Origin of the sequence: Streptomyces sp. NPDC001406 (assembly GCF_042895285.1) — a bacterium.
Classification (GTDB): Bacteria; Actinomycetota; Actinomycetes; order Streptomycetales; family Streptomycetaceae; genus Streptomyces.
Genome location: NZ_JBIAWG010000024.1, coordinates 1 through 54,117, shown reverse-complemented (window position 1 = coordinate 54,117; position 54,117 = coordinate 1). Strand labels below are relative to the sequence as shown.

Annotated in this window: 59 protein-coding genes and 11 pseudogenes (1 of these 70 only partly in view); 37 read left to right on the top strand and 33 right to left on the bottom strand. The window is 69.1% G+C overall.

Annotated features, from left to right (window positions below):
• The 3 genes from ACFY1J_RS41125 to ACFY1J_RS41115 form a co-directional block, all read left to right on the top strand.
• A protein-coding gene (locus ACFY1J_RS41125) for an acetoacetate--CoA ligase (protein ID WP_390733010.1) crosses the window boundary here: on the top strand, window positions 1-1,779 show its 3' portion. It extends 255 nt beyond the left edge of the window; the window shows 1,779 of its 2,034 coding nt (coding positions 256-2,034); its start codon lies off the left edge, out of view; its stop codon occupies window positions 1,777-1,779.
• Window positions 1,776-2,123 carry a DoxX family protein gene (locus ACFY1J_RS41120; RefSeq protein WP_390711868.1) on the top strand — a complete coding sequence of 116 codons (348 nt, stop codon included), beginning with the start codon at window positions 1,776-1,778 and terminating at the stop codon, window positions 2,121-2,123. Before ACFY1J_RS41125 ends, ACFY1J_RS41120 begins: the two co-directional genes overlap by 4 nt.
• A 151-nt stretch (window positions 2,124-2,274) precedes the next feature.
• Window positions 2,275-2,979 (top strand): hypothetical protein, encoded by a 705-nt coding sequence (locus ACFY1J_RS41115; RefSeq protein ID WP_390733009.1) that lies wholly within the window; start codon window positions 2,275-2,277, stop codon window positions 2,977-2,979.
• A 40-nt stretch (window positions 2,980-3,019) separates the two neighbouring features.
• On the opposite strand, the gene ACFY1J_RS41110 is transcribed toward ACFY1J_RS41115, so the two are convergent.
• Entirely contained in the window at window positions 3,020-3,700 is a 681-nt protein-coding gene (locus tag ACFY1J_RS41110) for a type III effector protein (protein WP_390711866.1), read from the bottom strand.
• 131 nt (window positions 3,701-3,831) lie between these two features.
• Between ACFY1J_RS41110 and ACFY1J_RS41105 the strand changes: the two genes are divergently transcribed.
• The 9 genes and pseudogenes from ACFY1J_RS41105 (at window position 3,832) to ACFY1J_RS41065 (ending at window position 9,028) form a co-directional block, all read left to right on the top strand.
• The gene (locus ACFY1J_RS41105) at window positions 3,832-4,266 is read left to right on the top strand and encodes an Hsp20/alpha crystallin family protein (protein ID WP_390711865.1); all 435 of its coding nucleotides are present in this window, start codon (window positions 3,832-3,834) and stop codon (window positions 4,264-4,266) included.
• A 97-nt stretch (window positions 4,267-4,363) separates the two neighbouring features.
• Entirely contained in the window at window positions 4,364-4,759 is a 396-nt protein-coding gene (locus ACFY1J_RS41100; protein WP_390711864.1) for a DUF2267 domain-containing protein, read from the top strand.
• A gap of 114 nt (window positions 4,760-4,873) precedes the next feature.
• Window positions 4,874-5,308, top strand: coding sequence for a DUF2267 domain-containing protein (locus ACFY1J_RS41095; RefSeq protein WP_390711863.1), 435 nt, complete (start codon window positions 4,874-4,876; stop codon window positions 5,306-5,308).
• A gap of 363 nt (window positions 5,309-5,671) precedes the next feature.
• Window positions 5,672-5,908: a hypothetical protein gene (locus ACFY1J_RS41090; protein ID WP_390711862.1), complete on the top strand. Its 237-nt coding sequence runs from the start codon at window positions 5,672-5,674 to the stop codon at window positions 5,906-5,908.
• 154 nt (window positions 5,909-6,062) lie between these two features.
• Window positions 6,063-6,212, top strand: a pseudogene (locus ACFY1J_RS41085) (thiol reductase thioredoxin); the annotation flags it as partial.
• 67 nt (window positions 6,213-6,279) lie between these two features.
• Window positions 6,280-6,771, top strand: a complete 492-nt coding sequence (locus ACFY1J_RS41080; protein ID WP_390711861.1) for an FAD-dependent oxidoreductase — start codon at window positions 6,280-6,282, stop codon at window positions 6,769-6,771.
• A 48-nt stretch (window positions 6,772-6,819) separates the two neighbouring features.
• Window positions 6,820-7,032: pseudogene (locus ACFY1J_RS41075) on the top strand (FAD-dependent oxidoreductase); the annotation flags it as partial.
• Window positions 7,033-7,536: 504 nt separating this feature from the next.
• Window positions 7,537-7,968 carry an NfeD family protein gene (locus ACFY1J_RS41070; protein WP_390711860.1) on the top strand — a complete coding sequence of 144 codons (432 nt, stop codon included), beginning with the start codon at window positions 7,537-7,539 and terminating at the stop codon, window positions 7,966-7,968.
• Between the two features lie 4 nt (window positions 7,969-7,972).
• Window positions 7,973-9,028 carry an SPFH domain-containing protein gene (locus ACFY1J_RS41065; protein WP_390711859.1) on the top strand — a complete coding sequence of 352 codons (1,056 nt, stop codon included), beginning with the start codon at window positions 7,973-7,975 and terminating at the stop codon, window positions 9,026-9,028.
• A gap of 16 nt (window positions 9,029-9,044) precedes the next feature.
• Here ACFY1J_RS41065 and ACFY1J_RS41060 read toward each other — a convergent pair whose 3' ends face one another.
• On the bottom strand, window positions 9,045-9,254 hold the full coding sequence (locus tag ACFY1J_RS41060; RefSeq protein WP_390711858.1) for a hypothetical protein: 210 nt from the start codon (window positions 9,252-9,254) through the stop codon (window positions 9,045-9,047).
• An 805-nt stretch (window positions 9,255-10,059) separates the two neighbouring features.
• Between ACFY1J_RS41060 and ACFY1J_RS41055 the strand changes: the two genes are divergently transcribed.
• The 7 genes and pseudogenes from ACFY1J_RS41055 to ACFY1J_RS41025 all read left to right on the top strand — a co-directional run bounded on the left by ACFY1J_RS41055 (window position 10,060) and on the right by ACFY1J_RS41025 (window position 17,030).
• Complete coding sequence (locus ACFY1J_RS41055) at window positions 10,060-10,566, top strand: FtsX-like permease family protein (RefSeq protein WP_390711913.1); 507 nt, start codon at window positions 10,060-10,062, stop codon at window positions 10,564-10,566.
• A 202-nt stretch (window positions 10,567-10,768) separates the two neighbouring features.
• Window positions 10,769-11,680, top strand: a complete 912-nt coding sequence (locus ACFY1J_RS41050; protein ID WP_390733008.1) for a helix-turn-helix domain-containing protein — start codon at window positions 10,769-10,771, stop codon at window positions 11,678-11,680.
• A gap of 198 nt (window positions 11,681-11,878) precedes the next feature.
• Window positions 11,879-12,844 carry an SMP-30/gluconolactonase/LRE family protein gene (locus ACFY1J_RS41045; protein ID WP_390733007.1) on the top strand — a complete coding sequence of 322 codons (966 nt, stop codon included), beginning with the start codon at window positions 11,879-11,881 and terminating at the stop codon, window positions 12,842-12,844.
• 133 nt (window positions 12,845-12,977) lie between these two features.
• Window positions 12,978-13,883 carry an MBL fold metallo-hydrolase gene (locus tag ACFY1J_RS41040; RefSeq protein ID WP_390711855.1) on the top strand — a complete coding sequence of 302 codons (906 nt, stop codon included), beginning with the start codon at window positions 12,978-12,980 and terminating at the stop codon, window positions 13,881-13,883.
• Between the two features lie 253 nt (window positions 13,884-14,136).
• Window positions 14,137-15,619 (top strand): annotated as a pseudogene (locus ACFY1J_RS41035) (carboxylesterase/lipase family protein); the annotation flags it as partial.
• Window positions 15,620-15,902: 283 nt separating this feature from the next.
• Entirely contained in the window at window positions 15,903-16,592 is a 690-nt protein-coding gene (locus ACFY1J_RS41030) for a GAF and ANTAR domain-containing protein (RefSeq protein ID WP_390711853.1), read from the top strand.
• A gap of 195 nt (window positions 16,593-16,787) precedes the next feature.
• On the top strand, window positions 16,788-17,030 hold the full coding sequence (locus ACFY1J_RS41025) for a hypothetical protein (protein WP_390711852.1): 243 nt from the start codon (window positions 16,788-16,790) through the stop codon (window positions 17,028-17,030).
• A 446-nt stretch (window positions 17,031-17,476) separates the two neighbouring features.
• Here ACFY1J_RS41025 and ACFY1J_RS41020 read toward each other — a convergent pair whose 3' ends face one another.
• The 6 genes from ACFY1J_RS41020 to ACFY1J_RS40995 all read right to left on the bottom strand — a co-directional run bounded on the left by ACFY1J_RS41020 (window position 17,477) and on the right by ACFY1J_RS40995 (window position 20,469).
• The gene (locus ACFY1J_RS41020; RefSeq protein ID WP_390711851.1) at window positions 17,477-17,650 is read right to left on the bottom strand and encodes a hypothetical protein; all 174 of its coding nucleotides are present in this window, start codon (window positions 17,648-17,650) and stop codon (window positions 17,477-17,479) included.
• Window positions 17,651-18,112: 462 nt separating this feature from the next.
• A complete protein-coding gene (locus ACFY1J_RS41015; protein ID WP_390733006.1) occupies window positions 18,113-18,709 on the bottom strand; it encodes an alkaline shock response membrane anchor protein AmaP in 597 nt (198 codons plus the stop codon).
• Between the two features lie 6 nt (window positions 18,710-18,715).
• Window positions 18,716-19,393, bottom strand: coding sequence for a DUF6286 domain-containing protein (locus ACFY1J_RS41010; RefSeq protein ID WP_390733005.1), 678 nt, complete (start codon window positions 19,391-19,393; stop codon window positions 18,716-18,718).
• Window positions 19,390-19,800 carry an Asp23/Gls24 family envelope stress response protein gene (locus ACFY1J_RS41005; protein WP_390733004.1) on the bottom strand — a complete coding sequence of 137 codons (411 nt, stop codon included), beginning with the start codon at window positions 19,798-19,800 and terminating at the stop codon, window positions 19,390-19,392. The genes ACFY1J_RS41010 and ACFY1J_RS41005 overlap by 4 nt, the downstream gene beginning before the upstream one ends.
• A gap of 3 nt (window positions 19,801-19,803) precedes the next feature.
• Window positions 19,804-19,995, bottom strand: a complete 192-nt coding sequence (locus tag ACFY1J_RS41000; RefSeq protein ID WP_390711847.1) for a hypothetical protein — start codon at window positions 19,993-19,995, stop codon at window positions 19,804-19,806.
• A gap of 30 nt (window positions 19,996-20,025) precedes the next feature.
• The gene (locus ACFY1J_RS40995; RefSeq protein ID WP_390711912.1) at window positions 20,026-20,469 is read right to left on the bottom strand and encodes an Asp23/Gls24 family envelope stress response protein; all 444 of its coding nucleotides are present in this window, start codon (window positions 20,467-20,469) and stop codon (window positions 20,026-20,028) included.
• 223 nt (window positions 20,470-20,692) lie between these two features.
• Here ACFY1J_RS40995 and ACFY1J_RS40990 point away from each other — a divergent pair, with 223 nt between their 5' ends.
• Window positions 20,693-21,508, top strand: a complete 816-nt coding sequence (locus tag ACFY1J_RS40990) for a hypothetical protein (protein ID WP_390733003.1) — start codon at window positions 20,693-20,695, stop codon at window positions 21,506-21,508.
• Window positions 21,509-21,895: 387 nt separating this feature from the next.
• Here the strand turns inward: ACFY1J_RS40990 and ACFY1J_RS40985 are convergent.
• The 3 genes and pseudogenes from ACFY1J_RS40985 to ACFY1J_RS40975 form a co-directional block, all read right to left on the bottom strand.
• Window positions 21,896-23,238, bottom strand: a pseudogene (locus ACFY1J_RS40985) (phytoene desaturase family protein).
• Between the two features lie 2 nt (window positions 23,239-23,240).
• Window positions 23,241-23,735 carry an SRPBCC domain-containing protein gene (locus ACFY1J_RS40980; RefSeq protein ID WP_390733002.1) on the bottom strand — a complete coding sequence of 165 codons (495 nt, stop codon included), beginning with the start codon at window positions 23,733-23,735 and terminating at the stop codon, window positions 23,241-23,243.
• A gap of 70 nt (window positions 23,736-23,805) precedes the next feature.
• A complete protein-coding gene (locus tag ACFY1J_RS40975) occupies window positions 23,806-23,961 on the bottom strand; it encodes a DUF6131 family protein (protein ID WP_390711844.1) in 156 nt (51 codons plus the stop codon).
• Window positions 23,962-24,677: 716 nt separating this feature from the next.
• Here ACFY1J_RS40975 and ACFY1J_RS40970 point away from each other — a divergent pair.
• A pseudogene (locus ACFY1J_RS40970) lies at window positions 24,678-24,943 on the top strand (hypothetical protein).
• Window positions 24,944-25,176: 233 nt separating this feature from the next.
• Complete coding sequence (locus ACFY1J_RS40965) at window positions 25,177-25,623, top strand: DUF5994 family protein (RefSeq protein WP_390711843.1); 447 nt, start codon at window positions 25,177-25,179, stop codon at window positions 25,621-25,623.
• A gap of 23 nt (window positions 25,624-25,646) precedes the next feature.
• Here ACFY1J_RS40965 and ACFY1J_RS40960 read toward each other — a convergent pair whose 3' ends face one another.
• Window positions 25,647-26,099: a DUF5994 family protein gene (locus ACFY1J_RS40960; RefSeq protein WP_390711842.1), complete on the bottom strand. Its 453-nt coding sequence runs from the start codon at window positions 26,097-26,099 to the stop codon at window positions 25,647-25,649.
• A gap of 42 nt (window positions 26,100-26,141) precedes the next feature.
• Window positions 26,142-26,495, bottom strand: a pseudogene (locus ACFY1J_RS40955) (acyl-CoA desaturase); the annotation flags it as partial.
• A gap of 150 nt (window positions 26,496-26,645) precedes the next feature.
• On the opposite strand from ACFY1J_RS40955, the gene ACFY1J_RS40950 reads away from it, so the two are divergent.
• The 5 genes and pseudogenes from ACFY1J_RS40950 (at window position 26,646) to ACFY1J_RS40930 (ending at window position 30,439) form a co-directional block, all read left to right on the top strand.
• The gene (locus ACFY1J_RS40950) at window positions 26,646-26,993 is read left to right on the top strand and encodes a hypothetical protein (RefSeq protein ID WP_390733001.1); all 348 of its coding nucleotides are present in this window, start codon (window positions 26,646-26,648) and stop codon (window positions 26,991-26,993) included.
• A gap of 39 nt (window positions 26,994-27,032) precedes the next feature.
• Complete coding sequence (locus ACFY1J_RS40945; RefSeq protein ID WP_390711840.1) at window positions 27,033-27,728, top strand: DUF5994 family protein; 696 nt, start codon at window positions 27,033-27,035, stop codon at window positions 27,726-27,728.
• An 11-nt stretch (window positions 27,729-27,739) separates the two neighbouring features.
• Window positions 27,740-28,015, top strand: a complete 276-nt coding sequence (locus tag ACFY1J_RS40940; RefSeq protein ID WP_390711839.1) for a hypothetical protein — start codon at window positions 27,740-27,742, stop codon at window positions 28,013-28,015.
• A gap of 175 nt (window positions 28,016-28,190) precedes the next feature.
• Window positions 28,191-29,018, top strand: coding sequence for a slipin family protein (locus ACFY1J_RS40935; RefSeq protein ID WP_390711838.1), 828 nt, complete (start codon window positions 28,191-28,193; stop codon window positions 29,016-29,018).
• Between the two features lie 151 nt (window positions 29,019-29,169).
• A pseudogene (locus ACFY1J_RS40930) lies at window positions 29,170-30,439 on the top strand (ATP-binding protein).
• Between the two features lie 38 nt (window positions 30,440-30,477).
• On the opposite strand, the gene ACFY1J_RS40925 reads toward ACFY1J_RS40930, so the two are convergent.
• The 10 genes and pseudogenes from ACFY1J_RS40925 to ACFY1J_RS40880 form a co-directional block, all read right to left on the bottom strand.
• Window positions 30,478-30,963 carry a DUF5994 family protein gene (locus tag ACFY1J_RS40925; protein ID WP_390711836.1) on the bottom strand — a complete coding sequence of 162 codons (486 nt, stop codon included), beginning with the start codon at window positions 30,961-30,963 and terminating at the stop codon, window positions 30,478-30,480.
• A 284-nt stretch (window positions 30,964-31,247) separates the two neighbouring features.
• Window positions 31,248-31,520: a hypothetical protein gene (locus tag ACFY1J_RS40920; protein ID WP_031029805.1), complete on the bottom strand. Its 273-nt coding sequence runs from the start codon at window positions 31,518-31,520 to the stop codon at window positions 31,248-31,250.
• 417 nt (window positions 31,521-31,937) lie between these two features.
• On the bottom strand, window positions 31,938-32,102 hold the full coding sequence (locus tag ACFY1J_RS40915; protein ID WP_390733000.1) for a DUF5994 family protein: 165 nt from the start codon (window positions 32,100-32,102) through the stop codon (window positions 31,938-31,940).
• Between the two features lie 957 nt (window positions 32,103-33,059).
• On the bottom strand, window positions 33,060-33,842 hold the full coding sequence (locus ACFY1J_RS40910; protein ID WP_390711834.1) for an SDR family oxidoreductase: 783 nt from the start codon (window positions 33,840-33,842) through the stop codon (window positions 33,060-33,062).
• Between the two features lies 1 nt (window position 33,843).
• Complete coding sequence (locus ACFY1J_RS40905; protein ID WP_390732999.1) at window positions 33,844-35,112, bottom strand: acyl-CoA dehydrogenase family protein; 1,269 nt, start codon at window positions 35,110-35,112, stop codon at window positions 33,844-33,846.
• Window positions 35,113-35,271: 159 nt separating this feature from the next.
• Window positions 35,272-36,090 (bottom strand): SDR family oxidoreductase, encoded by an 819-nt coding sequence (locus ACFY1J_RS40900; RefSeq protein WP_390711832.1) that lies wholly within the window; start codon window positions 36,088-36,090, stop codon window positions 35,272-35,274.
• Window positions 36,091-36,395: 305 nt separating this feature from the next.
• Window positions 36,396-37,088, bottom strand: coding sequence for a TetR/AcrR family transcriptional regulator (locus ACFY1J_RS40895; protein ID WP_390711831.1), 693 nt, complete (start codon window positions 37,086-37,088; stop codon window positions 36,396-36,398).
• A 174-nt stretch (window positions 37,089-37,262) separates the two neighbouring features.
• Window positions 37,263-37,667, bottom strand: coding sequence for a hypothetical protein (locus ACFY1J_RS40890; protein ID WP_390711917.1), 405 nt, complete (start codon window positions 37,665-37,667; stop codon window positions 37,263-37,265).
• A 247-nt stretch (window positions 37,668-37,914) separates the two neighbouring features.
• A pseudogene (locus tag ACFY1J_RS40885) lies at window positions 37,915-38,330 on the bottom strand (helix-turn-helix domain-containing protein); the annotation flags it as partial.
• Window positions 38,331-38,465: 135 nt separating this feature from the next.
• Window positions 38,466-40,256 (bottom strand): protein kinase, encoded by a 1,791-nt coding sequence (locus ACFY1J_RS40880; protein ID WP_390711830.1) that lies wholly within the window; start codon window positions 40,254-40,256, stop codon window positions 38,466-38,468.
• Between the two features lie 188 nt (window positions 40,257-40,444).
• On the opposite strand from ACFY1J_RS40880, the gene ACFY1J_RS40875 reads away from it, so the two are divergent.
• From ACFY1J_RS40875 to ACFY1J_RS40860, 4 genes are all read left to right on the top strand, one after another.
• Window positions 40,445-41,047: a TetR/AcrR family transcriptional regulator gene (locus tag ACFY1J_RS40875; protein WP_390711829.1), complete on the top strand. Its 603-nt coding sequence runs from the start codon at window positions 40,445-40,447 to the stop codon at window positions 41,045-41,047.
• A 379-nt stretch (window positions 41,048-41,426) separates the two neighbouring features.
• Window positions 41,427-41,864: a helicase associated domain-containing protein gene (locus ACFY1J_RS40870; protein WP_390732998.1), complete on the top strand. Its 438-nt coding sequence runs from the start codon at window positions 41,427-41,429 to the stop codon at window positions 41,862-41,864.
• A 220-nt stretch (window positions 41,865-42,084) separates the two neighbouring features.
• Window positions 42,085-42,807 (top strand): transglutaminase family protein, encoded by a 723-nt coding sequence (locus ACFY1J_RS40865; protein ID WP_390711827.1) that lies wholly within the window; start codon window positions 42,085-42,087, stop codon window positions 42,805-42,807.
• A 210-nt stretch (window positions 42,808-43,017) separates the two neighbouring features.
• Window positions 43,018-43,350: an AAA family ATPase gene (locus tag ACFY1J_RS40860; RefSeq protein WP_390732997.1), complete on the top strand. Its 333-nt coding sequence runs from the start codon at window positions 43,018-43,020 to the stop codon at window positions 43,348-43,350.
• 165 nt (window positions 43,351-43,515) lie between these two features.
• On the opposite strand, the gene ACFY1J_RS40855 is transcribed toward ACFY1J_RS40860, so the two are convergent.
• Together ACFY1J_RS40855 and ACFY1J_RS40850 are read right to left on the bottom strand one after the other, a co-directional pair.
• On the bottom strand, window positions 43,516-44,607 hold the full coding sequence (locus ACFY1J_RS40855; RefSeq protein WP_390732996.1) for a medium chain dehydrogenase/reductase family protein: 1,092 nt from the start codon (window positions 44,605-44,607) through the stop codon (window positions 43,516-43,518).
• Between the two features lie 250 nt (window positions 44,608-44,857).
• Window positions 44,858-45,157: a VanZ family protein gene (locus ACFY1J_RS40850; RefSeq protein WP_390732995.1), complete on the bottom strand. Its 300-nt coding sequence runs from the start codon at window positions 45,155-45,157 to the stop codon at window positions 44,858-44,860.
• 216 nt (window positions 45,158-45,373) lie between these two features.
• Between ACFY1J_RS40850 and ACFY1J_RS40845 the strand changes: the two are divergent.
• Window positions 45,374-46,019 (top strand): annotated as a pseudogene (locus ACFY1J_RS40845) (IS5 family transposase); the annotation flags it as partial.
• Between the two features lie 20 nt (window positions 46,020-46,039).
• Here the strand turns inward: ACFY1J_RS40845 and ACFY1J_RS40840 are convergent.
• The 3 genes and pseudogenes from ACFY1J_RS40840 to ACFY1J_RS40830 form a co-directional block, all read right to left on the bottom strand.
• A pseudogene (locus ACFY1J_RS40840) lies at window positions 46,040-46,123 on the bottom strand (IS5/IS1182 family transposase); the annotation flags it as partial.
• Window positions 46,124-46,397: 274 nt separating this feature from the next.
• Window positions 46,398-47,342: a CU044_5270 family protein gene (locus ACFY1J_RS40835; RefSeq protein WP_390711824.1), complete on the bottom strand. Its 945-nt coding sequence runs from the start codon at window positions 47,340-47,342 to the stop codon at window positions 46,398-46,400.
• Window positions 47,339-48,097: an RNA polymerase sigma factor gene (locus ACFY1J_RS40830; RefSeq protein WP_390732994.1), complete on the bottom strand. Its 759-nt coding sequence runs from the start codon at window positions 48,095-48,097 to the stop codon at window positions 47,339-47,341. The genes ACFY1J_RS40835 and ACFY1J_RS40830 overlap by 4 nt, the downstream gene beginning before the upstream one ends.
• A 243-nt stretch (window positions 48,098-48,340) precedes the next feature.
• On the opposite strand from ACFY1J_RS40830, the gene ACFY1J_RS40825 reads away from it, so the two are divergent.
• Entirely contained in the window at window positions 48,341-48,736 is a 396-nt protein-coding gene (locus ACFY1J_RS40825; RefSeq protein WP_390711822.1) for a transposase, read from the top strand.
• Between the two features lie 31 nt (window positions 48,737-48,767).
• Here ACFY1J_RS40825 and ACFY1J_RS40820 read toward each other — a convergent pair whose 3' ends face one another.
• Window positions 48,768-48,989: a helix-turn-helix transcriptional regulator gene (locus ACFY1J_RS40820; RefSeq protein ID WP_030724363.1), complete on the bottom strand. Its 222-nt coding sequence runs from the start codon at window positions 48,987-48,989 to the stop codon at window positions 48,768-48,770.
• A complete protein-coding gene (locus ACFY1J_RS40815; RefSeq protein ID WP_390711821.1) occupies window positions 48,989-49,474 on the bottom strand; it encodes a DUF2975 domain-containing protein in 486 nt (161 codons plus the stop codon). Before ACFY1J_RS40815 ends, ACFY1J_RS40820 begins: the two co-directional genes overlap by 1 nt.
• A 307-nt stretch (window positions 49,475-49,781) precedes the next feature.
• Between ACFY1J_RS40815 and ACFY1J_RS40810 the strand changes: the two genes are divergently transcribed.
• Window positions 49,782-49,931, top strand: coding sequence for a cold shock domain-containing protein (locus tag ACFY1J_RS40810; protein ID WP_390711910.1), 150 nt, complete (start codon window positions 49,782-49,784; stop codon window positions 49,929-49,931).
• A gap of 426 nt (window positions 49,932-50,357) precedes the next feature.
• Here ACFY1J_RS40810 and ACFY1J_RS40805 read toward each other — a convergent pair whose 3' ends face one another.
• Window positions 50,358-51,581: a branched-chain amino acid ABC transporter substrate-binding protein gene (locus ACFY1J_RS40805; protein WP_390732993.1), complete on the bottom strand. Its 1,224-nt coding sequence runs from the start codon at window positions 51,579-51,581 to the stop codon at window positions 50,358-50,360.
• 230 nt (window positions 51,582-51,811) lie between these two features.
• On the bottom strand, window positions 51,812-52,045 hold the full coding sequence (locus ACFY1J_RS40800; RefSeq protein ID WP_390711819.1) for a hypothetical protein: 234 nt from the start codon (window positions 52,043-52,045) through the stop codon (window positions 51,812-51,814).
• A gap of 508 nt (window positions 52,046-52,553) precedes the next feature.
• Between ACFY1J_RS40800 and ACFY1J_RS40795 the strand changes: the two genes are divergently transcribed.
• A complete protein-coding gene (locus ACFY1J_RS40795) occupies window positions 52,554-52,949 on the top strand; it encodes an ArsR/SmtB family transcription factor (protein ID WP_390711818.1) in 396 nt (131 codons plus the stop codon).
• Window positions 52,950-52,952: 3 nt separating this feature from the next.
• Here the strand turns inward: ACFY1J_RS40795 and ACFY1J_RS40790 are convergent, their stop codons facing one another.
• A complete protein-coding gene (locus ACFY1J_RS40790) occupies window positions 52,953-53,150 on the bottom strand; it encodes an AAA-associated domain-containing protein (RefSeq protein WP_390711817.1) in 198 nt (65 codons plus the stop codon).
• Between ACFY1J_RS40790 and ACFY1J_RS40785 the strand changes: the two are divergent.
• Together ACFY1J_RS40785 and ACFY1J_RS40780 are read left to right on the top strand one after the other, a co-directional pair.
• A pseudogene (locus ACFY1J_RS40785) lies at window positions 53,151-53,273 on the top strand (SDR family oxidoreductase); the annotation flags it as partial.
• Between the two features lie 222 nt (window positions 53,274-53,495).
• On the top strand, window positions 53,496-54,023 hold the full coding sequence (locus tag ACFY1J_RS40780) for a MepB family protein (RefSeq protein WP_390711816.1): 528 nt from the start codon (window positions 53,496-53,498) through the stop codon (window positions 54,021-54,023).
• Window positions 54,024-54,117: the final 94 nt, after the last annotated feature.

Here is a 54,117-nt window from a genome sequence, read left to right as displayed (position 1 = left end):
ACCATGCCCGGCGCCCGCTGGTTCCCCGGCGCCACCCTCAACTACGCCCACCATGCCCTGCGCAACCTGCACCCGGACGCACCCGCGATCACCGCGCTGGACGAGACCGGAGCCGGCTACGAGATCACCGGTCGGCAGCTGCGCGCCCAGGTCGCCTCTGTCGCAGCCACCCTGCGCGACCTGGGAGTGCACATGGGCGACCGGGTGGTCGGCTACCTGCCCAACACTCCCCACGCCGTCATCGCATTCCTCGCCACCGCCAGCCTGGGCGCGGTGTGGTCGGTGTGCGGCCAGGACTACGCGCCCAAGGCCGCCGCCGACCGCTTCGCCCAGCTCCAACCGACGGTGCTCATCACCGCGGACGGCTACCTCTTCAACGGCACGTCCCACGACCGCCGTGCCGCCTCGCTCGAACTGGCCGACGCCCTGCCCACACTCAAGGCCACGGTGCTCGTGGATCACCTGGGCCTTGCCTGGCCCGAGACCCGTCACACGGGCCTGACGGTTCCCTGGGACGAGGCGGCCACCCGCACCGAGTACCTCACCATCGCCCCGGTGCCGTTCGACCACCCCCTGTGGGTCGTCTTCTCCTCCGGCACCACCGGACTGCCAAAGGGCATCGTCCACGGGCACGGCGGCGTCCTGTTGGAGCACCTCAAGATCCTCGGCCTGCACTGCGACCTGGGTGTCGGGGACCGCCTGCTGTGGTACACCACCACCCACTGGATGATGTGGAACCTGGTCGTCTCCACCTTGCTCACCGGTGCCACCACCTGCACCTACGACGGCAGCCCCGCCCCGCAGACGCGCCCGGACGTCCTGTGGGAGCTGGCGGCCCGCCACAAGGTCACAGTCTTCGGCACCAGCCCCCAGTACCTGCTGGCCATGGCCAAGCTGGGTATCGAACCCTCCCTGCACGACCTGTCGGCCATCCGCGCCATCGGCTGCACCGGCTCCGCCCTGCCCGCCTCCGCCTACCCCTGGGTCCGCGACCACGTGGGCGCCGGTGTCCAGCTGGCCTCCACCAGCGGAGGCACGGACGTCGTCTCCGGCTTCGCCGGCAGCTCCCCCACGACCCCCGTCTGGGCGGGCGAGCTGTCCGCCCCCAACCTGGGCGTGGCGCTGGCGGCGTACGACGGCGCGGGACGGGCGGTCGTCGATCAGGTCGGCGAACTGGTCGTCACCCGCCCTATGCCGTCCATGCCGCTGTACTTCTGGAATGACCCCGACGGCAGCCGCTACCGCGACGCCTACTTCGGCGCCTACCCGGGCGCGTGGCGGCACGGCGACTGGATCACCCTCACCTCGCACGGCTCGGTGATCGTCCACGGCCGCTCCGACGCCACCCTCAACCGCAACGGCGTGCGCCTGGGCAGTGCCGACATCCACGACATCGTCGAACGCCTCCCCGAGATCACCGAGGCCCTCGTCATCGGCGCGGAGGAACCCGACGGCGGCTACTGGATGCCCCTGTTCGTCGTTCCCGCGCCCGGCGTCAACCTGGACGACGCCCTGCGCGACCGCATCCGCGACGCCATCCGCGCCGGCGCCTCACCCCGCCATGTCCCCGACGAGATCCTCGCGGTGCCGGCCATCCCACACACCAAGACCGGCAAGAAACTCGAGGTCCCGGTCAAGCGCCTCCTCCAGGGCGCCCGCGCCGAGCAGGTCCTCAATCCCTCGGCGGTCGACAACCCGGACCTCGTCGCCTACTTCGCCGGCCTAGGAGCCGAACGCCGCCAGGCCCGTCACTCGCACACCATCAAGGACGCCTCGTGAGCCTCTCCTCCGCACTGGCCTTTCTCATCGTATTGATCTTCGCCATGCTGGGCGTCGCCAAGATCCTGGCCCTGGGTCCGATGCCCGGGCTGGCCGCCCACGCCGGCTTCACCACGACGGCCTACCGGGTGATCGGTGCGCTGGAGCTGGCCGGCGCCATAGGCGTGGCCCTCGGCCCGGTCGTACCGCTGTACGGAGGCCTGGCCGGCATCGGGCTCCTGCTGCTGCTCGCCGGTGCTGTGACCGTGCACGCGCGCAAGGGGGACGGGCTGCCCAAGCTCGTCCCCGCGGTGGTGTGCGCCGCCCTGGTCGCTTGGTACCTCGTGCTCCTCGCCGACATGTGATCCGCCCGAGTGTTGTCGGCGGCCACTGCCGCGCCTGCCCCGTCCTGCCCGCCGACTGCTGCGTGCAGGCGGGCAGTCCCTTCGCGTCCAGGCACATCGCCGTCACCGAGCGCTGTTCGCGAGCCCATGCTGGGACTGGCACACTGAATCTGTGGTTCCGCTGATGGCCGCGGCCGCTCAGAATGCGTCCTCATCACTCACAGGCGCCAGTGTGGTGTCGGCCTGCGCACTGCTCTTCACTGTCGCGTCATTCTGGTGGCTCAACGCCAGGCAGGGGCGTCTGAAGGCGTGGGAGCCCCATTCCTTTGCAGCGATTGTCCACTCTTCCATGGCCCGCCTACGGCTTCCGCTCGTCCTTCACAACACCGGCCCCAAACCGATAGTCGTGCAGGACCTCATACTGACCTTCCCTGACGAGCCCGCCTCTCATCTGCCACTGCTTTGGGTGTCCTCACCGTCCCGTCTCCAGCCGGGGCCGGACGAGGAAGCCACGCTACCGGCCGGATTCGTTGTGGCCGGTAGAGAAGCGCAACAACTCTTCCTCGAGTTCGAGGCACCGTTTTCCGGATTCCTCCCGGAGACCCGTGATTACAAGGTCCAGATACACGCGAGAGTGGGCCACCGCAAGGGGTGGCGCCCCCTGCTGACGTTCACCTTGAGGGCCGCCAACATCGTTGATCCCGATCGCTACACCGTCTACAACAACGCGCCGGTCGAACTGACGAAGGAGGACCGGAAAAGGGCAGACGCTGCGCTCCTGGAGCTGTTGCACGAGCAAGGGGATGCTTCCGCTCAGGGCGAGAGGAGACGGCGGGACCCTTCGAGCGATGAGGGCGACACCGGCACGAGTCGCTAGAGGCCATCCCTTGACGTGCTCCCCGCCCAAAGGGGGGAGGTCACGTTCGGTTCCGGCGCTGGTCGCCGCTGTGTTGGCGGAGTTGGTCGGTGTGGCGGACGAGGTCATTGACGCGTGCGGCGAGGTCGGGGTGGTCGGACGCCAGATAGGCGTGCGTGTGTGTCAGGGGGCCGACGAGGGCGGCAGCGTCGTTGTCGGCGAGGGCGGCTGTGAGCTCGGCGAGTGGGCTGCGGGCGGCGGCGGGGAGGTCGGTGAGCGCGGTGATCTGGCCGGCGATCTGGCGCAGGTTGACGGCGTTGGCGCGAGCCCAGGCGGTGACGGTGCGGTCGGCGGCGCGGCGGTCGCGGGTTGCCTGTACCCGCTGCTCGCCCGTGGACCCCGGGTTTCCGGGGCGTATGCGCAAGTAGCGCCGTTCGGCGGCCTGGCGGCTGGAGACGCCGAGGGGGTGGGCGAGGTCGGCCCAGCTGGCGCCCGCCTCCCGGGCTGTTTCGATCAGGCCTGGTTCCCATTCGGCGAGCTGATCGCGCGCTTCGCGGAGCAGCAGCAGCGCGGCGAGTGCCTGCTCGGAGCCGGCCTGGCCGGGCTCGGGGTGCTTCCCGTCGCGTGTTGTCCGGGCGGTGTGCAGGGCCTCGTGGATCGTGTTGAGCGCCGTGGCGGCGGCGAGGAAGGAGGCGGGGGTGAGAGGGCGGGCGTGGGGGGTGGGTTGATCGTCAATGGTCATGGAGCCTCCAACTACGGTGTCATCATCTCGACGACCTCCTGCTTGTCATCGCTTGGATGACATGTTACAACGTTGGCAGGTGAACGCATTGGCACCACAGTGCCTGACCTGAACGCTGGAGGTGTTTTACGATGTTGATGCGCACCGACCCGTTCCGTGAACTTGACCGGCTCACTCAGCAGCTCCTGAATACGACCGGCACCTGGTCGCGGCCGTCGGCGATGCCGATGGACGCCTACCGTGAGGGCGAGGAGTACGTGATCGCCTTCGACCTGCCCGGTGTCTCCACGGACGCGATCGACATCGACGTCGAGCGGAACATGCTGACCGTCAAGGCCGAGCGGCGGCCCGTCACCAAGGCGGATGACGTGCAGATGGAGCTCTCCGAGCGGCCCCTGGGCGTCTTCTCCCGCCAGGTCGTGCTGGCCGACACCCTGGACACCGAGCACATCAAGGCCAACTACGACGCGGGCGTGCTGACCCTGCGGATCCCGATCACCGAGCGCGCCAAGCCCCGCAAGATCGCCATCGGCGGCGGCTCCGCGCACAAGGAGATCAGCGGCTGAGCCCCCTCCCCTCCCCATCCGCGCCGGAGGACGGGGACGGCCACCCCTCCGGCCGCCACCGTCCTCCGCTCACCACCGCACACGCACGGGAGCAGCGATGACCATGCGATGGGAGGCGTTCCTGGACCAGGTCAAGGAACGCGGCGAGTACGAGACCACCGAGGAAGCCGAGCGGGCGTCCCGCACCGTGCTGGCACTGCTGGGCGCGCACCTGGTGGGCGAGGTACGGGCGGAACTGGCCGCCCGGCTACCGGAGGATCTGGCACTCATCCTGCTCAATCCGCTCCAGGTGCACGAGCCGCTCTCCCCCGAACGGTTCGTGAGGGCCACCTCGGCATGGATCGAGGGAGCAACCGAACAGACCGCAGCCTGGGACGTGGGCGCTGTGCTCAGCGTGGCCGCGGACGCCGCGGGCGAAGAGCTCACCCGCCGCATCCTGCTCCAGCTCCCCGCGGGCTACGACCTGCTGTTCGGCCACCCCCAGCGCGTCTAGCCCACAGGCAGCGACAACCCTTCCCCTCACCCCGAACAACACCGGTGGCCGACGGACGAGCCCCCGGCCACCGCCTCGCGACCACCTCACACGAGAAAGGCAACCGCGTCACCGATGATTCCCCAGCAAAAGCCGTACCGGTCCACCGCGGGCATGACGTTCGAGCAGATGCTGGAAAGAGTGCGGTACGAAGGCGCATACCCCACCCGCGCACAGGCCGAACAGGCCGTGCGCGCCGTGCTGGGTGCCTTCGGGCGTCAGCTCACGGGCGATGAGCGCGTGGAGCTCGCCGCCAGGCTGCCCCACGAGGCCGCCGTCACCTTCACCTCCCAGATCCCCGCCACCGTCCCCCTCACCGGCTGGAGCTTCGTCAACGACCTGGCGTCCCGCACCGGCGGCACGGCGGCCACCGCCCGCTGGGACACCGGTACCGTCCTGCGCATCGTGGCCCAGCTCGCCGGCGAGGAGCTCCTCAGCCGTGTCCTCGCCCGACTCCCCTCCGGCTACGCCCTGCTGTTCGGCCGCGCCGAGCTCACCCAGGCGGCCTGACGCGAAGAAGGGCGGTGCACGGCGGTGGAACGGGGCTGGCACACCGCGGCTGAGAACTCTTCCTGAACCGGATCGGTTGTTGGACGTACGGGCGGCATCGGCGCGGCAAGAGAACACCCACGCCGCGCCGGTGCACGCACCCGGGTCGGCGTCCGCTTCAATTGGCGCTTCCACGTGGCGTGGTCGGCGTGGAGCCCGTGCATCCTGATCCGGCCTTTGCTGGTCCTGTTGCGGATCTTCGGACGGCTGCCGCGAGGTGTCGGACGGACCTTTGCCCGGCTTCTCAACGCCGGGACTCGCTCGTTCGATGCCGTCAATTACCTGGGCCCGCTCGGCGGCGCGAAGGTCTTCGGGCGCCGCGGGATGGGATCAGCTTTCGACCGTGTGATCGCCGGTCTGCACCACCGCCTTGAAGCCGAGCGGGAAGCCGATCTCGCCCTCGCCATGCACTACCCCACCGGCTGGGACCCCTTCTTCCGCGACGTCATGACCATCGCGTACTTCTACCGGTATCCGACCCAGCACTTCGACTTCCACCGCCGACAACTCACACTCCCTGGGACCGCTGCCCCGGCGGCTGACGAGAACCCGCCGACTTGACCATTCGGTGGTCACCGTCGGGCGGTGAGTGCGTAGCCAGCCAGGGTCAACAACATCCACGCCGCGAGGTAGGTGAAGGCAACTGTCGGGGAGAAGGCGGTCCACAGGATGCCCGCGACGGCGGAGGTGGCAAGGTTGCCCAGGGACTACACGGGTCGACGAGAACCCGGCCATCGCCGCCCGGTACGGCGTGATGTCCATCCTCACGCACCACCTCCACCAGGGCGGCAAGATCGTGCAGACCGTCGTGGGCGCCAAGCCGAAGGCCGCCCTGGAGCGCGAACTCGCCGACCTTCTCGCCTGACACGCCACGCGGTAGGGGCGCCCGCAGCGCCCTCAGCGAGCCCCCCTTTTCTGACGTAGGTATCCCGGTGGCCAACGAGCGCATCGTCGCCATCGGCGGCAGCGATGCCGGCATCAGCGCGGCCCTGCGTGCCCGCGAGCTGGATCCCGACAGCGAGGTCACCGTGGTCGTGGCCGACGCCTACCCGAACTTCTCCATCTGCGGCATCCCGTACTACGTCTCCGGCGAGGTCGGACACTGGAGCGACCTGGCCCACCGCCGTCTGGCGGACCTGAAGGCCACCGGCATGCAAGTGCGCACCGAAACCCTCGCCACCGCCATCGACGTGCCCGGCAAGCGGCTGACCGTGCGCGACGCCGACAGCCGCACCGAGGAACTGTCCTACGACGCACTGATTGTGGGCACCGGCGCGGTCAGCGTCCGCCCGCCCATCGAGGGACTGAGCGGACCGGAGGCTCTGCCCGAGGTCCTGCCGACCGTGGACCCCGAGCTCGGCGCCCTCGTCCACGACGAACTCGCCTCTCAAAGCGCCGAGCTCATCACCGTCGCCCAGGTCTGAGCAGTCACGCGCGACACGTCCGGCGACGCCCTTCAGGTACGGGCCACCGGATCAGACGGCCTAGCCATCACCCGGGGCGCCGACCTCGCTTTGGTCGTCGTCGGCGTACGCCCCGACGCCGCCCTCGCCGCCACGGCCGGAGCCCGCCCTGGCATCAAGGGCGCCATCGGGGTCGGCGAGTACATGCGCACCTCGCTGCCCGACGTCTACAGGGCCGGAGGCTGCGCCATCACACACCACCACCTGCTCGGCAACACCTGACTCCCGCTGGGCACCCCAAAAGCAAGGCCGGATCGAAAGCAGGCCGGATCGCGGGCGAGAACGCGCTCGGCGGCATCCGCTGGTTCGCGGGCTGCCTCGGCACCCAGGTGGTTCGACCTCGTCGCCGCCCGCACCGACCTGCGCAACCACGAAGCCGCACGCGCCGGCCGGGACCGGACACCGGCGACCACCGCAAGCCCCGATGACCATAAGGCGTACTGCCCCGGAGCCACCTCGATCTCGATCCGGGTCACCGCAGACACCTCAAGCGGCCTCCTGCTGGGCGCCCAGAGGGCCCTCGAGGGTTGCGCGGCGTTCGGATGACGGCCGACTGCGCGGCTTTGGACCGGCCGGACCGATGGCCTACGACCGAAGATCCAGATCAGATGCACTTCGTCATAAGGATAAAATTGTGATGTAAACGCCTGGGTTCGGCAGATTTCTCATCCCAGGCGTACCGCGGCCATCCCGTGTCGGGCACCCGCACCGATCAGAAGAGGCGCAATGGATCTATGGCTGATCTGGTTGATCATCGCAGCTGTGTTGGCTGTGGCGGAGATCTTCACCCTGACTGCTGCGCTCGGAATGCTGAGCGCGGCCGCGTTCGTCACGGCAGGGTCCGCCGCGGTCGGGCTGCCCCTCCCCTTCCAGTTCTTGGTGTTCACCGTCGTCGCTACCCTCACCGTGCTGTTCGTGCGGCCCATTGCGCTGCGCCGCGTGCTCCAGCCCCAAGCGGCCCGATTCGGCGTAGACGCACTGATCGGCAGGGCTGCCTATGTCGTCTCGGAGGTGACGGGCCTGGGCGGCAGAGTCCGTATCGACGGCGAGGAATGGACGGCCCGCTCCTACGACGAGACGCTGGTGATACCTGCTGGAACGACCGTTGACGTCATAGAGATCAGCGGCGCCACCGCGATCGTCTACCCCCGGGACTGAGACCATGGAAACCTCGGCGTTCCTCATTGCAGGCCTGGTCGTCGCGCTGTTCGCGGTTTTCACCGTGGTGCGGGCGGTCCGTATCGTGCCCCAGGCGCGCGCTCGTAATGTCGAGCGACTCGGCCGCTACCACCGGACCCTGAATCCTGGCCTCAACCTCGTCATCCCGTACATCGACCGCGTTTATCCGGTGATCGACCTGCGGGAACAGGTCGTCTCCTTCAAACCCCAGCCGGTCATCACCGAGGACAATCTGGTCGTCGAGATCGACACCGTCCTGTATTTCCAGGTCACCGATCCGCGAGCGGCTTTCTATGAGATCGCGAATTTCCTTCAGGCGGTTGAGCAGCTCACCGTCACCACCTTGCGCAACGTCGTGGGGTCCATGGACCTGGAAAAGACTCTCACCTCACGGGACACCATCAACAGCCAACTGCGTGGGGTGCTGGACGAGGCCACCGGCAGGTGGGGGCTGAGGGTCAACCGGGTGGAGATCAAGGCCATCGACCCTCCTCAGACCATCAAGGACGCGATGCAGAAGCAGATGCGAGCCGAGCGGGACAAGCGGGCCGCGATTCTCGGGGCCGAGGGGCAACGCCAATCACAGATTCTCACCGCCGAAGGTGACAAGCAGGGCGCAGTCCTGCGCGCGGAGGGTAACCGGACCGCTGCGATCCTCCAGGCCGAGGGCCAGTCCCGGGCCATCGACGAGGTGTTCCAGGCCGTGCATCGCAACGACCCCGACCCCAAGCTGCTCGCCTGGCAGTACCTCCAGATGCTGCCCCAACTCGCGCAAGGCCCGGGCAGCACCTTCTGGGTGATCCCCAGCGAGGTCACCTCCGCACTCCAGGGAGTATCCCGCGCCTTCAGCGAGGTGCTGCCCCCGTCACAGGCCACCCTCGAGAAACCCACAGGCGACATGGCCGCCCAGGCCGCCCAGGCCGCCAACGACACGGCTCAGGCCGCAGAAGCCGCGGCCGCCGCCCTCGCCGACGCAGCTGCGGCCGAGAAGTCACCTTCGACGCCCTCCCGTCCCGCCCCCTTCGCTGACGGCGGGTGACCGTCGTTCAAAGAGGTCAGGGTACCGACCAACGCGGCGTCACTCCGCCGTCGCGTCGTGGCGGGAAAGCAGATGGGCTGTAGCCGCGGGACGTGTACCGCCGAAGCGGGTGATCACAGGTCCGGCCACGGCGAGCAGGAGACCGCGGCCCCCGCACGTCGCCGACGCGCAGCGCCTGCCCAGGCCCCGGGGAGGGGATCACCTCGTCTCCCCGGACGATCCCCACGATCGACGCGCCGGTCCGCGTCCGGGCCCTGGTCTCCCCCAGTGGATGGCCGGCGAAGCTGTACCTACGCGCACCTCGACCTGCCCGGCGCTGACTCCGGGCACCTCCTTGGTGTGATCGGCGAACCGCTCGGCGATGCGCGGGGCACCAGAATCTCTGCAAGCGTGCCGGTCTCCTCGCCCGTGAGCCGGAGCACAACCCCGACGACCGGACCGGCGCAGGCTGGACTCGTCAAGGCACACTTCCGGCTCCAGGCCACCGGCAAGCGCGGCGTCACCCGGTCCGACGGCGGCAACACCGACCGCACCGACGGAAACGACCAAAGCCACACCCGGTACCCCTGGGTGGGTGAACCATACGAAGGGCTCACCGCCTCCCGCAGAACAACGCAGGGAAGTCTGAGCGGCTCTGGTCGAGCGCCTGCCCGCTTAGCTCTCTCCAGTTGCCGTTGGGGTGTGCTCAGCGCTTTCTGGAAGAGCGGGTGGAACGGCCCGCTCTCCCAGGAGGAGCGCACCATGGCGCAACCGGTAAGTCGGCCAACGATCAGCGCTGAGCAGTTCAGCCGAGTGTGTGACGAGATCAGGAGCACGGCGGCGCCCGAGAGGAGCGCTCAGTCCATCCGGGACTGCGCTCTGCGCATCGTGCAGATCCTGGGCCTGGCGCTGTCCACGGATGACCTGAGCAGGCTCCTCACCGCACTCATGGCCCCTGGGGCGGCCCCACCCCCAGGGAGCCCTCACTACACCCGAGAGGCCATCCTGGACATGCCTGACGAACAGCCAGGAGAGGATGAAGGCCCAGTCAGATAGACCGGGCCGTCACGCCCGATTACATCCTCGGCACCCATGCGACCGTCACCGACATCACCCAGACACGGGGAATCGTCGGTACCAGTCTCACCTCGGTCGACCTCACAGGCCTCACCCGGATCGAACTCGTCTTCGCGGTACTGCCGGCGGCCGGTGCGGGCGGGCTCGTCCTCGCGCTCGGCCTCGCGGAGCGCCGTCGCACCTTCGCCATCGCCACAGTGCTCGGCGCCCGCCCACGACAACTACGAGGCATGGTCCTCACCGAGGCGCTCCTGCTGGCCGTCACCGGACTGGCCGGTGACGCGCTCATCGGCTCGGCTCTGTCGGAGATACTGGTCAAGGTACTGACACGTGCGTTCGACCCACCGCCCGCATCACTCGCCGCACCCGGCAGCTATCTGGCACTGACCGCTCTCGCTGCCGCAGCGGCCGTTGTGGGCGCAGTCCTGAACGGAGTGCGCGGGGCCGCCCGACCCGGCGTTGAGGAACTCCGGGACCTTTGACTTCCTCCCCCTCGTGAGCGAGGGGGATTCCTACGGCTCGCGCCGTGGGGTTTCCTGCTTCGTCGCCGACTGCCCGCCCGGAGTGCTCCGTTGAGGTCTTATAGACCACCTCACCGACGAACCGGCCAGGGAGCCAGACCCACCGCTGCCTATCCACGGCTGGGGCAGGCTGGGTGTTCCGAGTCGGCCCATACTCGGAGCCATGAACGCAAGAACGCAGCTCGGCAACTTCCTGCAGGCGCGGCGCTCCCAGCTGCGCCCGGAGGATGTCGGGGTGCCCACCTACGGGGAACGCCGGCGTGTGCCGGGTCTTCGGCGTGAGGAACTGGCGCTGCTGGCGGGGGTGAGCGCCTCGTATTACACCCGGCTGGAGCAAGGGCAGTCGCTGAGCGCGTCCGCGGAGGTGCTGGACGCGATCGCCGGAGCTCTGCGGCTGGACGAGTCCGAGCGGCGGTACCTGCACGACCTGGCCCGAGTGGACAGGCGGCCCACCCGGGGCCGGCGGCCCGCGCTGGAACGGGTGACCGAGGCGATGCGCCAGTTGCTGGACATGCTGGGCGACGTTCCCGCGGTGGTGCTCGGCCGACGAAGCGACGTGCTGGCGTGGAACCGCCTGGGCCATGCGCTGTTCGCCGGACACCTGGACCCCGGCGCCCCTGACCTGCCGGCGCAACGCCCCAACATGGCCAAACTGGTGTTCATCGACTGCCACACCCGCGATCTGTACACGAACTGGCCGAGCAAAGCCAGGGCGGTGGTCGGGAATCTGCGCCTGGTGGCGGCCCAGCACCCGCACGACGCGGCGCTGCACGCACTGCTGGGTGAACTGTCCGCGAAGAGTACGGAGTTCGCCTCGCTGTGGGCCGACCACCGGGTCAAGGCCTGCGCCGTCGCCACCTACGAGATGCGCCACCCGCTGGTCGGGCCGCTGACCGTCATTCAGCAGACCCTGAACAACGGGCCGGGCCCCCACATCGTGGTCGCCACCACAGAAGCTGGCTCGCCCTCGCGGGCCGCGTTCGCCCTGCTCGCCCAGGCCACCACAGGGGCCACCTGGCAGGCCGGCTCCTTGGCCGCCCCGGCGCAGACGCGGCCGCGAGCCGGCCAGGACTGACCCCACACAGGGGCACCGGCGCGCGGCCGCAACGAGCCGGCACCCGTCCAACCCGGCACGGCCGACGACCGGCCCTGCCGCGGGCAGCCGCGGGGCGCCGCCCCGCGAGAAGAACCCACCTGTCCCCAACCCATGCGTCGGCGTGTCGCTGCCGCATGCCCGAAAACCCAGAAAACCCCGAAAGCCGAGAAAGAAATCATGTTCAAGAAGCTGTCCACGTCCGCCGTGACGGCGGGTGCCCTGGTCGTGGCGGCGACCGCGGCGCTCAGTCCCGCTCCGGCCTCGGCCGTCTCCGCTCCGCTGAGCAGCGCGCGGATCGCCGCGCACTTCGACCTGGCCAAGGGCCAGACGCCGGAGAACGTCGCCCTTGCCCCGGGCGGCCGCGTCTACGTCACCTTCGCCAAGACCCGCCAGATCGCCGAGGTCTCCCCCAGGGGTGCCATCCGTATCCTGGCCACCCTGCCCGAGCCCGCAGGCGGCGGTGTCCACACCCCGCACCTGGGCTTCCCGCTGACCGCCGGCATCGTCCGCGCCCACGACGGCACCCTGTACTTCCTCTACGCCACCGGCACACCGGACCTCACCGGCGTATGGCGGCTGCGCCCCGGCGGCACTCCGCAGCGGATCGCCGCGCTGCCCGCAAACGGCCTGCCCAACGGCCTGGCGCTGAACCCGTGCACCCACACCCTCTACATCGCCGACTCCGTGCTCGGCACCCTCTGGAGCGTGCCCACCACCGGCGGCACCCCCACCGCCTGGTCCACCGGCCCCGAGCTGGCCTCCACCGGCTTCCTCGGCGCCAACGGCCTGAAGATCCACAACGGGGCGGTCTGGGCCACCAACCTCGACAAGGGCACCGTCCTGCGCATCCCCATCCTCCCGGGCGAACGCGCCGGCCAGATCCAGACCAAGGCCACCGACATGCCGGGGATCGACGACATCGCCTTCACCGGCCACGACGACCAGCTACTGGCCGCCCTCGACGGGCCCAACGAAGTCGCGCTCGTCCAGCCCAACGGCAGCCACTCCACCGTGCTGACCTCGGCCGACGGCCTGCAGAACCCCACGTCCATCGCCCTACGCGGCGACACCGTCTACGTGCTGAACGCCGGCTGGCTCACTGCCAACGACCCCAACCTGATCCTCGCCCGCCTGGACGAGTAGGGCCGCAGACACCAGCACAGACCCCAGACGAAGCACACCAGCCCCTCCCAGGCCGGCGTATTCCCCCGGCCCCGGGACGGCCGGTCACACCACCCCGAGCCCCCGAAGAACGCGCACCCTACGGAGAAAAACCATGCAGGACACGCACGAGATCACCCTGGGCGATGTCACCATCACCCGAATCGAGGAGATGCACGGGCCGATCATGTCCGCGGACCAGTTCTTCCCGGATCTGCCCGAGCGGGCCTGGAAGGACCACCACGCCACACTCGTGCCCGACCACCTGGGCGCCGAAGACGCCTTGGTCCACGTCGCCATGCAGACCTGGCTGCTGCGCAGCGGAGGCCGGACCATCCTGATCGACACCGGCGTCGGCAACGACAAGACCCGCCCGGCCGTCGCAGCCTGGGACCATCTGCAGCTGGACTACCTCGGCAACCTCGCCCTGGCCGGCGTGCAGCCCGAGGACGTCGATCTGGTGGTCAACACCCACCTGCACGTCGACCACGTCGGCTGGAACACCCGGCTCGTCGACGGCGCCTGGGTGCCCACGTTCCCGAACGCCACCTACCTGATGCCCAAGGCCGACTTCGAGTTCTGGAACCCCGCCAACAACCGGGGCATCCCCGGCGGCGTCAACGAGAACGTGTTCGAGGACAGCGTCGCCCCCGTGCACGCCGCGGGCCAGGTCCAGCTGTGGGAGACCAGCCACCCCATCGACGCGCACCTGCGCCTGGAAGCAGCCCCCGGCCACACCCCCGGCTCCAGCGTCGTCAAGCTGCACTCCGGCAGCGACCGGGCGCTGTTCGCCGGCGACTTGATGCACACCCCGCTGCAGGTCGCCCACCCGGACCACAACAGCTGCTTCTGCGAGGACCCGGCGCAGTCCCGTACGACCCGCCGCAGGTTGCTCGGCTGGGCCGCCGAAAACAACGCCCTCGTCCTGCCTGCCCACTTCAGCGGACGCAGCGCCCTGCACGTCGAGGACAAGGGCAGCGGCTTCGCGATCAAGAAGTGGGCGTCGTTCCCCCGGTACTGACACCGATGTCTTCCACGCCGCCGCTGCGGACCTCGCCCGATCCACAGCGGCGGCCCCGCCAGGGGGATCCCGCAAGCGCTCCCCTCACCCTCCACGGGGGTGTGGGCGCGGTGGCCGGCAACACCGCGCGTGATCTCCGCGCACTTGGGCGGCGGCCGGAGGCCGGCGAAGTGGTGCGATGCAAGCGAGTTCGTCGTCAAGCGCCGGGCACGCTTCGGCCCGCCAGGGCTGAGGCCCGCAGAGAGGAATGACCGTGTACCACCATCGCGACCCGGTCGTGATCACCGAACAGGGAGCGGTTCGCGGCCTGCGCCAGGGCGAGTCCGCCGCCTTCCTCAACATCCCATACGCCGCCCCACCCCGTGGCGCAGGCCGATTCACGTCGGCGCAGCCGCACGAGCCGTGGGACGGCGTACGGGACGCCACCGAGCCGGGGCCCACCGCGCCGCAGTCCGAGCGCCGGCTCGGCAGCCTGGACATGTCCCCCTATTTCGGAACCGGTTGGAGCCGCGGGGAGGACTACCTGACCGTCAACGTCTTCACGCCCACGCCCGCTGGCGGCAGCCTGCCCGTGATGGTGTTCGTTCACGGCGGCGGATTCGTCGCCGGCTCGACCCGGTCCGCGCTGTACGACGGCTCCGCCTTCGCCCGCGACGGCGTCATCCTGGTCACCCTCAACTACCGGCTCGGCATCGCCGGGTTCCTCCAACTCCCCGGCGCACCCGCCAACCGCGGCCTGCTCGACGTCGTGGCAGCGCTGCACTGGGTCCAGGAGAACATCGCCGCCTTCGGCGGTGACCCGCACAACGTCACCCTCTTCGGCCAGTCGGCCGGGGCGACCATCGTCGGCGGCCTCCTCGCCTCCCCCCAATCCACGGGCCTCTTCCGCAATCATCCAAAGCGGCAGCGGCCTGGGCGCGTTCACGACCGAGCAGGCCGCTCGCGTCACCAAGGCGGCGGCCGAAGCCCTGGGCATCGAGCCCCGCGCCGACGCCTTCGCGGAGGTCTCCGACGAGCGTCTGGTCCAGGCCGCCTCCCGGCTCGCGGGCATCGACCTGCAGACCAAGACGCACAGCGACCCGCTGCTCGGACTCAGCCCCTTCAGCCTCGTCCTCGACGCGCAGCCCGCCCAATCCATCGCCGCTGGCCTCGGCAACGACGTAGACCTGCTCATCGGGAACACCGCAGAAGAGGGAAATCTCTACCTGGTCCCCGTGGGCAAGTACACCACCTCGACCGCCCGGGACGTTCTCGCCGTGGCGGCGCGCTCGCACCCCGATCCGGCACAGCTCGTCGAGACCTACAAGAAGGCACGCCCCACGGCGTCCTTCGGCGAGCTGCGGTCCGCCATCATGGGCGACGCCCTGTTCGGCGCCGGCAGCTGGGCCCTGGCCGAAGTACACGCCGCCCACCCCCAGTCCTCCACCTTCTGCTACGAGTTCGCATGGCGCTCCCACGCCCTGAACGGAAAGCTTGGCGCCACCCACACCATGGAACTGCCCTTCGTCTTCGACCTCCCCCACCTGCCCTGGCTGCACGGACCAGACGGCCTGCTCGGCCCCGACAAGCCCCCCGCGGACCTTGCCTCCCGCACACACCACACCTGGATCCGCTTCGCCACCACCGGCAACCCCGGCTGGAACCCCTACGACAACGAACACCGCGCCACAATGCGCATCAACACCGAATGGACCGAGCTCAAGCACCCCCGTAGCCAGGAACGACACGCCTGGACCCTCGTCGTCGAAAATGAACACGTCACCCGACACAAACAGGCACGACCAAGACAGGAAGAACCCGTCGTCTGCCGCAAGAACCACTGACCGCATCGCCGGCCGACACGACCGCACGGCCACAAGACATTCAGTAACGGGAAACGATCGCTCGTCAGACACAAGATCGCCGCGGCCGCGCTCTCACCTGGGCATCCATCACCCTGATGCCCCTGCCGCTGTGAGGGCCCTCCCGAATGCTGGGTATGAGGTGTGTCCCGGGCGGAATGAGAGACGGAGGACGGTTGTGGACTGGGCTCGGTTCGCGCAGCAGATGGCGTCGATGGCACGGGATCTTCTGGCACAGGAATCGGTCACTGCCACGTTGGAGCGGATCACCGCGTCGGCCACCGAACTGGTGGACGGCTGCGACGCGGCCGGCATCCTGGTGCTGCACGACACGACGGTGGAAACGCTCGCCCCCACCGAACAGCTGGTCACCGACAGCGACCAGCTGCAACAGCGGCTGGGCGAAGGGCCATGCTTCGACGCCGCCTACCGCGCGCAAGGACAGCGGGTCTTCCGCATCGCCGACCTCACCGCCGAGCAGCCGCGCTGGCCCGCCTACGCCCCGCAGGCCCGCGCCCTCGGCGTGGGCAGCATGATGGGCTTCTTGCTGTTCACCGAGGACGAGGACCTCGGCGCGCTGAACCTCTACTCCCGCAGGCCCGGCGCGTTCACCGAGATCGGCGAGCTGGCCGGCTGGCTGCTGGCCTCCCACGCGGCGGTCGCCTTCTCCAGCGCCCGCACCCACGCCCAGATGGAACAGGCCATCGCCACCCGCCACGTCATCGGCGAGGCCATGGGCATCCTCATGGGCCGCCACCACCTCACCGAACACGAGGCATTCGAGGTGCTGCGCCGCTCCTCACAGGAACACAACATCAAACTCCGTGAGATTGCCGGCCGCCTCTGCAAACACGGCCGCCTCCCCTGATCCCGTGGGGCGGCTCCCCCAGCACGTGTCTGAACCAGAGAAGCCTGGGCCGGGCCAGCCCCATGGGAACGCCACCAAACCCGGCATACACACCAAGTCCCCTCCCCCACCACTCCCACACCTCACATGGGCCCTCCCTCAACGCCCGTATGCCTCCCAGGAACTCACCTCGCTGAAGAACCGCTGGTCAGCGGTGTGACCACGCCCGCCGAGGCAGCGATCGGGCTGCTGGTGCTCGTCCCGTGCGCCCTCGCCCTGCGGGTCTTCGCCGCCGACGGCCGCTTCGACACGGTGTTCGCGGTCGTCCAAGCCGTCGAATTCCTCGGCGGCGCCGTCAACATCACGCTCCTGAGCCTCAACGTCCGCGACGGCAGACTCCTCACCGCAGCCGCCCTCCGGCGCGACCGGCACGCCGCATCCGACGCAGCGCAGCCGTAGTCCACGCAGCCTTACCGGATCCGGAAGGACCCGCTCTGGCCATCGCGGAAAGAGCGCACTCGTCACCGGTGCCAGTGGGACAGTGAGAACGTCGGAGCATCCATCGCCAGGGCCCTCGTGGCGGCGGGCGCGAGCGTCGTGATCAGCGCCCGTAAGTACGGGCCGCTGAAGGAGGGGCCGACCGGCTCGGCCCGACGGCCTCCTGGATCGTCGGAAAACCCCAGGCACCACCCACCACACCAACCAACGGGCCAGGTGTTCGGAGGCGTCGTCCCCGTCGCAGGGGAGCGACAGAGAAGACACCCCCAATGTTCAGCCCCCTGGGAGAACCGGAGCCGGCTCGCACGCTCCCCTACTGCGCCTTCTGGCACTGCGGCTCGCCAGATGGTCACTGCCCTTGTAAACGGTTCAGTGCCACGCGACCAGGCGCACCCAACATGACATGGTCAGTGCTTGAAGGAGTCCTTGGTCCTCTCTTTCTCGCCCCGCATCTTGCCCCGTGCTTCGAGGGCAGCGCCCTTTGCTGCGAGCGTATCTTTGTGCACCGCGTGGGCCGCCTTCCGCACCGTCTTTCCAACGACCTCTTCGGCTTTTGCCTTGACTTTCTCTCCAGCACTCATTTCAGTACCTCCGCGCAGTCTCTCTGGCCACGTGCCCTTGAGGCATGAGGCAAAACCAAGTCCCGTAGGTCTGGAGGGCAGCCCACCCCGACACGGCGCGCAGGTGTATCGCAAATAGTGCGTGATCAATGAGTGGGAACGAGAGAGCGGGACCCAGTGAGGCTGGGGACCCGCTGTCGATATTCACGCAGGTCAGCGGACAATTTACGCCGTTACCCGGCGAGTGCCCCCGGCTCTCGCCCAGGCGGAGCGGTTCGCGAAAGACGACTCCGACGGGGGGTGGGGTCGGGTTGCCCGGGGGAATCGCACCTGGAGCCGCCCGACCCCTCATGCCGGTCCTGAGCGCCAGTGCGGCGATGCGACCCGCCCCCGCCGTCAAAGATCGACCGCGGCACGTAGAAGCAGGTGCAGTGGACGTGGTGGACAACGCATCTGGAGGACACGCCGGAAAGAGCGTCGTCGTCATGTCACGCGTCGGGCCCGGTGGCGGACCGCGCGGAGCTGGACCTCGCCCGGAAGGCTGCTCAGGCTCGCGGATTCTCGCGCGTGGCGCAGCGTTTCCCGGCTCAGTTGCTCCAGGGCTTTCGTCGGTTCGGCGTGCGCTTCGAGCTGTAGATCTACTCGCGCGACAGGTGCATCGGGTCTGCCCGTCAGCCGTACGTGGGCCTGCGCGACACCGTCCATGTCTTCAGCCTCGGCGCACAGGACAGACACCAGCGCTCCTCCCCGCAGCCGGGCGCCTTCCCCATCGCCACTGTCGACGAGGATCATGGCAAGGCGGTGCCTGCACAGTTGGCCCAGCAGCCACCACAGCAGGAGGATCAGCAGCAGGGCCAGCACGGCAATGACGACGGGCCACCACCACAGCTGGTCCCGGAACCGAGTCCGCCCCTCCACCCCGAGCACCACATCGTGCGGCCCCCGGAAGGGCCACCAGGCGGGCACTTGGAAGTTCCACCGTCGCTGGAGGTCGAGCCCGCCGAGCAACACCGCAGCGCCCAGCGCGAACAGGCCGGCCCCGATCAGCGCCAGCAGCACCCGGTTGACCGTCCTGATCATGTGCTGTCACCTCTTCTTCGGTCGCCGGACGTCAAGGGACAGAGCCGGCGGCCGGGCGAGCCCGAGTTGCTGTAGGCCGTTTGCCAGTGCCGATTCCAGGTCTGCCCGGACCTCTTCGAGATCACGGAAGTGGGACCGGATCCTCGCTCTGATCTTGTGGCGGCCCACATCGATCCGGACCGACTGGACGCCCGGCACCTCCATGGCCCGGTCGCGCAGCACAAGTGCGACGGCGGAGCGGTTGAGCCCGGATCGAAGGTCGGCAGCCCGCGTATCAGCGGGCGGCTGCATCGGCAGCAGCCGCCGTAGTCCCGGGGTCACCGCAAGGACCAGCAGCCACAGGCCAACGGCCATCGCGAGCGCTGCGCCGCCGATCATCCAGCCGTCGTCGAGGGGACGGGACGCCAGTTCGTCGGCGAGACTGCGCCGCCAGCTCATCGCCGGCCGGCCGACCCGGACGGCCACCACGTCGTACAGGAGGAGACCGGTGACCGCGGCTGCGAGCAGGGCCACGATCGCGGCGGGCACGCGCCGCGTGGACCAGAACCGGCGCACGTGCTGCCCACCGGATGCCGGTGGGCCTGGTCCGGACCTTCCGGCCTTGTCGGCCAGGGTGGGACGAGGCTGCTCGGTGTCGTCTGCCGCAACTCGCTGGGTGGCAGCCTCCGGCTGCTGTTCGCTCATCTGGTCCTCCCGGTCATCACGCCCCGCGTGTGTGCCGAATGCAGCCGCTCAACCGTCACCACGACTTGTTGAACCTTCACGCCCGCCAGTCGGCTGACTTGCTCGCTGACCGCGCGACGGACCGCGCCGCACTGGGCACCGATGTCGGACGGATATCCCAGCTCCACCACGATGTGCACCCGCGCCTGGCCAAGCGCATGCTCCCGCTCGGGCGCAGGGCGCACCGACACGGTCGCGTGCGGCTTCGAGCGGCCGGGAAGGACGGACGGCGCCGACTCGCCAGATCTGCTCAGTGCCTCACGCGCCGCCTGCGAAGCGATCTTCGCGACGACTCGATCGGCGACGCGGGTCGCACCGCGAGCGCCTCTGGACACCGCCGCCGGAGAGGCGGTCTGCGGCTGCGGCACCGTTCACCGCCGCCGGTCGACGCGATCACGGCTGCGGACGAAGCGTCCGAGCTCAAAGTCACCGTCCGCAAGCCCTCCGGCGACGAACCCCACGGCGCCGAGCGCCGCCACCAGGAGAAACGCCCCGAAGCCGCCGAAATAGCCGGCGAAACCGAGCCCCATACCGGCAAGCAACCCCACCACGGCCATGCTCATCGTGCACTCCTTCGCGATTCACCAGGCCGGCTACCGCAGCCGTGGCTGCTCTTCCTCTTCTTCCTCTTCGTCGGGGAGCTTCACGTCGCTGACCGCGATGTTGACTTCCACGACTTCCAGGCCCGTCATCCACTCGACAGCGGAGATCACGCTCTCCCGCACGGCGGCCGCCACGTCCGCGACCGAGACCCCGTAGTCGATGACGATCTCCAGATCGATCGCCGTCTGCGTCTCGCCGACTTCGACTTTGACGCCGCGCGAGACGGACTTGCTGGTACCGGGCACGCGCTCCCGCGCGGCACCGAAGGCCCTGGAGATGCCGCTGCCCATCGCGTGCACACCGACCACATCACGGGCCGCTATCCCGGCAATCTTCTCGACGACGCCGTCGGCGATGGTGGTCCGGCCCCGTGCGCCGGGCTCGACGCGCCCCGCCGCGACGTCTTTCTTGGCGGTCTCCTCCGCGACCTTCATGCCGACGGGAGCGCGCTGGTTCTGCTGTCCCATCTCGGTCATAACCGTCACCTCTTCCGCCTTTATGGACCTTTCGTACGAGTCCCCACGTTAAGCTCGATTAGTCGGTAATCAGAAAAGTCCGGGACGTAGCCCTCTCCCACTCAGCGGATGGCTTGAGCGGCCGCATGAGAGGTGGTTCCAGCGGTCTGGACACAGGGCGATACGGAAGGGGCGTGAGCCGATGGCATCGGACAGGTGGGCGCCGACCGTGCGACAGCAGATCGGCCGTGGCCGTCTCCTCCCGCTCGGCGGACCTGAGGACGGTGCCTGGATCACCGAGAGCGCGGTCGGCGAGGTGCTGAGCCGCGCGGCCTACGAGGCTGGGGCGTACCTGGGCGCGGTGCGCGTCCGGCCGGCCGACCCGGAAACAGCGGTGGAGCCTTCCGTTCCGGCGCCCTGGACCGCACTGCCGCCGGGACGGCTGCGCATCGAAACCGAATTCTCGGCACCGGTCGGGCAGCCCCTGCCAGACTCCGCGGAGCAACTGCGGCAGGCGCTGTTCACCGCGGCCCACGAACGCCTAGGACTGGTGACCGCCGCGATCGACCTGCACGTGACAGACCTCCTGGACGACCCAGCCCCGGCAGCCGGGACCACGCCACAGCACCCCTCCCCCATCACAGAGGCCCGAACCGGGGCATCCCACGTCGCGGCTCCAGGCCCCCCGCAGCCGCCACCGGGCGAGAGTCCGGTACGAGCACTGGCCGTACTGCTGGCCGATGTAGCGGCGGCCATACCCGGCGTGACCCGCTTGGCCACCGATTCAGGACCACTCATGCCCCGCACCGGGGAAAGCCCCGCTCACCCCGTCCGCATCAGGGACAGCAGTGAACCCCCGGGGAGACACGTCCAGATCGAGCTGGCGACCGACGAGACCCATCGTTGCCTCGACGTCGCCCGCGCCGTCCGCGCAGTCGTGACCACGGCGGCGACAGCCGACGCCCCCGGCCCGGTGACCGTCGCCGTCATCGTCACGGCAGTAGAGGCCAGGGGCTGACGAACCTGACCGGCGAGACACCCCCCGAGTCGGCGGCTTCGATAGCGGCCGGCGCGACGACGCCGGCCGCTATCCCTGGACTCGAGGCTGATCTCCGAAAAGGTCCGGCGATGCCCAGAACGTGCGGACCGGCACGCCGGCTTTGCTGATACGAGGAACTCGCCGGTCCCGAGTCGCGTCGTCGACCGCTGGGCGCCACGGAGCACAACCCGGAAGCCCGGCGCGCTCTGCTTCACAGACGGCTTGATCGAGGAACACCACCAGCTCCTGATCCCAGGTAGGGATGAGCTACAGGATGTCGCTCTGCGCGGTGGGAGCGTAGGCGCGATCCAACCCAGACCAGGCAAGCCAACGAGGCGTCGGCCCACGGTGGCGGTCGGCACACGCTCAGGTCTGCTGAATCCGGCGTCGGCCGGCGAGCAGCCGCTGGGCTGCGGAGAGTACGCGGGCCGTACCTGCGGTGGCGTGGAGCGCCGCGCGGGCCGCGTTGGCTCCGCACGCGCCATGGACTCCTCCGCCCGGGTGTGCGGAAGCCGACGCCAGATACAGGCCCCGGACGGGAGTTTCAGGGCGTCCGGTACCCGGCACCGGGCGGAAGATCAACTGCTGGTGCAGGCTGGCAGTGCCTCCGTTGATCGCACCGCCGTGCAGATTGGCATCGAGGGCTTGGAGCGTCGGGGGTGCCAGGATTCTGCGTGCCCTGATCAGCGAACGGAACCCGGGGGCGTAGCGCTCCACATGCCGTTCCATGCGGTCGGCCATGGCTTCCTGCTCGCGCTCGTCCCACGTGCCGTGGATGTCGTCCTCGCCGGCGTCGGCGGTGATGGTCTGGGCGGCAAATGCTGCTCGTTCACCAGCCCGCCATAGAGATCCGGCGCGGAGACATCAGCCAGCACACAGCGGCGTACCGGGATCGCCTCCCCGCACGCGGTGCGAACGCCCACGGCGCGGCCTCCTCGGACGACAATTTCTCGTGCAGGTTCGCCGCAGCGCACGGTGCCGCCCAGACGCTGGAAGCGACGCACCAACGCGGCCGACAACTGTCCAGCGCCTCCGGTAGGGACGGGGAAGCCGTGCTGCTGTCCGAGCATGCACATGAGCCATCCGAAGCCACCGCTGCCTGCAGCCTCCGGGGGCAGGTCCGCGTGCAAAGCATTCCCAGCCAGAAGCAAACGCGCCCCTTCACCACGGAACTCCTCCTCACCAAGGCGTTTGGCGGGCAGCACAAGTGAACGAGCGAGAGCAAGACCGCCCGGCACCCGGAGTCGCCGAGCGAGGCGGGCACCGGCCTTCAGCGGGGGAAAGGGGGTGAACAGCGTGTCAACAAGATCCCGGCTGATCTCGTGCCACGTAGCGCACATGCGCGACCAGGCCTCGCCGTCCCCGGGAGCGAAGGCATCGAGTCCGTTCGCGGTCTGGTCCTGTGACCGCTCGATGACGGCACACCGTCCGTCCGGCAGGGGATGAGCGAGGACAGAGGGTGCATGGGACCAGCGCAGGCCTTCGGCCTGCAGGTTGAGGCATTGAATGACCGGTGACGCCGCAGCGAGCGGGTAGAAGGAACTGAACACGTCGTTGACATAGTCAGGATGGACCCCGCGGTCACTGCGGACGGCGCCACCGGGCTGGCTTTGAGCTTCGAGGACCTCCACGCTCCAGCCCGCGTCGGCCAGGAGATTGGCAGCCACCAGACCATTCGGGCCCGACCCGACAACCACAGCGTCCAGCACGCTCAGCCCCCTACTTGCGTCGCCGGCGAGCGTTTTTCAGGCGGTCCGGCGGTGTCTGCCTTCGGGGACGTGCGCTCGACGGTTCGCGCCAGGCGCGGCAGCATGCTGCGGTGCCGCAACTGAATCAGCAGGTCCAGGGGCGCTGCATGCAGAACTCCGCCCAGCCCGCGCAGCGGATGCTCATCGACGATGACCAAGGTATGCCCGCCCCAGGGCCGCATTTCGATGGCAATACGCGCCGTGCCCAGGCGACCGCTCTCCGCCTCGAGCTCCAGCCATCGGGGCGGTTCGGTGCGCCGGACCACAGTGCGTCCTTCATACGACCAGGGGCCCAGCCGCACCGAGTAAGCCAGCGCCGCATCGATCTGTGGCCATCGCTCGTCGAGCGCCCATGAGGCTGAGGTACCCACGACCCACTCGCCAAATAGTTCAGGATCCTCCAGTACAGCCCAAACAGCTTCGGGAGGGTGCTCGATGACTTGATGGCGAATCGCCATGACAATCCCCTCATATCTGGGTAAATAGGTCGACGTCGGCTGAGTACCCTAACCTGCTGTGTCGCAGTCGTTACCAGTAGTGTCGACGGCCGCCCACGGCGTGACCAACGGAGCCAAGAATCAAGAGGATGAGCCCAATGACCAGCAGGATGATTCCGATCGTCCACAGGATGCTGATTCCTGTGAGGAATCCGACGACGAGTAGGATGATCCCCAGGATGATCATGTTCGCCTCCAGGAGAAATAGCCCCTTGAAGGCTGAGTACCCCATACCGGAGCTGCATCACAGCCAGGACCTCCCATTCAGCAGGGGGTCCGCCTCGCGCAACACCGCATCAGCGTGCCGTTCGCGGTGCTCCGCGCCGGCACCTTGTACGAACCCAGAACCCCACGCCTCGCTTGACGAAAGACATGGAGGCACCCCCCGGGGGCAGAGGACGCGCCAGCGGCCACGCTGGTTGGCTGGGCGGGTGGGATGATCTTCGGGTTGATCACGCTGGAGGGGGCCGTCCGTGGTGAGTCCGCCGCCGTCGTACAAGGGGCGCCGGTACCCGGTCGAGGCCATGTCGCACAGCGTGTGGCTGCACTTACGCCAACGCCCTGCGGCATCGGCGTCCCCGGCCCTGTGACAAGTGGCACCGCGCCGTCGTCAAAGCCGCCGGCGACGGCGTTCGGCTTCCCGTTGTGCAAGCGCGCCAGGGCGGCACCGCACATCACCAGTACCGCCCCCTCTCGCTCGACCAGCGGGGTTCCGTGGCAGCCTGGCAGGGCCGGATACGGGCGGGCGCGGCAGCGTGCGAGGTCAACCTCAACCAGCCCGTCAGGGCAGGTGAGTAGTGCCGTCTGATCCGACAGTCAGGCCGGGCCCGTCCGCCGGGCCGCCGCGCCCGCCCAGGTCTGCGTCTCCACACGGAGCGCGGATGTCAGGCGTGCGCCGGCGTCATCGCCCACACGACGAGGTCGCCATCCAGCCCACGAATACCCTCGGACAGACACGCCGACGTGCGCATCGTCGCCGCCTCCCCCGAGGTCGCCCGTCATCGCGGAGGTTCTCCGCCTTCGCCGCCGGCGAGCAGCGCAGCTATCCCGCGGGCACCGACGGCGGGACACGTCTCCAGCTCACCATGGACACCACGCGCGCGACGGAACAGGCGCGGTCCTGGCTGGAGAACAACCGCTCCTCGAAGGAGGGCCACCGGGCCACGTGAGCCGGTGGCCGAGAGCGGTCCGTTCGGCCGCTTCGGGGAGTAGCGTGAACTCATCGGGAGCATTTCGCGCACCGGCCCCGATACCGGTGTCGTTCCTGGTGAGCAACGGCACCGGCCGACTGCCAAGCGCAAAGGTCCGGAGACGGGTTCGCACGATGTCCGCCACCACTGACCATCCCCCGCTGCGCGCTGTGCCCTTCAGGGCCCCGACCGCGCGCCTCGCTCTGAAACCCGTGAGTACGTCCCCGGGACGGGTCGAGCTGGACGGCGCCTGGTGGCCCCGCTCCCGTGACCTGGCACACGAACTCTCCGCTCTGGCGGACGTACTGGACCCGCTGTGGGGACGGATCACCCATATCGTCGTCAACCCCCGCCACTGGCCGATCGTCCCGCGCAGGTTGTTCGTCAACGGCCATGTCGTGAAGGTCGGTTGGTTCACCTCGGAGCTGGATCCGCACAAGATTCAGCTGCTGTCCTACACGGCCGGCCGCTGGGACCTCCTGGTGATACCCCCGGAGACCGGTGCCCTCTCGGCCGCCCGACTGATGGCCGCCGCGAGCGCGAGCACCGTCCCGCAGCTGACCGCGACTGCTCTCCTGGCGGCGGAACGGACTGACGAGACTTCCTCGTTGTACGAGGCCGACCACGGCCGGTCCGGCCGACGGGTGATGGGGCTGTGACGGTCGTCGCCACATCCCGGCTGTCAGTGCCCCTGGTGACCGCCGGGGAGTCGGTGGTGGGCCGGATCAGACGTGACCGCCCGAGGCGGCTGCCAGAGGCGGCTGCCATGAGCGGTTCCGCTGCTTCCGCGGTCGTGTCCGGAGGGCTGCCAGCAGGTCCCAACGCCCCGCCCGGGAGCGAGCAGGACGACCGTGTGCGGGGCGGATGCCGCCAGGGCCCTGCGCAGTCGTACGGCCTGGTTGAAGACGAACATCCGGCCGGGCGTTGCGGACCACTTCGCCCCGTTCACCGCAACGCTGCTGATGTGACCCCACGCACGCGGCAACCCGGCGAGCAGCCGCGGGAGTTCCGCGAGCAGATCGTACGAACGAGGCCACCACGCCCCGTCGATGGGCCGGGGCATGCTGACGTGGGGAGCCAGGCGCAGGCGGAGGACGGGGTGGGAGGGAAGCGGGGGTTGCAGTGCGGTGGTCATGAAGGCTCCTGCCAGCTGCCATATGAGGATGAGTGGTTGACGTCAGGCACGACGGGCGGCGACACGGGCCGGCGTCGGCCGGCGCACCTCGTACACCCAGCCGAGGCGTTCGAAGAGGCGGATGACGGCGGCCGATGGGTCGACCTGGCCACGATCGACGCCGTGCCGGGCGCTGGTGGTGTCGGCGTGGTGAAGGTTGTGCCGGCTCTCCCCGAAGGAGAGGAGGGCGAGCGGCCACAGATGGGTGGCCCGGTCGTGACGCCGGGTGCGGAACGGGCGCCCACCGATCACGTGACACAGCGAGTACACGCTCCAGGTCACATGGTGGAGCAGGGCGATACGAACAAGTCCCGCCCACAGAAGGGCGGTCAGGCCGGACACCCAGGTGCCGCCGAGACCGGTGACCGTGTAGAGAACGACGGCCGGCAGGATGTCGGCGGGATGGATGAGGCGCCCCACAGCAGCCGGCCGGCCAGGCCGAGCGCCACGAACGGCAGGGCGACGATCAGACCAAGGACGCCTTCAGGCGGGACGGAAGGGCACACGATGATGTACGACCAGACACGCGCCCAGCAGCCCACGGGACAAACCCGGAGCCCCGCAGAACGCCGCAGCCCGGGCCCGGACCCGCTGCTCCCGTCGGCCGATCGGGACAAGATCCTCCTGCGCCTGAGGCACGCCCTCAACACCTTCGCCGACACCCCGCTCAAGGCGCTGGAAGAGGCCGAGAGCGCCTACGACGAAGCCACCGCCCAGCTCGTGAACGCCCTCGCGGAACGGCGGCGTCTCCTCCGCGCCGGCTGGCAGGACCAGGCGCCCGGAACACAGTCCGACGAACTCCGGCACGCGCTGAGGCAGTACCGGGAGATCACCCAACGACTGCTCCGCATCTAGGCGACCACAGGTCCGCGCCGAGACTGAGCGCGGAGTAGTGTGGACCGTACCGAGGGCATTTCGCACACCGGCTTCCACGCCGGGTCGTTCTCGGCGAGAGATGAAACCCGGGTCGCCGCGAAGGCGGCCCGGAGACGGGTCCGCATCATGTCGGCGACCTTGCACCAACTCCTGCCACACCACGAGCCCGTCGCAGCCCCGGCCGCGCGTCTCGCGCTGAAGACCGACGGCACCTCCCGCGGACTCCTGGACGGTGCCTGGTGGCCCCGCTCCCGGGACCTGCTGAGTGAACTGCCCGCACTGACCGATGTGCTGGACCCCTTGTGGGGCCGCATCACCCGCATCGCCGTCAACCCGAAGTACTGGCCGGTCATCCCGCACGAGATTCCCGTGGGCGGTCATGTCGTCAAGGTCGGCTGGTTCACCCCTGAAATCGACCCGCACAAGCTGCTGCTGCTCTCCTACGGCACCGGCCGCTGGGACCTGCTGGTCATCCCACCCGAGACCGGAGCGGAGTCGGCGGCCCGCCTGATGGCGGCCGCGTCCGACTACGACGGCCCCCCACTGACCGCGAGCGCACTCATCGCCGCAGACGAGGCCCGACACGCCGTCTCCGCGGCCGACCGGCCACTCGATCCGGACGAAGCACGGCAGTACGAGGGCGGCGCTACCTCGACCTCCGCGGCCGTTCCGGCACCCGCCGGTCGCGTCAGTCGCCTGATCATCGGCATGTGAGACGGCCGCCCATGACCACCCTCCTGATGACCGCCGACTTGGTGGTCCTCATCGCAGCGGCGGCATTCGCGATCCACCGGCTCAACATCGAGCACGCGGAAAGAACCGCCGTGCACCCGAACAGCCGCGCCCTGCCCGAGCACCGCGGCCGCGGCACGCCGCAACCCCCGGTGGGACCGGACCGGTCCGAGTCCCAGACCACCGGCGAACGACGGGACCACCGCGACGGGGGCCGCGGCCGCTTCCCACCGGGATGCCACCGCAGCCGCACCACTCACCACAGTTGACGAGGCGACGTTCCCGGCCCCGCGCACAAACCGTCGACTTGGCTCGTACCGACCGGTTTCGGCCCTGCCTCACGCACGACGCAGCCACATGCAGGAATCTCGGCCGACGGGTCCCCGCAACACGTCCCCGCAACACGTCCCCGCAACACATGGTCCTCGTCCCGGGGAGCATCACATGCAAGCCCTGATCGTTCTCATCGTAGTGATCGGCCTCTTGGCCCTCCTCGGCCTCGCCCTTTCCGTGAAGGTCGTCAAGCAGTACGAGACGGGAGTGCTGTTCCGCTTCGGCCGACTCGTCGGAACACGGTCCCCGGGGCTGCGGTTCATCATCCCGTTCGTCGACGTCCTGCACCGGGTGTCGCTGCGGGTCGTCACCATGCCGATCCAATCCCAGGGCATCATCACCCGGGACAACGTAAGCGTCGATGTGTCGGCGGTCGCCTACTTCCGGGTCGTCGACGCCGTGAAGTCGGTCGTCGCCGTCGAGAACGTCAACGCGGCGATCAACCAGATCGCCCAGACCACCCTGCGGAAGGTCGTCGGCCGGCACACGCTCGACGACACGCTGTCGGAGACGGACCGCATCAACCTGGACATCCGCCAGATCCTCGACGTCACTACCGTCGACTGGGGCGTGCAGGTCACGCTGGTCGAGCTCAAGGACATCCAGCTGCCGGACACCATGAAGCGCGCCATGGCCCGCCAGGCCGAGGCCGAGAGGGAGAAGCGAGCGAAGATCATCAACGCGGAGGGCGAGTCCTTGGCCGCCGCCGCGCTCGGCGACGCCTCGGACACCATGATGGCCCACCCCCTGGCGCTTCAACTGCGCAATCTCCAGAGCCTGGTGGAGATCGGAGTCGACAAGAACACCACCGTCGTCTTCCCCGCCCCCCTCATGAGCACCATCGGCGAGCTCGGCTCCTTCCTCGCCCGGGAAAGTGCGGCCGCTGCACTCTCCGCCGCGGCGCCACCGGCCGGCAACGCGCCCGGAACCGCAGCGTGACCCGACCACGGCCCGCACCACCACCGCATACCGCGGTGGTGGTGCGGGCGAGCGACGCGTGCCACCAGGGCGGACTCGTGGCCGCCGCCTGTCGCGCGCGTCCCGGGCATCGGCTGATGATGGAAGTACGTCCGAACACGCGGAGCTGATCATGACGGGTTGGCGGGTCAGGGATTACACCCAGGACGATCTCGAAGCGGTGATCCGCGTCGATGCGGAGAGCAGCACGACCGAGGAGCCGCCGCTCTTCCCGCTCTCGGACGCCGTGACGGCCCTCCAGGCCCGCCACCCGGCTGTGGTGGCCACGGCCGACGACGTGCTGATCGGCGCCGCGGTGAGCAGGGTGGAGGGCGAACGGGCATGGATCCTGCGCATCTGCATGGCGCCCGGCTGGCGGCAGCGCGGGCTGGGCAGTGCCCTGATCACCGCCCTTGAGCAACGGCTCTTCGCCGACGGCGTCCGGGCGGTGCACGCCGTCCTGCCCGAGGGCGAGACCGGTGCCGCCGCCCTGCGCAACTGCGACTTCGGCGCCCGCCCCGGGCTGGTCTTCTTCGAAAAGCGCGGGCCGGTGACTCCGCAGTCGGCCGGCACGCTGTCCTCGCTCGGAGCGGAGCTGCCGCCGGGGGGGACTGTGGCAGAAGGTCGCGGGCATGCAACGGGAGAAGCAGCTCATCGAACGGCGCCTGGTCCTGCCGCTGGCCCATCCCGAACTGGCCGCCCAGCACGGAGTGGAACTGCCACGGGCGGTGATGCTGTTCGGCCCGCCAGGGACCGGCAAGAGCACGTTCGCGCACGCGATCGCCAGCCGCCTGGGATGGCCCTTCCTCGAACTGTTCCCCGCCCGTCTGGCCGCCGAGTACGGCCTGGCGACCGGGCTGAACCGACGCTTCGACGAGATCGCCCGGCTCGACCACGTCCTGGTCTTCATCGACGAGGTCGAGGAGATCGCCGGCGAACGCGGCGGCGCGGACGCGACCGCTGTCGGAATCGTCAACGAACTGCTCAAGGCGATCGTCCGGTTCCGAAGCCACGACGGACGGCTGCTCGTCTGCGCCACGAACAACGTGACCACGCTCGACTCCGCGTTCCTGCGGCACGGCCGCTTCGACTACGTGCTGCCGATCGGCCCTCCCGACCACACCGCCAGGACCGCGCTGTGGAAGAGCTACCTGGCCCGAGCGGGCGCGCGGGCCGACAGCGCGGTACTCGCGTCCGCCAGCGAGGGATTCACCCCCGCCGACATCGCCCACGCGGCGCGAACCGTCTCCCAGGCCCAGTTCGAGCGCACCTTCGACACCGGAACCCGGGCCGCCCCCACCACGGACGACTACCTGGACACGATCCGCGACACCAAGCCCACGGTCAGCGCCGCCATGGCCCATGAATTTGCCCAGCAGACGAAGAAGTTCGCCCGCATCTAGCGTCCAGGCCGACGGGGAGCCGATCTGCGACGGAGGTTTCAGGTCGGCGTACGTGGCGTGTCGCTGCCCGTATCGATGAGGATCTGTTTGGCCTCGGTGACGTTGTCGGCCCGTACGGCCCTGGCCATCGCGGCGCGTGCCGCGTCGGGCGACGTGTCCGGAGGGACCAGCATCAGGGAGAAATGGTCCCGGTCGCCCCGGGTGATGAGGACGGTGTCGTCACCGACCGGGAAGGAATCGATGTGCACGACTCGGTCGTCGACCACCACCCGGGTCGGCAGTTCGTCCCAGGCGCTGCTGTCCAGACCGACTCGGGTGACAGGCCCGAGATGCTCGGTCAACGCGGTGATCAGCGAGGGAAGCTCGGCGCCGATGTCTCGTGTCCGCGGCCACCATGCGCCGTCCAGGATTCCCTCGCGTGCGTGTGTCGTCTCCAGCCGCAGAAGAGCCGTGCCGGGCTTCAGCGACCGGTGGACGGTGTCCGGCAGGAGCCTGGGGAGGTCGGGGGTGTCGGAGTCGGCCATGGTGTCCGCCCGTCCGCAGAGAGCAGTGCGACCGCAGGGCGTGCGACCGCGATACGACCCTGCTACCTCACCGTACTCCGTACGACGCTCGCGCAAGCGCTTCGCCGCAGGGCGCGGTTACGGAAACAGGCAACGGCTCCGGCGTATACCCGCCGGAGCCGCCCTTCCGGGTCATTGCACGTGAGCGTGCGCCGACCCGCTTTCCACATTACGCCAAAGGGATTACTCCGGCATAAGCAATCCATGCGAAGGTTCACTTCGGTCCGAGAAGCCGACGCGGCGGCTCAGCCACGCCCTTCCTCTTCTGTCTCCATCTGCCGGATCCCCTGGTGCGTCAGCGTGATCATCGCGGGCGTGTTGCCCCTCCCCCAGTCCACGACGACCCAGCCTTCGCCCGCCAGGTACATACAGGCAGCAGCCATGTCCTGCTCAGGGATACCGAGGTCGGTGCGGAGCTTCGCCCCATCGACGCCCAGGAGGCGATTGCCTTCGGCGGCTTGGTACAGAGCCTGCATGATCCTCTCGCGGTACGTCTTCCGGTCTCGCAATATCGCCATGACGCGCCTTCCTCTACCGCCCGCGGTCGGGCCGAAGTCGATGTCATCCGCGGTCGCCGTCGCGGTAGGGCGCGTCGGAACGGTCGCATCCACCGCCGACCGACGCTGCCTCCGGGTCCGACGCCCGATCCCCGGCAGAACATCGCTGTAGTGGAAGGCGGCGATCCGTTCGTCGTGCTGACCGTTGAGCCGGTGAATCAGAACGACCCCGACGGCGATCAGAAGAAGCAGCACGGCCACGGCAATGACAGTCATGGTTCTCTCACCTCCGCCGACCGCCGGGCGCACGCCCTGCCGAGCCGATGGGCCGGGGCAGGGACGAGGGCCGACCTGCTCCGCCGTCGGTCTCCCACGCTTCTTCCCTGATTCGGGCAGCGATCCTGTCTGCTGCTTCCTCCCGGGCCGGGGCATCGATGCCTACGCCGGCCACCAGCCGCGCGGCGGATCCTGCTCCTCGGTGGACCAGCCCACATGCACCGTGCGCCCGGCGACGGACACCCAACGCGGGATGACGGGCCAGTGGACCGGATTCACCGTGACACGCGTGATGCGGCCCCCGATGTCGCCCAGTGCGGCTGTCAAGGGGGGCAGCGCACGGGTGAGTCACGGGAGCGAGGCCACCACGTGCCGTCGAGCCCGCCCTGCGCGGGCGTCAGCGACAAGCGGACCGGCAGCGACGGCGCGCGCCTGCCCGATGTCGTACGGTCGATGGTCACGAACATGGCGCGAACCTGCCCCGGGCTCGTGAGCGGCCCGGCGTTGTCGATCACCGGAAACGGCACCCGCAGCGGAGCCGGTGCGCGAAGGACTCCCGGTGCCTTCACCCTACTCCGCCCGCCGGCCCGAAACGCCGCAGCTGACCTGGTATTTTCCTGCCTTCGGGACCTGGTACCGGGTGCCCGAGGCTGGGGTTCTGGCCGTAGTAGCCGATGATCGCGGTGGGTACGGCGATGATCGCGAGCCAGCTCGTCATTCAACCTCGCACACCGGCCCCACCGTGCCCTCGGCCAGCAGTGCCCGTCCGTGGCCGACGCCTGGCTGTCCAGCATCGAAGCCCTCGGCCGCGCTGCCACAGGCGACCGGCGGGCACCCGACAAGGCCTCACACGGTCCCGGCAGGCAGCCGAGGCCCTGTCCGACCAGGCGCCGCCACCATGGCCCCGGGTGTTCAGCTTCACCCCCGAAAGGTCACCGCCCGCCGGGTGGCCTGCGGGACCTGGCTCGGCCTGCCGGAACGGGTCCTCTCCGACGATGTTGAAGCTCTCGCCACCAGCCACGCAAAGTGAAGGACCCGCCCAGGAGATCGTGGACGAGGTGTGCGGCATCCTGATCCATCTGTCGGCACCGCCCGGCTGAAACGCCCCGCGCACGGCGCGGGCAGCACTCCCTGGATACCCGGCACCGGGTGCTGTGCCAGGGCAACAGCGGCCACGAGGATTCGACTGGCCGAGCCGTCGAAGACAGGCGGCCTGGCGAAATCGACGCCGAGGTTTCGAGTCAGCGGTTCACTGCCCCGGCGTCGATTCCGACGATGCCCGCACTAGAAACCGATGCCGGCTCCTCGCCTGAACGGGAGTGCGTCACCGAGGAGTTGGCCGCCGTCGATCACCATGGTCTCGCCGGTGATCCAACTCGCGGCGTCCGAGACCAGAAAGGCGACCGCCGAGGCGATGTCGGCAGGTTCTCCTATGCGCCCGAGCGCCGTCGAGGCGGACACGGCCTGCTCGTGCTCCTTCCACAGAGCCTCGGCCAGCTTCGTGCGCACCACACCTGGTGCCACGGCGTTGACGCGAACCTTCGGAGAGAGCTCCAGGGCCAGTTGCTTCGTGAGATGGATCAGTGCGGCCTTCGACGCGTTGTACAGCCCGATGTTCGCTTCGAAGGCCATGCCGCCGACCGACGCGGTGTTGACGACCGCCCCGCCGTGCTCGCCCATCCAGGCCCGGGTGGCCAGACCCGTCCACAGGACGGGGGCCCACAGGTTTACGTCGAAGGTCTTGGCGAACCGGCCGTGATCCTGATCGATGACGGGCCCGAAGGCCGGGTTGGTCCCCGCGTTGTTGACGAGGATGTCCAGGCTTCCGAAGCGCTCGAGCGTCAGATCGACACAGCGCTGGGCCGCTTCTTCGTCGACCGCGTGCGCAGCGACGCCGAGCGCCGTGCCCCCGACCTGGGCCGCGGCGGCGTCAGCCGCCTCCTGGGACCGGGAGGTGAGGACGACGTTTCCGCCGGCCGCGGCGATGGCCTGGGCGATCGCCAGCCCGATTCCGCGCGAGGCTCCGGTGACGACGGCGGTGCGACCGGTGAGATCGAGTCCTGTCATCTCAGTTCACCGCTGCCTTGTGGCCGCCGCGGGTGCCCGTGCCGTTCGCCAACGCGGTGTCCGCGCTGCGGTACTGCCGCAGTTCGTGTCGTGCGATGGCCCGCTTGTGGACCTCGTCGGGGCCGTCCGCCAGCCGTAGCGTCCGCAGCTGGGCGTACATCATCGCCAACGGGAAGTCCTCGGTCACTCCCGCTCCTCCGTGCACCTGGATCGCGCGGTCGACGACCTTCAACGCGATGTTCGGGGCCGCCACCTTGATGGCCGCGATCTCGGTGCGCGCTTCCTTGTTCCCGACCGTGTCCATCAGATACGCGGCCTTGAGCGTAAGCAGGCGAATCATCTCGATATCGATACGTGCTTCCGCGATCCAGTCCTGGATGTTGGACCGTTCGGCAAGCGGACTGCCGAAGGTCACCCGCGACTGCGCGCGCCGGCACATCAGCTCCAGTGCCCGCTCGGCTGCGCCGATCGCCCGCATGCAGTGGTGGATACGGCCGGGACCGAGCCGGGCCTGGCTGATCGCGAAACCCTCACCCTCGCCCTTGAGGACGTCCTTGGCCGGTACCCGTACGTCGGTGAAATCGATCTCGGCGTGCCCCTCGCGGTCCTGGTAGCCGAACACCGGCAGCCCGCGCATCACCGTGACCCCGGGGGCGTCGATGGGGACGACCATCATCGACTGCTGCCGGTGCGGGGCAGCGGTGGGATCCGTCTTCCCCATGACGATGAGCACCTTGCAGTTGCGGTGCAGGGCGTTGGACGCGAACCACTTGCGGCCGTTGAGCACGTACTCGTCGCCGTCGCGCTCCATCCGCAACTCGATGTTGGTGGCGTCGGAACTGGCGACCTGCGGCTCGGTCATCGCGAAGGCCGAGGCCATCGTCCCGTCGAGCAGGGGCTTGAGGTACTTCTCCTTGTGCTCGTCGCTGCCGAACAGCGTGAGCACCTCCATGTTGCCGGTGTCGGGAGCGTTGCAGTTGCACGCCTCGGAGGCGATGTGGCTGCGCCCCATGATCTCCGCCAGCGGCGCGTACTCGAGATTCGTCAGCCCCGGCCCCCACTCGGGGTGCGGGTGGAAGAGGTTCCACAGTCCGCGCCCCCGCGCCTCCGCCTTGAGTTCCTCGATGATCGGCGGGTGGAAGTGCGGGTCGCCCGACGCGCTCATCTGCTCGTGGTACGCCGCCTCAGCGGGGTAGATGTGCGAATCCATGAACTCGAGCAGATCCGCCTGGTATTTCTTGGCGCGCTCCGACATATCGAACAGAGACATCTGAACTCCTGACGGGTAGGGGGAGGGAAAGTTCGGCGGGCGCGCTTGTCGAGGTGACTGGCCACGCCTTCGACGACATCGGACCCGCGGAAGGCCCGGAGCATGAGGCCGAGTTGCAGGCCGGCTCCGGCGCGGAATCCGCCTCGCCCGGCGCGCCGGTCATGCCTGCGCCAGCAGGGAGCTCTGGAAGCGGCGCATCCCGCGCAGCCACCGGTCGTAGTCCGAGCCCTTCTGCCGGTACATCTCAAGAACGTCTTCGTGCGGCAGGATCAGGAAGCGCTCGTCCTCGATCGCGGCCAGGACGGCGTCGGCGACTTCGGCCGGCTCCAGGACGTCACCCGCGGACGTGACGGCTCGTGTCGCGGCTCTTCCCAGCGGGTCCCCGGAGTCCTCCCCGGAGGACAGCAGCTTGGTGTTCACCCCCATCGGGCACAGACAGCTGACGTGGACCCCGCGATCACCGTACGTGACACTCAGCCATTCGGCGAAGGCGACGGCCGCGTGCTTGGTGACGGCGTACGTGGCGGAGCCGATCTGGGTGAGCAGCCCGGCCGCCGAGGCGGTGCTGACGAAGTAGCCCTCACCGCGCTCGAGCCACCGCGGCACCAGCAGCCTCGCTGCACGGATGTGGGCTCGCAGGTTCACGTCGATCGAGAAGTCCCAGTCCTGCTCGCTCACGTCGAGGCCGAGCGCCCCGGCGATGCCCGCGTTCGCGAAGTAGAGGTCGACCGGACCGAACGCGCTCTCCGCCAGGGCGACCAACTCCTGGATCTGGGCGGTGTCCGACACATCCGCGCCGGCGCTGACGGTGCTTTTCGGATGGTGGGCGTTGACTCTTTGGGACACCGCCCGCGCGCTGTCCGCGTCGAGGTCCGCGACGACGACCCGGGCACCTTCGCGAGCGAGTCGTGCGACCAGCGCGCTGCCGATGCCGCCGCCACCTCCGGTGACGATGGCGACTCTTTGTGCAACGTTCACAGCGAACCCTCTCCGCGGCGGGGCGTGCGATGCCGGGGCATGGGCCCCGCGATGGCGTGACCCTGCTCTTCCCCACCCCTGTATAATTGAATCCGACGTCAAGTTCAACTGTCGGGCGTGACACACTACGCGGAGCAGGCCAGCCTGGCCCATGGGCGTGAGCGGCTCACAGAAGGATCGTCAAGGAGCTCGGCCCACGGAATCGGCCATGCGCCTGGCGTGGTCGTCATGTCCGTGAAGGAGACGAGCAGGAGAGAAGTACCCGGCGGTACCGGGCGAAGAGGCAGGCGGTACAAGCCGCCGGATCAGCGGTTGCCGGGGAACCGCAGGGCGTTCGCCCAGAGCCGGGTGACCGTGGACACGAGCTCCTCGAAGTCCACCGGCGTACCTTCTTCGTGCCGTTCGCCGAGCACGAAGGCGTTGTAGGCCATGACGCTGACCATGCCCGACAGCGCACGGGAGGCCATCATCGGATCGACCTCACGATCTGCGACACCCCGCGCCTGCAGGTCGGCGATGCCGCGGGCATTACGACGGATGAACGCGTCAGCGCGTCGGCTTCGGAACTCCCGGAACTCCGGCTCCACTTGTGCGACCTGCTCAAGCAGGGACATCAGCTTCGCATTCCGTTTGTATGCCTCGAGATACGCGCGATTGCTCGCCTCGAGTACCGCATAGGGATCGTCGGCACCCTGCACGCGGCCCATGCCGGGGTGCATCATGTCCTCCTGCGCCTCCAGGAGGACGGCGGCAAGCACCTCTTCCTTGTTGGCGAAGTAGGTGTAAAAGGATCCCGCCGCGCACTGAGCCTCTTTGGTGATGTCGGTCAGGCGGGTGTCGAGGTAGCCGTCCCGTTCGAACACCGTCCGCGCGGCCTTCACCAACGCGGCCCGCGTCCGCGCTCCGCGCTTCGTCGTGGGCGGCTCGCGAAGGTGCGAGAGGGGCGCCATGGGCGGTGCCTTCTCGCCGTCGAGCTCCTCGGGCGCAGTGGTGTCCATCCCGGAAACTGTACTTGAATCCGACGCCATAGTCACAAACCCGCAAAGACGCGCGGGGAGATTCTCGCCCTCGCCGATCAGTTGACTTGGCGCGGCCTCGACATGGTCCTCGGACGGTGTGGCCGGATGACCGGCCTCACTGCGCCCGGTCGATCGGTCGGTTCGGTCGATCGGTCAGGCGGTGATGCCGAAGCGTTCGGCGAGTTGGCGGCGGGTGTCGGCGGCGCTGGTGTGCAGTACGCCCCCGATTCCGATCCGTGCCGCTCCGTCGAGATTCTGCTGCAGATCGTCCATCATGACTGCCTCCTCGGGGGCGATGCCCAGGCGGTCACATGCGGCCCAGGAGGCGGTGAGGATCTTCTGTCCGTCCCGGCCGAACTCCTCGGCCCGGGCGGTCACGGCTGCCTTCCCGCCTGGCAGTTTGCCGATCTCCACCCGGCGTCCGTACCGCTTGGCCCACTCGGGCTCGATCAGCGGCGCCAGCCAGCCGGGGGCGGCCTCGGCCAACTCCTCCAGGGCTGCTCGTAGCGTCTCTCCGACCAGCTCCAGGCGGCTGAGGGTCCACCGCGGCCAGCACATGGGTCGCGTCCGTGCGCTGTCGTCCCCCGGTCTTGAGTAGGCCGGCCTCCACCAGACGGTCCAGCATCAGCCGCAGCAGCCGGTCGACGGCGCCGTCCTGTTCGGCCGGCCGGGCCCTGAACTCGCACACCGAGTGGTCGAATCCCGGATCCTCCTCCAGCTCAAGGCCGTGAAGTCGGCCCGGAGCGCGGTTCCGGCCTTTCGGCCGGCCCGTTTCTCCGGACCTCTTCCCGCACCCGCCCTGCGCCTTGATCCCCAGCACAAGCAGCTCACCATGCACTCTCCTGTAGCCCCAACTGGGACTTTCCCGCGTCAGACGCAGCACCAGGGCACGGTCCGAGGCCGGCCCGGGCGCTTCGGCCAGGAACGGGCCGCGTGGCGGCGCGCGACCAGGTCGCGGTGCCACCGCAGCACTGTGTCCGGGCGCACCAGCAACCGCACCCTGCTCAGCGCGTCCCGCGGGAGCCGGTGCAACAGCGCCGCCAGGAACGCCCGGTCACTCGCGTCGAACCGCGGCTTTCCCCTGCCCAGCTGCCGCTCCAGCTCCGTGATCTGATGGCGTAGCGCCAGGATCTCCACGTCCTTGTCCTGGTCGCTCATCGGCAGCAGGTGCAGTATGGCGAACAGGTTCGTCAGACCCAGGTGGGCCAGTCGCATCAGCACGACCGATCATGTTGCCGTGACCATGGACAGCGGCGCCAGAGCACTGGCTCGAGCAAACCACCTGAACAGCAAGCCTCACACACCGTGACCAGTCAGCCGCATTCCTTCTGCATGCTTACGAAAGGGTTCGGACGGCTACTCCTTCGTCCAGCGCTGGGACGCCTTCCCTGACTCGCAGTCGTACGCCGTCACGCTGCTGCCCGAGGCCAGATCCAGGCACTTGCCGCTCTGCACGCTGCGCAGGGTCGCGCCGGAGCCCCTGGTCCAGAACATCGAGGACTGGCCGTACGCCTCACACGAGCCGACCGAGGCGTTGTTGCCGTAGACGGGGGTGACCAGGCATTGGCTGCTGCCCTGGTTGACGACCTTGAACGAGCCGTCCGACGCGCTCAGGAAGGCCCAGGAGCTGTTCGCGTCGTCCGCGCAGCTCCCGTGGATCAGCCCGTTGCCGTAGGCCGTCAGGGTCAGGCAGTTGCCGTTGTCCCCGTTCACGAGGTGGAAGTAGCTGCCCGCCGTGGCGTCCTCGTCCGATGCGCCCGTCGACGTACCGCCGGAACCGCCCGAGCCACCTGAGCCGCTGCTTCCGCCCGAGCCGTCCGAGGTGCCGGAGCCGCCGGAGCTTTCCTTCGCGTCCGTGCCCGTACCGGTGCCCGAGCTCCCGCTGTTCGTCTGCGCCCCGCCCATCCCCTTCCCCTTGCCTTTGCCCTTGCCCAACGGCGACTTCCCCGGAGTCGCCGTGCCCGAGGGGGACTGGGTGGGGGTGAGCGAAGCAGAGACCGTGACCGACGGGGTGGCGCGGGCGTCGGTCTGTGGCGCGGAGGTGTTCGGCAGGAGCTGGATCGCGAGGGTCGTACCGGTGACCACGACCACAACGGGGACGGTGGCGAACAGGATCCGGGTACGGCGGCGGCGCTCGCGCGGCTCAGGGCGGGGCGTGGACTCCGGCTCGGGCTTCGGCTCGGCGGACGACAGGGTCGGGACAGGGACGGACGGCTCCTCGATCTCCGGGACTGGTGTCGCGGCGAAGGCGGCCCGTTCGGACAGCCGCTCGGTGATGGCCTCCGGCCACATGGGGGCGGTGAACGGCCCGTGTTGTTCCGCGAGTTCGATGAGTTCGGCGGCGGTCGGGCGGGCGCCGGGGTCCTTGGCGAGGCAGGCCGCGACGACCTCGGCGAGCTCCGGGGCCAGTTCGCGCACGGGGTCGAGGTCGGGCTCCTCGTGCACGATGCGGTACAGCACCCCGTGCCCGGACTCGTCGCCGAAGGGCGGGCGCCCGCAGGCAGCGTACGCGAGCACCGAGCCGAGGGCGAACACGTCGACGACGCCGGTCAACTTCCGTGCCCCCGAGGCCTGTTCGGGCGACATGTAGGCGGGCGTGCCCACCACCATGCCGGTCAGGGTCAGCTGGCTCTGTTCCGCGGCCTGGGCGACGCCGAAGTCGATGACGGTGACGCCGTCGAGGGTCAGCATGACGTTGGACGGCTTGACGTCCCGGTGCACCATGTCCAGCGCGTGCACCTCCGCCAGTCCCGAGGCTGCCTCCCGCAGCAGCAGCCACAGCGCGTCGGCGGGCAGCGGAGCGCCGTTCAGCTCGACCGCCTCGCGCAGGGTGAGTCCGGGGACGTACGCGGTGGCGAACCACGGCGGCTGTGCGGTGCGGTCGCTGACAAGCAGCGGCGCGGTGGCCCGCGCGGGCAGCTTGGCGAGGTTGTCCAGCTCGTGCCCGAAGCGGCGCAGGAAGGCCTTGTCCTCGGCGACGACGGAGGAGAGCACCTGCTTGACGGCGGCGTAACGCCCTTCGTGGACGCCGAGATACACGCGGCCCATGCCGCCCGCCCCGAGCCGGCCGATCAGGGGGATGCCCCCGATCCGCCGCGGATCCTCGTCCTCCAGCGGCTCGGCACCGCTTCCGCGCAGCTCTGACACGTCGTCCCCGTCTCCCCGTTCGCGGTCGTCGCGGGAGTGGACGAGTGTCCGCCCACTCCCCCACGGCCGGGTGGCCACTCGTGTCCCGCACAGGCAAGTCTGGGCCAGCGGGCAGTAGGATTGGAAGAACTTTCTAGAAAAACACTCTAGATCTCTCTAAACGCAACCAGCGGAATCGGCGGCACCACATGACTCCCAAGCAGCAACGCGGCGAGGCGACCGTGGACCGCCTCCTCGACGCCGTGCTGCGCGTCTACGCGGAGTCGGGCGAACAAGGCCTCACCGTCAGCGCCGTCACCAAGGCCAGCGGGGTCAGCCTGGGCAGCCTCTATCACCACTTCGGCAGCATCGACGGCCTGGTCATCGCGGCGGAGCGGCGCTGGGTGGGCAGGCTGCTCGACGAGTTGCTCACCGCACTGCAGGCCGCGCCGACCTCGCGTGACGGCATCGAGGCCGTCGTACGAGCCTATTTCGCGTTTGTCCGGGAACACCCGGACGCCGCGCGGCTCGTGCACTCCCCATACGGCGACCGCCAGCCGATGCGGAGCGGCCAGGAGCAGCGCGACGCCCAGCGAGCGAGGGTGTCGGCCCTCGCCCGCTGGATCGAACCCCACGTGGAATCCGGCGAGTTGGCCCCGCTCTCCCAGCCCCTCATCGAGTCCCTCGTGCTGGGCCCCGTCGTCGCCGTGGCCCGCCGCTGGCTCTCCGGTATCCACGACGTCGACCTCGACGAGGCGGCGGGGATCCTGGCGGAGCGGATCTGGTTGTCGGTCAGCGCAGAGCCGAGGTAAAACGCAGCACAATATCGGGCTACGAAATCACACCCCGTGTTCCTTCTACGACCGCAATTACCGGCTCACGCGGAGGTACGAACATGCACGAGATCACCCTTGCCGAACCGCTGCCGGTAGGAAACACGGAAGGCCTGTTGGCTCGGTTCCCGGCCGTCCGGCTCCGTGCCGGTCCTGCGTCCTGCCGTCCGGCCCGCCGCCCCCGGCGTACGCCCGACGTGCGGCCCCGCGTCCGGCCGCCCGTCCGGCGCAGGCCTGCGCCCGGCCTCTTCCGCCTCCCGGAGGGCCCGGACGCCCACGGACCGCGGCCGGCGCCCTGGCGGAGGAACGGCGCGAACAGCTGGAAAACATCGACCCGTCCCGGTGCCTCGCCTGGCCCGTGGAATGGCAACGCGCCTTCCACCTCACCCGCCAGCACCTCGAGAAAGGCTGCGCACTGCCCACCGAGCCAGGCGACGCCGTGCGCCAGGGCGAGGACCTCGGACGCTGGGTACGCACCCAGCGGCTCGGGTTCGACAAGCTCACCACCGTGCAGCAATGGATGCTCGAACACATCCTCGGCATCCAACCCGCCACCCACGACGAGAAACCACGCCCGCGCCACACACAAGCCGACCGGTGGGCCCTCAACATCGCCGCCGCCCGCCAGTTCTACGAACGCGAAGGACACCTGCGAGTGCCCAGGAAGCATGTGGAACGGCTCGGCCCCGGCGTCGGCGGCGAGGACCAGAAGGAGCGGCACATCAAACTCGGCGCCTGGATCGGCAACCAACGCACCCGCGCCGCCACCCTCACCCCCGAGCGGATCGAGCACTGACGTAAGCAGTCCCAGGGGCCCCTCGTTCATGGACGCCCTGGCCCACGCGCGTGATCGCGTACCCCAACGCCAGCGTGCGCTCAGGACGCCCTGCGGGCCGAGGGCTGGCGGATTTCCGAGAACGCCGTCGCGAAGATCATGGCCGAGGAGGGCTGGCAGGCCGCAGGCGAGGAAGCGCAGGTCACTTGGGATCTCCCCTGCCCCGGCATAGGCTGGTGCTATGGGAGAGCGTTACCTCCGAGCTACGCGGCTCCTGGATTTCGAACATCCGCGCATCCAGGCCCTGATCCAGGATCGCTTCTGGAGGAACCTACTCGAGCGCGAGCGAATCGGCGCGATATATGACTTTGTCCAGAACGAGCTCGCGTTCGGCTACAACGAGTCTGACGACCTGCCCGCGTCGGCGGTGCTCGCCGACGGGTACGGGGAATGCAACACCAAGACCACGCTGCTGATGGCGCTGCTGCGGGCCACCGGCAGCGGCTGCCGTTTCCACGGCGCCACTATCGCCAAGCGGTTGCAGAAAGGGATCATGGAAGGCCTGTTCTACCGGGCCGCGCCCGCCAACCTAGTCCACAGCTGGGCGGAGGTCTTCTACGATGGCCGCTGGGTTGGGCTGGAGGGCGTGATCCTCGACCAGCCCTACCTTGAGGGCCTGCGCGCAAAGCTGCAAGTGAACAGCGGCGCCTTCTGCGGGTACGGGGTGGGCACTGAAGATCTGGCGGACCCGCCGGTCGCCTGGCAGGGCACCGACACGCAGATCCAGGCCACCGGCGTCAACCACGACTTTGGCGTCTTCGACGATCCGGACTCGTTCTACCGGCTGCACGGCGGCAATGTCCGCGGCATCCGGCAATGGCTGGTCTGGCCGCGGATGCGGGCCATGATGAACCACAAGGTCGCCTCCATCCGAGCCGGCACCACCAAGGCACAGACTCAATGACATCCGCGGTCACGCCGGTGGGCAGGCGGCGCAGCCGGTTCCGGTGGGTCGTCATGCGGGTGGCTGATCCTGCCGCGCGCCTCATGAGAATCATCTGACCCTCTGTCAGCATTCCCCGTATCTCGGGAACCCACCCTGACCAGCTAATCAGTTACTTCCGCACAACGGGGGCGAGCCCCCCTCCCGACCGGGTCCGGGAAGACCATCGCGATGCGTCTGCCGGCCGCAGCCGTCGACGCCAGCGGCGCCCGGCGATCCCGCCGGCCGGGCACGCCCCGCATTCCTGGCTGCACCAGCGCGGCCGCCACGCCCAGGGCCTCGCGGTCGACGCCGCGTTTTTGGCTGCGCCCGAGGTACGTGGTCCTGGCCGCCGACGAGGCCGGGATGTCCAGCACCCGGCTGCTGGACAGGGTCCTGACCGACGCCACCACAGCCGGTGCGGTGGTGCGGCTGCTCGGCGACCCGCACTTCTGCGGGCGATGCGGATTGCGATGTCTGCGCCCACCTGCGGGTGCCCTCGTGTCCCACGACAATGCCCGGTGACCCCGGCCTACCCGTTGCGTCCGGGCTGGTGCGTCGTGGACGGACCCGTCACCGCCTGCCCGCCCTGGCTGCCACCGAACGGGCCACGGGCGAGCCGGTCCGCCGCCCCTGCCTTTGGACCGGGCACAACCCGCCCGACTCGGCCAGCACCCCCTTCGCGCACCATCAGCGAGCGGCGTCCTCGGATTGAGGCACAAGCACGATTTTTCCCCTCGCCGCCGAGCGCTCGAGGAGCTCGTGTGCTCGACGGGCGTCCGACAGCGGCAGGCGCTCAGCCACGACCGGGTGGATCTCGCCACGACGAAGCAGCTGGAGCAGCGCGTGGAAGTCCTCCCGGAACCAGTCCGGGTAGCGGGGCCCGCCACCCACGGGGAGCGGTCGGCGACGACCCACGGGAAGCACCTGGTGACCTTCGCGCAGCTTTTGGACATGGTAGGCGAGCACCCGTCGGTGGGGCGAGAGCACACCCCAGAGCGCGACGCCCGCGGTTGCCGCGTACCACTCCATCCACCCTCGCCAGTTCTTGCGTCCTTGGGCGAGCACGGCGTAATGGCCGAACACGACAAGCCTTCCGCCGGGTCTGAGTGCGCGGAAGGAGCGAAGCGACACCATGCCCCCAATCCCGTCGAGTGCGACGTCCACGCCTTTCCCGGGGAGTAGGCGCACCACGGCCAGGAAATCCTCGTTGCGGTAGTCGATCGCCACAGCGCCGAGCCGCTCGACCGCGGCGCGGTCGCGAGCCGAAACGGTTCCGTAGAGGCGAAGCCCGGCCACCGTTCCGAGCTCGAGAACCGCCGTGCCCACCCTGCCGGCCGCGCCGTGCACGAGCACCGTCTCCCCGCTCCTCACCTTCGCCATGCGGTGAAGCAGTTGGTAGGCGGTCATGTACGTGAGAACAAGCCCCACAACCTCCGCCGGGTCGAGGTCCTCGGGCACCTCGATCGTGTCCCTCTCCGCAAGGCAGACGCGCTCCGCGTAGGCGCCCCACACCGTCAGCGCGGCAACGCGGTCTCCCTTGCGCAGCCTCGAACAGCCCGGACCGAGCTCCTCGACGACACCAACGAGCTCGTAGCCAGGCGTGAACGGCGGCTTCGGGACACCGAGATACGAGCCTGCGCGCAGCAGGGCGTCGGTGAACGAGACACCGGCGGCCAGGACCCTGACGCACACCTCGCCCCGCCCCGGTCGGGGATCGTCGTCCTCCACGACCCTGAGTACCTCGGGGCCGCCAAAATGGCCGACGACGACACGTCTCACCCCTTCAGCCTAGGCGCGCCGCCCCGTCCGCACATCCGGTCGATCCAGCGGTCTCGAGGCGCGAGCGCGCGCCTGGCCAGCGACCGCGAGTACGGCTATACGGCGGAGGGCGACGAACCGGTCGTCTTCATCCGTGTCGTGGAGCTGGGGCCGGCATCCCACCAGGCGTGAGAAGCAACGCGGCGGGATCGGTACGCCGCAGAGGGCGCCCCAGCCGTGCGCTCGCGCCGTCGTGACCGACGTGGCTCGGTCAGGCTGCCACAGCCGTGATCTGTCCGGCGTGCGCGGCGGACCGGGGCAGGGCGATGCCCCGCAGAAAGGAACCCGGGGAGGGCCTGTTGAGCGCGGCGCGCACCAGGACGTAGCCGATCAGGCCGCCCAGGGTGTTGGCGAGGATGTCGTTGATGTCGCAGGACCGGCCGTTGTTGAAGATCATGTAGCACAACAGCTGCGCGAGCTCGATGCACAGGCTCGCCAGAGCACTCACCGCGATCGCCCGGCGCATGCCGGCCACCCGGCTGATCAGCGGCAGCAGCACGGCACGGTCCACCGGACCAGCCCGCCGGGCTACGGGCTCAAGGGGCTGGAGGAACGGGTCGCCGGGCTCGGGGGTACGTTCCGGGCCGGTGCCACCGCCGACGGAGGATGGCTGGTCCGCGCCTGTCTGCCACTCGCTCCGGCCGGGACGGGCAGGCCGTGATCCGGGTACTGATCGCCGACGACCAGGCCATCGTGCGCACCGGTATCGCCAGCCGGGGACCGGAAACTGGAGAAGACTGCCGCAGAGGCGGAGAAGGCCAGGTCAAAGGGGGCAGGCTCGAGGAACAAGACGGACAGGACACCGAGACCGATCATCCCGAGCGCGAGGAACGACGACGCATCCGGCGCCGGCGAAAACTCCGGCTGAAGGCCGCCTTCCTGGGACGCTCCAGAAGCGGGCAGACCAGCAAGGTTCACCTGGCCGCCGACCGCAAGTGCCGCCCGCTGGCGTTCGTGCTGACCGCGGGCCAGGCCGCGGACAGCCCGCAGTTCATCCCCGTGCTGGGGAAGATACGGGTCCGCGGCCCCGTCGGCCACCCCGCACCCGGCCGGACGCGGTCGCCGGGGACAAGGCCTATTCCTCCCGCGGAAACCGGGCCCACCTGAGTAGACGCGGTATCAAGGCAGTGATCCCGGAGAAGAGGGACCAGGCTGCCAACCGGAAGAAGAAGAGCTCCGCGGGCGGTCGGCCCGTCAGCCACGACGCCGGCCTCTACAGAGAGAGGAACACCGTCGAGCGCCTGATCAACAAGCTCAAGGCCTGGCGAGGCATCGCCACCCGATACGACAAGACCCCGGACAGCTACCTCGCTGGCCTGCACCTGCGCGCCTCGATGATCTGGATCAAAGACCTCACCCAGACCACCAATTGATCACGACTCGATATGCGCCCTAGAGCGAGATTGTGCATGCGGGCGACGTCCCGGACAGCGTGGTGGAGACCGTCGCTGCGCTGCCGGCAGTCCCGCAGGATCTTGCGGCCATCGTGGCGCTCACCCCGCTGATGTTTCTGGCCGACTTTGCCGAGGAACGCCTGCGCGGCAGGTCCGCGCCAGCAGCACCTCGCCTACCTGGGACACCACTCCATCGAGACGTTCAGCCACCACAAGGCCGTCCTCGACGTCCCGCTGAGCTGAACCGTCCCGGCGCCGGGCGGCGGTACGCAATTCCACCTGACGACCTCACGCGCGCCGCCACCCGGCACCCGCCCAACCGGCCGAGGGGCCGTTGCCTCACTACCTGACCAAGTCTCAGTTGCCTGGCGTCTCACTGATCTTGTCGACGACTGCGGTGTCGAGCAGGGCCTCCTCGTCCGTGCCCAGGTAGCTGAGCGACTTCTTGTCGAAGACCCATACAGTTCGGTCGTCGCCGTTCTTGAAGCTCAGGCCGATGCCTGGGCGGCCGGCGTAGTCCTTGACGTCCTCGACCACCGAGACGCCGGGTATCTTCGCCGCGGCGCGGTAGAGCGCCGCGTCCACCTCGGGAAGCAGCGTCGCGTCGGCGAGCATGTCGCCGATCTTCTCCAGCGCCGCGCCCTGGTTGATCGAGTTTTTGTCCTTCGTGTCGGCGTAGATCTTGTCGAGCAACGCGTCGGGGTCGGTGGGCAGCGCCTCCAGCTCCCGGAATGTGGTGACATTCGGGTCGGGGCTCAGCTTCATGTCCCTCGTGCCCTTGGCGTACGAGGAGAACGGGTCCCGCGGGCGGGGCGGCGGGCCCGAAAGCACCGTGATCCGGCGGAGTCCCGACCGCTTGCCGTCGACGGCGGTCCAGTTCGACTCGCGAAGGATCCGGATGTCGTTGTCCGAGAACTTCATGAAGCCCTTGGTCCGGACGTAGACATACTGGTCGTCGCGGACGGCCACGGACTTCTTCGAGGCGGCGACCGCGGCGATGCGGTTCAGAAGATCGACCGCCTTCGGATCGGATGTGGCAGTACCGGATCCGACGGCACCGACGACGACCGTGGCGGTGACTACGGCGACTGCGGCAACGGGCAGGGCGATCATCGCGAACCGGAGGCGGGGGGCGGGCTCGGGCGCCCCGGGCGCCGTCGCGATCTCCCGGGAACCCTGGGATTCCTTGGTGAGCTCTCGCATCAGATGGTCCTTCAACAGGTCATGGCGGTCGCTCGTCAGGACCGGTTCACCCGGGCTCGGCACCAGCCTGGCCAGTTCTTCGCGCTCTTCGGGATTCATCGGTGCTTCTCCTGTGTCGACCGGGCCGATTGGGGGCGGCCACCCAGTACCTGTCCGGTGCGCGGCCCGAGTCTCGAATCTTCTTTCTTCAGCGGGTCTTCCGGCGGTATGCGGGCACTTGGTGCCTGCAGGCTCTGCGGTGGCCGCCTGCCGGACGTATGCCGGGCCAACTCCGCCTCCGACAAGCGCCGTAGGCGTTGCCTTGCCCGGGAGAGCCGCGACCGTACAGTGCTGGCCGGTACGCCGAGGGCCTCGCCCGCGGCGTCGTAACTCAGTCCCGACCAGACGCACAGCGCGAACACCTCGCGCTCGGCTCGTCGGAGTCGGCCGAGCGCGGTGCGGGCAGCGGCGAGGCGTTCGGCGTTCTCCATGCGGCCGACGACTTCATCTGCGAAGTCGGGCACACTGTCGAGGTCCGCCGGGCGGCCCGGGAGCCGGGCGAGCGCAGCGCCTTGCCGGCGGGCGGCTCGGCGGGTGTTGCGCAGGACGTTGGTGGCGATGCCGTAGAGCCAGGGACGCAGGCCATCACCATCGGGTCTCCCGGCGCTTCCTTCGATGGCCGTGGCATCGGGTCTCAGCTTCTCCCGCAGCCGCCATGCCTCCAGGAAGGTCAGGGACACCACGTCCTCGGCGGCGCCTCGGTCTCCGGTCAGCCGGGCGGCGTGGCTGTACACGGCGCGGGCATGCGCACCGAACAGCTCGGCAAAGGCTTCCGGGTCACCGGCCCGTATCCGCTCACGTAGGGAAAGGTCCACAACCAGCCCTGTCCGCTCGCTACTTGTCGTCTCTGTGGCGGTGATCACATCCGGTGTGGATCCTCCCGGGACGGCACGGCCGTGCCATCAGGCCGACACCCTGCCCGGGCACCTTTGTTCGGCAACTCATTCGATCTTCGAGCGTTCGTCCCATATCGTCGACTCGCCCTGCCCGATGGCGCCCCGCCGGGGACACCATCGGCGAATTCGGCGGGGGTCACCACATAACCTTGCGGTGGCGGGATGATGGCTGGAGCGACGTGGGGGCGCGAGCGTGACGTGATCGTGGTGTCGCAAGGACTTCGCGGATCTTTTCTCGCAGCGTGGTCAACCTGCGTGCCACCACATCAGTTGGCGCTCGTGTCAGTGCTGCAGTTCATGGAGGGGCTGTCGCACCGCCACGCGGCGGCTGCCCTGCACGGGCACATCGACTGGAAGCTTCTTCTGCGGCTGGAGCTGACCGATCCCGGGTTCGACAACTCCGTGCTCGGCGAGTTCCGGGACCGACTGACGGCTGACCGAGCCTCCCGGCATTGCTGGACCTGGTCCTGGATCGGCTGCGAAAGGCGGGCCTGCTGGTACGGCCCGGCGGCCGGCGCACGGATTCCACGCATGTCCTGGCCGCGGTGCGTCGGCTGAACCGGCTGAACCACGCTCGCCCTGAAGCACGTCATCCGCCCGCGGCGTCCTCGGCCTCCCAACGCAGCAGGTCGCCCGGCTGGCACTCGAGCACCTCGCAGAGCGCGGCGAGCGTCGCGAAGCGCACCGCCTTGGCGCGGCCGTTCTTGAGTACCGCCAGGTTGGCGGGCGTGATCCCCACGCGGTCCGCGAGCTCGCCCACGGACATCTTCCGCCTGGCCAGCATCACGTCGATGTCGACGGCGATCGGCATCAGATCACCTCGTCCAACTCGGCCTGCATCTGCGTCGCTTCGACGTCGCGTGCGACGGCCTGGGCGAGCAGCATCCGCAGCAGGAGCACGATGAGTGCGACCCCCAGGATGGCCACGCCGATCCCGCCCATGATGAGGGTGACGCCCGGGTCGTCCCGCTGGCCCGGCGCGTTGAGGGCCGTGACCGCGAACCATACGAGGGCTGCCGCCACGATCGCGCCGATCACGCCGTCCACGTACCGGAAGGCGGCGTGGGAGAACACGGTTCCGTGTCGCACCATCGTCACCAGCCGCCATACGCAGACCAGCGCGACCTGGGCCGACACCATGCCCAGGATCGTGATCACGCGCAGCGGGGTCAGCGGGAGCGACCCGTCCTCCGGGTCGGTGGCGAGTGCCCACACCATCAATGCCTGTACGAACACGGTGCCGGCGAGCACCACCACGAGCACGGCACGCAGCGCACGCACGGTCAGCTTTCCCATGCCCCATCCTTCCATCGAGCTACGATGGGAATCTATCGAGTTTCGATAGATGAAGCAATGGCTGGGATGGAGGGTGGGAGGCGGTTTCGCATGTGTCGGGACGCCGCCACCCCTCCCATGGCATGACGTTCACACGAACCGTCTTGATCTTGTCGAAGTCGGCCCCGCTTGAGCGCAAATCGGACGCCACCCGACTACGCCAAAGCCCTGGGGTCAGCGGTGCCCGGATGCCCGCAACTGGGAGACCGCCCTCAGCGGAGCCCGTACGTCGCCGAAGCGTTCCTGCTCCAGCGCCAGAGCAAGCTCCATCGCGCAGGACGGGGGCGGCCCCGACGTCTTCGCGCACTACTCCAACATCAGCGGGAGCGGCTTCCGTGAGCTCCAGGAAGGCCAGACCGTCACCTTCGACATCACCCAGGGCCAGGGCCGCTGCTCAGGGCAGTGGTCCAGTCGGTGACGATCGCGCGCTGCGCAGCAGTGAGGGTGACCTTGCCGGAACGGACCGCGGTGTGCGGCCTCGTCTCCACCGGGTCCTTCGCGTTGCTGACCCCGCCGCCCGTCCTGTGGCCTGGGTCCGGCGGCTGCACCCGGAGGTTGCGAGGGTTGTTGGGGTCGCGCCGAGCTGCAGGCTGATCAGGTGGTCGTGCTCGGCATCCCCGATCCGACCCGTGTAGCCGTAGCAGGCGGCGTTCGACGCCTTCTCCCTGCCGGTGACGGAGGCGCGTCCGACGGCCGCGGGCGCAGGACCGGCGAGGCCGGGCTGCCCCGTCCCGCATGGGGAGGAGCAGCCCGGCCTCGTGTTGTTGCGGGCGAACGGCCGCCGCCTGGCCGGAAGGGCGAGACGTGCCGGGTCGTCGGCGGCTCGCCCAGTGTCCGGGTTCGGTCAGCCGGTGAACGTGCCGGTGGTCTCGGCCTTCCAGGCACCGCCCTTGACCTTGTAGACGGTGAGCTGCTTGTTGGTGGCGTCGCCGTACTCGTCGAAGGAGACCTTGCCCATGACCCCGTCGAAGGAGACCTTCTGCAGGGCCTCGGTGACGTTGGCGCGGGCGTCGGAGGGCAGCTTTCCGTCCTTGGCCACGGCCTTCACTGCCTGGATGATCGCCCAGGCGGAGTCGTAGGAGAAGCCGCCGTAGGCTCCGTACGCCTCCTTGTACCCGGCCGCCCCGTAGTCCGCGATGAACTTCTTCGCGGAGGGCAGGCTCTCGACGGGCGCACCGACCGAGGTGGCCAGGTCGCCGTCGCCGCGCGGGCCGGTGAGCTTGAGGTACTCGTCGCTGTAGATCGCGTCGCCGCCGATGAGCGGGATCGCGGCGCCCGCCTTCTTGACCTGTGCGCTGAGCGGGCCGGCCGCCGGGTACTCACCGCCGTAGTAGACGACGTCCGCGCCCGAGTTCTTGATCTTGGTGGCGACGGCCGAGAAGTCCTTGGCGTCGGGGTTGACGTGGTCGTTGCCGACCACTGTGCCGCCGAGCTTCTTGAAGTGGGCGGAGAAGGTCGCGGCTAGGCCGGCGCCGTAGGTCTTCTTGTCGTCGACGACGAAGACCTTCTTCTTCTTGGCGGTGTTGTACAGGTACTCGGCGGCGTACGGGCCCTGGATGGCGTCCGTGGTCGCGGTGCGGAAGTACGTCTTGAACGGCCGGACCTTCTCGCCCGTGTCCCACTTGTCACCCTGGGTGAGAGCGGGGTTGGTGTTCACCGAGACCTCGGACACCTGGGCGGCGTCGAAGACCTGCTGCATGGACTGGGCCACGGAGGAGTTCAGCGGGCCGACGACGCCGAGCACGCTCTTGTCGGCGACGAGCTTGGTGGCGTTCTGCTGGCCGGAGGACGGCTGGGCCTGGTCGTCGAGCGCCACGACCTTGAAGGTGACGCCCGGCACCTCCTTGTTCTTGTTGGCCTGGTTGACGGCGAGGTCGACCGAGTTCTTCATACCGAGGCCGAGAGCCGACAGGTCCCCGGTCAAAGGGGCGTCGAATCCGATGGTGACGACCGTGGAACCGCCGGAGGGGTCGTCGGCTGATCCTGCGTCACGGGAACCGCACGCCGTAAGCGAGAGTGCTCCAGCGGCGAACGCGGCGGTGACAGCTATGAGAGAACGCTTGCGCACGATCGGTCCTTTCCCTTCGAGGCGCATGCCGCATTGCCGGGGTCCTCCGGCGCAGCGGCTGGCGTGACCTTAGATGCCGTCCGCCGAAACCAGCAGAAGGGACGAAGCGATGTGATTCTCTTGTTATGGGCTGGTCGGGCGGGGGCTCCGCTCCGCGAGCCCGACGACGGTCGCAGCACGGTACGCCGCGCACCAGCCAGGCCGTGCCCCCGGCCCGGGGGCGCGGCTCCTCAGCACCGGCATCGCGTCTCTCGCCCTGCCCAGTCGGCGCACGGGCGCTGGGAAGAGACCTCCGGTGGGTACTCGTCGCTCGCCCTGCTCGCGTCGGCCTGCCGCCGGTAGGCCGACGCCCTCCCGGCTGCTTGGTCGCCCGCGTCGTGGGACATCTCCTGTTCGGCCTCGACGAGTAGGCGGGCGAGATCGGCGGGCAGGGACATGATCCTCTCCAGCCATACGGCACTCATGTCACGGGTGTGAGTGGCGAGGACCCAAGCCGCGTACATCGGTCGAGGGACGGGGCATCCGGCTCCTTCAGTGCGGCGCTGACCCTTTCCTCCGGGAAACCGTCCAGGGTGTGGGCGACGAACCACGATGTGTCGACCATCTCGGCCGACAGGGCCTGCGGGTGTCTCATCGGCCGTGAATGAGTCTGGCCCACTCTCGTGCCGACGACGAAACCAACGAGGGCGACCGCCATCACCACGGCGGCCACACCTGCCCGGTCGGCGGCTGGGAGCCTGGTCCACACCGGCGGCAGAAAGGCCAGTTCACCGACATGGTGGTATAGGACGAGCATCCGGGACCTCCTGCCACGGTTGCGCTATCGCCCCGCACTGAGACAGCGGACCCGAGCGGGCGGCGCCGACTGGCGTACGGCGCCTGTGCCGGCTGGGCGGTGTCGTCGGCCGTCGTGGTCATCCGTGGGCCGTTGTGGGGGCGGGTGGGTGATACGGCCACCGCTACCGTAGTTGCATGGGTGCGCAAGAACGGGCGTGGGACTCGGAGGCCGCGGAGCGGGCGGTCGCGGTGCTCAAGGCGGTGGCCGATCCTTCGCGTTACCGGCTCCTGTGGGCGCTGAGCAGCGGCCGTGAGCTTGCCGGGATCCTGGGTGCTCATGTGGCCGCGACCTCGCAGCAGTTGGCGAAGCTGCGCGCGGCCGGGCTTGTGACCACGCGGCGGGAGGGTACGCGGATCTACTACCGGGCGGCGGCCATACGGAGCCTGCTGGAGGAGGTCCAGCTGGTGGCCGATGCGGACGACGACGCCCCGGGGTCCGGAGGCGGGGGCGAGGCGTCCGCCACCGCCGCGCAGGAACAGCCCGCCGTGGTGCGCGGGGCGCTGGGCGCGCGGCCGGCGGCGGCACAGTGAGGACTACGGCCTGAGCGTGGCCGCCGCCTCGTCGTTCTCGTCGAGCCGGAATTCCCGCGGGTCCGCGTCGTACGAGAACAGCTCTGTGTACCGGCCCCAGTCGGTCGCCGTTTCCAGCTGCGCGGTGACCTGTTCACTGGTGAAGTGGTGGGCCAGGATGTCCCGGAAGAAGCCCGCCCGCAGGGCACGGTGGCCTCCCAAAGCGGGTGGGTGGCCGAACCCGAGGAAGTGGCGGCCCTGATCGCGTTCCTCCTGTCCGACGTGGCGGGAAACATCACCGGCGTCAACTACGTCATCGACGGCGGCACGATCAAGACGGTCTGAGCCGGAAGCACTCCGACGGAAGAATCGGCCCGACAAGAGCGCGGGGCTCGCCCAAGCCCCAACCGAGTTGGGGATGTTGGGGCAGAACCTCGACGCCTTGCACGGGACCCAACGGTTCAGGAAAGGCGACAGCCCGGAATCCGACGAGAGGGTGGCGGGTTGCGCGGTTCGCGACATGAGGCGCCGAAGCAGTACTCATGGGCGCGATGGCAAGATGACCGTATGGTGACGAATCAGCCGTGGACGGGGCTTCACGGTGACCTGCTGGCGGCGAAGGCGTTGGTGTACGACCCGAGCGGTTTCGCCTGCTCGCTGCCGGTACCCGAACCGGAGAGCGCCGAGTACGCAGCTTGCGCCTTCACGCTCGATGATCGTTCGGTTCGGTTTCGCGTGGCCAAGACCACCCCGACGAAGGTGGGCCAGTTCGTCACCGTGTGGCAGCGGTCTGAGGAGGGGCCGATCCGGCCCTTCGACGCCGACGACGGGGTGGACCTCTTCGTCATCAGCAGCCGCGACGACGACGGCTTCGGACAGTTCGTGTTCCCGCGCGAGGTGTTGTGCGAGCGCGACATCGTCTCCCGCGACAGCTCCGGCGGGAAGCGGGGATTCCGCGTCTATCCGCCGTGGGTGACCACGACCAACCGGCAGGCCCGCAGCACCCAGTCATGGCAGGTGAACTACTTCTTCAACCTCGGCCAGGACGGGCCTGCCGACCTGATGCGTGCCCACGCCCTCTACCAGGCCGGCTAAGAAGACATCTCATTTGGAGTGTTCGGTAGGGTCTCGGTGTGGGGATCGTTGAGCGGCTAGTGCCGGATGAGTTGTGGGAGTTGTTCCAGCGGGT

Excerpts from the sequence above, each read along its gene's own strand:
- ACFY1J_RS41015 (WP_390733006.1), bottom strand. The coding sequence starts at position 18,709 with ATGATCAGGACGGTCAACCGGGTGCTGCTGGCGCTGATCGGGGCCGGC.
- ACFY1J_RS40780 (WP_390711816.1), top strand. The coding sequence starts at position 53,496 with ATGGTGACGAATCAGCCGTGGACGGGGCTTCACGGTGACCTGCTGGCG.
- ACFY1J_RS40835 (WP_390711824.1), bottom strand. The coding sequence starts at position 47,342 with ATGAATCCCGAAGAGCGCGAAGAACTGGCCAGGCTGGTGCCGAGCCCG.
- ACFY1J_RS40935 (WP_390711838.1), top strand. The coding sequence starts at position 28,191 with ATGCAAGCCCTGATCGTTCTCATCGTAGTGATCGGCCTCTTGGCCCTC.
- ACFY1J_RS41045 (WP_390733007.1), top strand. The coding sequence starts at position 11,879 with ATGTTCAAGAAGCTGTCCACGTCCGCCGTGACGGCGGGTGCCCTGGTC.
- ACFY1J_RS40910 (WP_390711834.1), bottom strand. The coding sequence starts at position 33,842 with ATGACAGGACTCGATCTCACCGGTCGCACCGCCGTCGTCACCGGAGCC.
- ACFY1J_RS40995 (WP_390711912.1), bottom strand. The coding sequence starts at position 20,469 with ATGAAGGTCGCGGAGGAGACCGCCAAGAAAGACGTCGCGGCGGGGCGC.
- ACFY1J_RS40865 (WP_390711827.1), top strand. The coding sequence starts at position 42,085 with ATGGGAGAGCGTTACCTCCGAGCTACGCGGCTCCTGGATTTCGAACAT.
- ACFY1J_RS40815 (WP_390711821.1), bottom strand. The coding sequence starts at position 49,474 with ATGGGAAAGCTGACCGTGCGTGCGCTGCGTGCCGTGCTCGTGGTGGTG.
- ACFY1J_RS41095 (WP_390711863.1), top strand. The coding sequence starts at position 4,874 with ATGATTCCCCAGCAAAAGCCGTACCGGTCCACCGCGGGCATGACGTTC.
- ACFY1J_RS41090 (WP_390711862.1), top strand. The coding sequence starts at position 5,672 with ATGGGATCAGCTTTCGACCGTGTGATCGCCGGTCTGCACCACCGCCTT.
- ACFY1J_RS41065 (WP_390711859.1), top strand. The coding sequence starts at position 7,973 with ATGGAAACCTCGGCGTTCCTCATTGCAGGCCTGGTCGTCGCGCTGTTC.
- ACFY1J_RS40990 (WP_390733003.1), top strand. The coding sequence starts at position 20,693 with ATGGCATCGGACAGGTGGGCGCCGACCGTGCGACAGCAGATCGGCCGT.
- ACFY1J_RS40950 (WP_390733001.1), top strand. The coding sequence starts at position 26,646 with ATGATGTACGACCAGACACGCGCCCAGCAGCCCACGGGACAAACCCGG.
- ACFY1J_RS40920 (WP_031029805.1), bottom strand. The coding sequence starts at position 31,520 with ATGGCGATATTGCGAGACCGGAAGACGTACCGCGAGAGGATCATGCAG.
- ACFY1J_RS40875 (WP_390711829.1), top strand. The coding sequence starts at position 40,445 with ATGACTCCCAAGCAGCAACGCGGCGAGGCGACCGTGGACCGCCTCCTC.
- ACFY1J_RS40860 (WP_390732997.1), top strand. The coding sequence starts at position 43,018 with ATGCGTCTGCCGGCCGCAGCCGTCGACGCCAGCGGCGCCCGGCGATCC.
- ACFY1J_RS40820 (WP_030724363.1), bottom strand. The coding sequence starts at position 48,989 with ATGCCGATCGCCGTCGACATCGACGTGATGCTGGCCAGGCGGAAGATG.
- ACFY1J_RS41000 (WP_390711847.1), bottom strand. The coding sequence starts at position 19,995 with ATGAGCATGGCCGTGGTGGGGTTGCTTGCCGGTATGGGGCTCGGTTTC.
- ACFY1J_RS40795 (WP_390711818.1), top strand. The coding sequence starts at position 52,554 with ATGGGTGCGCAAGAACGGGCGTGGGACTCGGAGGCCGCGGAGCGGGCG.
- ACFY1J_RS41050 (WP_390733008.1), top strand. The coding sequence starts at position 10,769 with ATGAACGCAAGAACGCAGCTCGGCAACTTCCTGCAGGCGCGGCGCTCC.
- ACFY1J_RS40940 (WP_390711839.1), top strand. The coding sequence starts at position 27,740 with ATGACCACCCTCCTGATGACCGCCGACTTGGTGGTCCTCATCGCAGCG.
- ACFY1J_RS41100 (WP_390711864.1), top strand. The coding sequence starts at position 4,364 with ATGACCATGCGATGGGAGGCGTTCCTGGACCAGGTCAAGGAACGCGGC.
- ACFY1J_RS40800 (WP_390711819.1), bottom strand. The coding sequence starts at position 52,045 with ATGAGTGCCGTATGGCTGGAGAGGATCATGTCCCTGCCCGCCGATCTC.
- ACFY1J_RS40890 (WP_390711917.1), bottom strand. The coding sequence starts at position 37,667 with ATGTGCTGGCCGCGGTGGACCCTCAGCCGCCTGGAGCTGGTCGGAGAG.
- ACFY1J_RS40980 (WP_390733002.1), bottom strand. The coding sequence starts at position 23,735 with ATGGCGATTCGCCATCAAGTCATCGAGCACCCTCCCGAAGCTGTTTGG.
- ACFY1J_RS41010 (WP_390733005.1), bottom strand. The coding sequence starts at position 19,393 with ATGAGCGAACAGCAGCCGGAGGCTGCCACCCAGCGAGTTGCGGCAGAC.
- ACFY1J_RS41110 (WP_390711866.1), bottom strand. The coding sequence starts at position 3,700 with ATGACCATTGACGATCAACCCACCCCCCACGCCCGCCCTCTCACCCCC.
- ACFY1J_RS40895 (WP_390711831.1), bottom strand. The coding sequence starts at position 37,088 with ATGGACACCACTGCGCCCGAGGAGCTCGACGGCGAGAAGGCACCGCCC.
- ACFY1J_RS40975 (WP_390711844.1), bottom strand. The coding sequence starts at position 23,961 with ATGATCATCCTGGGGATCATCCTACTCGTCGTCGGATTCCTCACAGGA.
- ACFY1J_RS40960 (WP_390711842.1), bottom strand. The coding sequence starts at position 26,099 with ATGACCACCGCACTGCAACCCCCGCTTCCCTCCCACCCCGTCCTCCGC.
- ACFY1J_RS40905 (WP_390732999.1), bottom strand. The coding sequence starts at position 35,112 with ATGTCTCTGTTCGATATGTCGGAGCGCGCCAAGAAATACCAGGCGGAT.
- ACFY1J_RS41020 (WP_390711851.1), bottom strand. The coding sequence starts at position 17,650 with ATGAGTGCTGGAGAGAAAGTCAAGGCAAAAGCCGAAGAGGTCGTTGGA.
- ACFY1J_RS40925 (WP_390711836.1), bottom strand. The coding sequence starts at position 30,963 with ATGGCCGACTCCGACACCCCCGACCTCCCCAGGCTCCTGCCGGACACC.
- ACFY1J_RS41105 (WP_390711865.1), top strand. The coding sequence starts at position 3,832 with ATGTTGATGCGCACCGACCCGTTCCGTGAACTTGACCGGCTCACTCAG.
- ACFY1J_RS40825 (WP_390711822.1), top strand. The coding sequence starts at position 48,341 with ATGATGGCTGGAGCGACGTGGGGGCGCGAGCGTGACGTGATCGTGGTG.
- ACFY1J_RS41070 (WP_390711860.1), top strand. The coding sequence starts at position 7,537 with ATGGATCTATGGCTGATCTGGTTGATCATCGCAGCTGTGTTGGCTGTG.
- ACFY1J_RS41040 (WP_390711855.1), top strand. The coding sequence starts at position 12,978 with ATGCAGGACACGCACGAGATCACCCTGGGCGATGTCACCATCACCCGA.